A 56,130-nucleotide genomic window follows, 5' to 3' on the forward strand; every position below is an offset into this window, starting at 1 on the left:
GCGGTACGGCACGCGGCCTTCGATGCCTTCGGGCACCAGCTTGTCGGCGTCGCTAGCATCCTGGAAATAGCGATCCTTGGACCCCTTCTCCATCGCGCCCAGGCTGCCCATGCCACGGTAGCTCTTGTAGCTGCGGCCCTGGAACAGCTCGACTTCGCCCGGAGCTTCCTCGGTGCCGGCGAACAGGCCGCCGATCATCACCGTGGACGCACCGGCGGCGATCGCCTTGCCGATGTCGCCGGAATAGCGGATGCCGCCGTCGGCGATCAGCGGGATGCGGTCCTGCAGCGCCTCGGCGACCATGTCGACCGCGGTGATCTGCGGCACGCCCACGCCGGCGACCATGCGGGTGGTGCAGATCGAACCCGGGCCCACGCCGACCTTGACCGCGTCGGCGCCGGCGTCCATCAGCGCCAGCGCGGCGTCGCCGGTGACGATGTTGCCGCCGATGACCTGCAGCGACGGGAAGCGCTTCTTGACCCAGGCCACGCGATCCAGCACGCCCTGTGAATGGCCGTGCGCGGTATCGACGATGACGACGTCAACGCCGGCCGCCACCAGGGCTTCCACGCGCTGATCGGTATCGCCGCCCACACCCACCGCGGCGCCGACGACCAGGCGGCTGGCGCTGTCCTTGGCGGCGTTGGGATTGTCGGTCTTCTTCTGGATGTCCTTGACGGTGATCAGGCCACGCAGTTCGAAGCCGTCGTTGACCACCAGCACCTTCTCGATGCGGTGCTTGTGCAGCAGTTGCAGCACTTCGGCGTCGCTGGCGCCTTCGCGGACCGTGATCAGCCGGTCCTTCTTGGTCATGATGTGGCGGACCGGATCGTCGAGCTTGGTCTCGAAGCGCATGTCGCGGCTGGTGACGATGCCGACCAGCTGGCCGCCGTCGACCACCGGCACGCCGGAAATGTTGCGCGCGCGGGTCAGCTTGAGGACTTCGGCGATCGTCGTCTCGGGACCGACGGTGAACGGTTCCTTGATGACGCCGGCCTCGAACTTCTTGACCTTGGCCACTTCCGCGGCCTGCTGTTCGACGGTCAGGTTCTTGTGGACGATGCCGATGCCGCCCATCTGCGCCATCGCGATGGCCAGGCGGGCTTCGGTGACGGTATCCATGGCCGCCGAGACGATCGGCAGGTTCAGGCGGAGTTCGCGCGTGAGGCGCGTCCCCAGGCTGACGTCTTTCGGCAGGACGATGGAGTGGGCGGGGACGAGCGAGACGTCGTCGTAAGTCAGTGCTTCAGCCTGGATGCGCAGCATCGGCGGACCCGGAGTGTGGGGAAGCGCGATATTGTAGCCCGTTGCGGCCCTGATTGTCAGCGGCCAGCGGGATTCAGCGTGCCGCCAGCGCGGCTTCCGCGGCTTCCAGGGTGTTCTGCATCAGCGTGGCCACGGTCATCGGCCCCACCCCGCCCGGTACGGGCGTGATCCAGCTGGCCCGCGCGGCGGCGGCGTCGAAGCCCACGTCGCCCACCAGGCGCCCGTCGTCGAGCCGGTTGATGCCCACGTCGATGACCACCGCGCCCGGCTTGACCCACTGCCCCGGAATCAGTCCCGGCCGGCCCACCGCCACTACCAGGATATCGGCGTCGCGGACCCGCGCTTCCAGCACGTCCGGCGGGGTGAACTTGTGGCAGCTGGTCACCGTGCAGCCGGCGATCAGCAGTTCCAGCGCCATCGGCCGGCCGACGTGGTTGCTGACGCCCACGATGGTGGCGTTCTGGCCGCGCACCGGCCGGTCGGTGTAGGCCAGCAGGGTGGTGATGCCGCGCGGCGTGCACGGGCGCAGGCCGAACTGGCGCAGGGCCAGGTGGCCGACGTTGGCCGGATGGAAACCGTCCACGTCCTTGCGTGGGTCGATGCGCTCGATCAGCCGGCTGGCGTCGGGGATGCCCGGGAGCGGCAATTGCACCAGGATGCCGTGGATCTTCGGATCCGCGTTCAACTGGTCGATCAGCGCCAGCAGTTGCGCCTCGCTGGTGCCTGCGGGCAAATCGTAGTCGTAGGCGTGGATGCCGACCTTTTCCGCCGCCCGGCGCTTGTTGCGCACGTACACGGTGGACGCGGGATCGCCGCCCACCAGCACCACCGCCAGCCCCGGCCGGTCGCCGCCCGCGGCCAGGCGTGCGTCCACCCTCGCCTTCAGTTCGTCGAGCAGGTTTTCGGCAACGCGGCGGCCGTCCAGGATTCGGGCAGTCATCGGGATCGGAGGGGATCGGAGCGGTGTAGAGTCCGCATATTCTCCCCGATTCCGGCATTCCTGTGTGAGCGGCGACGCGGCCGCCCCGCGGAGACGCCACCACAGGAACCCGCATGAACGACACCACCGCCATCGAAGCCGCCGCCTTCCGCCGCCTGCTCCAGCACCTGAACGAGCAGCGCCCGGACGTGCAGAACATCGATCTGATGATCCTGGCCGGCTTCTGCCGCAACTGCCTGGCCGACTGGTACCGGGAGGCCGCCACCGAGCACGGACAGCCGATGGACAAGGAGCAGGCGCGCGAGCGCGTCTATGGCATGCCGTTCGCCGAATGGAAAGCGCGCCACCAGCCGGAGGCCACGCCGGAGCAGCTGGCGGCGTTCGAGGCCGCCAGGAAGCGGCATGGCTGACGCGCGGAGGCGCCGCATGTGGCCGTGGCTGGCCCTCGCCGCCCTGCCCCCGCTGCTCTGGTTGGCACTGTGCGCCGGCATGTACGCGCAGCAGCGCCATTTCATCTATTTCCCGCAGGCCACGCGCACGCCGGTTGCCGGCACCGATTTCGAACTGCGGCGCGGCGATCTGACCCTGCACGGATGGCACCTGCATCCCGGCCAGGCCGACGCGCTGATCTACTTCGGCGGCAATGCCGAGCGCGTGCAGGACAACGCCGCCGATTTCGACCGTGCGCTGCCGGACTGGAGCGTCTACCTGCTGCCTTATCGCGGCTATGGTCCCAATGCCGGTACTCCGGACGAAGCCACGCTGGTGGCCGACGCGCTGGCCCTCCATGACGAAGTCCGCAAACGTCATCCGAACGGCCGCATCGCGGTGATCGGGCGAAGTCTCGGCAGCGGCATCGCGGTACAGGTCGCGGCGCGGCGGCCGGTCGATCGGCTGGTGCTGGTCACGCCCTTCGACAGCCTCGCCGCGGTCGCCGGCACGCACTACCCCTGGTTGCCGGTGCGCTGGCTGCTGCGTGATCGCTACGAGTCGGTCCATCACCTGCCCGCGCATCGGGGCGAATGGCTGCTGCTGCGCGCCGGGCACGATGCCGTGGTGCCGCCCGCGCACACGGACCGGCTGATCGCGGCGGCAGCGACCCCGCCGCGCGTGATCGCATTCGCCGATGCGGGACACGATGATCTGTCCGCATCGCCGCGCTACTGGTCGGGCATTGCCGATTTCCTGCGTGAAGGCTCGCAGGCCCCCATGCGCCGGGAAACTACTCCTCTTCCTCTTCGCCGATGACCTGCGCGGCCTCGTCGTTGAGCGCCCGCGCCTCGCGCCGGGGCGGCGTGAACGGCGTGGGGCTCGGCTTGAACGGCTGGTTGCCGCGCATCAGCGGGATGCCGGCGCGCACATCGCCCGCGGCGATTTCCAGTTCGAACCGCTCGGCGTCCAGCCGACGGACTTCCGCGGCGATCTCGGCGGCTTCGTCCTCCGGCACGCCCAACTGGATCAGGGCCGCTTCGCCGAAGTTCACGGCGGACTCGAAGGTCTCGCGGATCTGGTAATCGACGCCAGCGGCGACCAGCGCCAGCGAATGCTCGCGATCGAACGAACGCACCAGCAGCTTGGCCTGCGGAAACTCCTGCCGGGCCAGTTCGACAATCCGGCTGGCCGACTCGCGCTTGTCGATGCAGACCGCGATGGCACGGGCGCTGTCGGCTCCGGAAGCATGCAGCACATCCAGGCGGGTGCCGTCCCCGTAGTAGATCTTGAAGCCGAATTCCTCGGCACTGCGGATCATCTCGATGTCGTTGTCGATGATGGTCACGTCCACGTCGCGCGCCAGCAGCGACTGGCTCATCACCTGGCCGAAGCGGCCGAAGCCGATGATCAGCACGCTGCCGCTCAGGCCTTCGGCCTTGTCCACGCCTTCCAGGTTGGCCTGGGTCTTGGGCGCGAAGCGGCGGAACAAGGTGGCGAACAACGGTGTCAGCGCCATCGACAGGACGACGATCGCGGTCAGGTTGGCGGCGATCTCCGCATCGATGACATGCGCCGCGGCGGCGGCGCCGAACAGCACGAAGGCGAACTCGCCGCCCTGCGCCATGACCACCGCGCGGTCCAGCGCTTCGGCATGGCAGGTCCGGGTCAACCGCGCGACCACGTAGATGGCGATGGCCTTGACCAGCATCATCGCCAGCACTGCGCTCAGGATCAGCGGCCAATGGCCCCATACCACGCCCAGGTCCAGGGCCATGCCGACGCCGAGGAAGAACAGGCCCAGCAGGATGCCGCGGAAAGGCTCGATGTCCGCCTCGATCTGGTGGCGGAAGGTGGATTCGGACAGCAGCACGCCGGCCAGGAACGCGCCCATCGCCATCGACAGGCCGCCCAGTTGCATCAGCAGCGCCGCGCCCAGCACCACCAGCAGCGCGGCCGCGGTCATCACTTCGCGCGCACGCGCCGCCGCCAGGATCCGGAACAGCGGGTTGAGCAGCCAGATGCCGGCCGCAACCAGTCCGGCCACCGAGGCCGCCGCGATACCGATACCGATCCAGCGGGATTCGCCGCCACGGGCAGCGACGTCCGGCGACATCAGCGCGACCACCGCCAGCAGCGGAACGATCAGCAGGTCCTCGAACAGCAGGATCGACACGATGCGCTGTCCGCGTGGCAGCGCTATGTCGCCACGCTCGCCCAGCAACTGCATGACCACCGCGGTGGAGGTCAGCACGAAGCCCATCGCGCCGATGAAGGACACCGGCAACGAATACCCGAACGCCAGCCCCACGCCGGTCAGCGCGACGCCGCAGGCCAGGATCTGCAACGTGCCGAGTCCGAAGATCTCGCCGCGCAGGCTCCACAAATGCGAGGGCCGCATCTCCAGACCGATCACGAACAGGAACATCACCACGCCCAGTTCGGCGACGTGGAGGATGGCCTGTGCGTCGGAGAACCAGCCCAGCCCGAACGGACCGATCAGCAGGCCGGCGGCGAGGTAGCCGAGCACGGAGCCCAGGCCGAGGCGACGGAAGATCGGCACGGCGACGACGGCCGCGCCCAGCAGGGCGACGACCTTGACCAGGTCGCTGGTGGTGGATTCGACTGACATGGCAACCAGTCTAGCGTCACCCGCCCCTGCCTGGCATCGCGATCAACCCATCGCGCTCAGGCTTCGGACGCCTGCCCGCGCATCCTGCCCTTGCGCAGCGCCCGTGTTTCCCAGATCGCCACCATCATCATCACCAGGGTCGTGCCGATGCCCAGCGACAGCGCGGATGGATGTGCCAGCGCGGCCCAGCCCCCCATCAGCGCCAACAGGACCAGTCCGGTCAGATGCGAAAGCGGCGGGAAACGGCGCTCACTAGTGAGCCATTTGAACACCGCATTGCCGCTCAGGTAGAGCACGGGACCGCCCAGGATCGCGACGATCCCCGCCGGCGAGGCGTGCTCCGGATGTACCAGCACCAGTTCGTCGGCCACCGCGCAGACGATGATGCCCGCGACGATCAGCAGGTGCGTATAGGTGTATGCCACCCGCGCCAGGCGACCGGGATCCTCGGAATGGGCGATGCGGTGACTGGCATGTTCCGCGCCCGAGTCGAAGTACACCCACCACATCGCCACGCTGCCCAGGAAGGCGGCCAGGAAGGCGGCCATGGTCACCGGTGTCAAGGCCAGGCCGGCAAAGGTGGCGCCGGTGACCAGCAACGACTCGCCCAACGCGATGATCACGAACAGCATGCAGCGTTCGGCCAGGTGCGCACCGTCCACGTCCCAGTCGCTGGTCCGCGACCGCCCCAGGCCCGGCACCTGGAAATACAGCGCGGGCGCCAAGTACTCGATGCCCAGGGCGATGATCCAGCAGATCAGCCGCTGCTCGCCTTCCAGCATGCCGCCGGCAAGCCAGAACGCGCCAGACAGCAATAGCCACAGGCTCATTCGCAGGAAGTTGTCGCGCTGCTCCCGATGTCCGCGAAAGGCGTGCACCATGAACAGCGAGCGTCCCACCTGCATGATCGCGAACAGCAGTCCGAATGCCAGCCCCGCCGCGCCGAATGCCTGCGGAATCGACGAGGACAGCACCAGCCCGCCCAGCATCAGCGCGAACAGCAACAACCGCACCGCGGTCGTATCCGGATTCAGCCAGTTGGTGCACCACGAAGTGAAGATCCACAGCCACCAGACCGCCAGGAACAGCACCGATGTCCGCAGGAACCCGCCCAGATCCAGATGCTCGAGCAGGGTGTGCGACAGCTGGGTCACCGCGAACACGAACACCAGATCGAAGAACAGTTCGGTCATCGAGACCTTGCCGCTGTCCCGCTGGCCACGCGTGCGCAGCCATGACCCGTTCGTTTCCATGCGGCGCGGCCTCGATGGGTTCAGTGGGGACGCGTGCGCAGCCACCACGCCAGTGCCGCGGCGACGGGCACGGCATAGATGAGCAACTGGATGGGCAGTTCCTCGCCCAGCGAGTAGCCATGCGACAGGCCGGTGCGCAGGTTCCAGCCCACCACGCCCAGCCAGGCCAGCGCGAAACCGCCGGCCCACAGCCCCCGCTTGGCGGCCGGCGCGAAATGCATGGCCAACGTGGCCAGCACCAGTCCCAGCACGATCAGGATCAGCGTACGCATCCCGTTCCCCTTCGAAGTGGAGATTGTCGTGACCGGCCGTGGCGTCCGCCAGGCCCCCACGGCGCGAACATAACCCAAGGTCCACCGCCGCGCCACGGCCGGGGCGGCGGACCTTGTCGGCGCGTCAACGCGTGGTGTAGCCGCCGTTGGCGAAGATCGTCTGGCCGGTGATCCACCAGCCGTCGGTGACCAGGAAGCGCACGATCGGAGCGATGTCCCCGATATCGGTCAGGCCCTTCTTCGAGTAGGCGCTGAGCGCCGCCGCGGTGCTGTGGTAGGCGGTGGACTCGGCGGTTTCCTGGCCGTAGAAGAACGGCGTGTCCATCGGTCCCGGGCCGATCGCGTTCACCGAGATGCCGCGTGCGCCGAATTCCTTGGAGGCGGCGCGGGTGTAGTGTTCCACCGGCGCCTTGCTGCCCGGATAGACCGCATAGAACGGGGTATAGGCGGCCAGCAACGAACTGACGATGGTGACGATCTTGCCGCCGTCCGACAGCGACTTGCCGGCCTGCTGGATGAAGAAGAAGGCCGCTTTCGAGTTGGCGGCGAAACTGCGGTCGTAGTCGTCTTCCGTGACCTCCAGGATCGGCTTCTTGATGACCACGCCAGCGGTATTGACCGCGATGTCCGCGCGACCGAAGTGCTGCACGGCGCGCTCGAACAGTTCGACATTGTTGCCGACCACCGACAGATCGCCCTGGAACAGGATGGCATCGGTGCCGCCGGCTTTCAGCTCGTTGGCCGTGCGCTCGGCGTCGGCGCGGGAAGCATCGCTGTTGTAGTGGATGACGATGCCCGCTGCGCCCGCTTCCGCGAACTGGCGGGCAATCAGGGCGCCCAGGTTCTTGCCGCCGCCGGCGATCACGGCGACCTTGCCTTGCAGGGAATGGCTCATGACGTGCTCCAGGAGTGAGGGGAGCCGGCAGTTTGAATTCTCGGATTTCTCTGATAAACAGAGCGGAATCTCAAAGTCTTTTCGGCGCGACCGAACAATCGATCATGGACCTGCTCCAATCCCTGGCGATCTTCCAGCGCGTGGCCGAGACCGGCAGCTTCACCCGCGCCGCTGACGGCCTGGGCCTGGCGACCTCTTCGGTGTCCGCCGCCATCCAGAAACTGGAGGAGCGGCTGGGCGTGAGCCTGTTCCAGCGCACCACCCGCCGGGTCCGCCTGACCGGCGAGGGCGAACTGCTGTACGAACGCGCCGGCCGCCTGCTCTCGGAGGCCACCGAGGTCGATGGCCTGTTCCGCGCCGAACAGCCGCCCGAAGGGCTGCTGCGGGTGGAGGTGCCGGCGCGCATCGCCCGCCGCCTGATTGCGCCGGCGCTGCCCGACTTCCTGCGCCGCTACCCGGATGTCCGCCTGGAACTGGGCAGCACTGACAAGTTCAGCGATCTGCTGGAGGAAGGCATCGACTGCGTGCTGCGGGTGGGCGAATCAGGTGAGCAGGATCTGGCCAGCCGCCCACTGGGCCGGTTGCCGCAGACCACCTGCGCCAGCCCCGCATTGCTGGCCGAACACGGCATGCCCACCGATCTGCAAGGACTGGCCCTGTTGCCCGCGGTCCATTTCGGCCGCGTCGCCGCAGGCAAGCCGGAACTCTGGGAGTACCTCGACGACCGGCACGGGCGCACGCACGAGCTGGCCATGCATGGACGCGTGGCGGTGAGCAACGCGGAGGCCTACATCGCCTGCTGCCTGGCCGGGCTGGGCGTCATCCAGGTACCGCGCTACGACGTGGCGCACCTGATTGCGCGCGGCGAACTGCGGGAAATCCTCATCCCCGGCTTCCAGCCGCCCAGCCTGCCGATCGCGGTGCTGTATCCCCCGCGCCGGCGCCAGTCACGGCTGCTGCGGCTGTTCGTCGACTGGCTGGAGTCGCAGATTTCGCCGCATGCCCAGCCGCCCTCCTCTTCCGGTTACACCCGTTGAACCCGCGGCGCCATCGCGCTATCGCGGTGGTGCGCGATCACCCCACCCCGCAGAACCTGGCGTAGTCGATGTAGCCGGGGAACGCCACGCCGGGCGCACAGACCGGGCAATGCGGATCGGCGCGCAGACGGGTCTCGCGGAACCGCATGCCGAGCGCATCGAAATGCAGCAGCCGCCCGCTCAGCGGTTCGCCCGCGCCCAGCAGCAGCTTGATCACCTCGGTGGCCTGGAGCAGTCCGATGACCCCCGGCAGGACGCCGAGCACGCCGGCCTCGGCGCAGTTGGGGGCGAATTCCGGCGGTGGCGGTTCCGGGAACAGGCAGCGGTAGCACGGCGCCTGTCCGCGATGGCGGCCCGCATCGAACACGCTCACCTGCCCCTCGAAACGTTGCACCGCGCCGTAGACGAGCGGCTTGCCCAGCTTCACGCAGGCGTCGTTGAGCAGATAGCGCACCGGGAAGTTGTCGGCGCCGTCCAGCACCACGTCCACGCCTTCCAGCAGGCGCTCGACGTTGGCCGAAGTGACCCGTTCCTGCACCGCTTCAATCCGGGTGCCGGGATTGAGCGCGTTGAGCGTGGCCTGCGCGGAATCGACCTTGGCCTGGCCGATGCGCGCCTCGGTATGGAGAATCTGCCGCTGCAGGTTGCTGCGATCGACGACGTCATCGTCGGCGATGCGCAGGTGGCCGATGCCGGCCGCAGCCAGGTAATAACCGGCCGGCGAGCCCAGGCCCCCGGCCCCGATCATCAGTACCCGCGCCTCGCGCAGGCGACGCTGCCCTTCCACCCCGACTTCCGGCAACAGCAGGTGGCGCGAGTAGCGGTCGTAGAAATCGGCGGCTTCCGCGTCGAGTTGCGGCTTGACCACCGGCAACCCATCGGCGATCCAGCGACTGGTTCCGCCGGCGACCGACAGCAATCGCGCATAGCCGGCCGCCTGCAACGACCTGGCCGCATCCATCGAGCGACCGCCGCGCTGGCAGATCAGCACGACCTCGCGTTGCGGATCGGGAAGATGGCGGGACGGGTCGGCCAGCAGGTCGCCCTTGGCCACGCCGATGGCGCCTTCGGCCTGGCCGCCCACCCGCTCGTGTTCCTCGCGCACGTCGATGAAGACGGCGCCGTGGGACAGATGTTCGCGCACCTGTGCCGGGGTGATTTCACGGATGTCCATGCGCGGATTATCGCGCAGTTCGCCGACGCCGGCGTCCGCGCCGGTCAGTACGGCAGGATTTCCACCACGTCGTCCACGGCGTACTCGCGCTCGCCTTCCGGCAGCACGATCAGCGCGTTGCTGTCGGCGGCGCCACGCAGTCGATGCGAGGCATCGGCGGCGTTCGGAACCACGCGCAGCACCCCATCCGCATCCGGTTGCAGCCGGCCTCGCAGGAACTCGTGGCGAACATGGTTTTTCCGCCAGGGCGCAGCCAGTCGCGCATGCCAGCGTGGCCGGGCTTCGCTTCGACCTTGCAGGCCGTCCAGCAGCGGAACGCCCAGCGCAAGGAAGGTCGCCAGCACCGAGACCGGATTGCCCGGCAACGACAGGAATACCGCCTGTTCCCGTTCGCCGAACAGGACCGGCATGCCCGGCTTCATCCGCACCCTCCAGAAATGGATCCGCCCGCTGCCGGCGAGGAAACCGGGCAGGAAATCCTTCTCGCCGGCGGAAACCCCGCCGCAGGTCAGCACGACATCGAATGCCGACGCGGCGTCTTCCAACTGGCTGCGGACCCGTTCGGGGTCGTCCGGCAGGGTCGGCCACGCGGTCGGTTCGAGTCCTTGCTGACGGAGCAATCCCATCAGCAGTTCGCGATTGCTGTTGTAGATGCGCCCCGGCGGCAGCGGCATCCCCGGTTCGACCAGTTCATCGCCGGTGGTGAACACCGCCACCGTCGGCCGTCGCCTCACCGCGACATCCGCGATGCCCAGGGCCGCCAGCAGGCTGGCCCGGACCGGGCTCAGCACCTGTCCCGCGGCCAGGATCGGTTCCCCGGCCGCGACATCCTCGCCCGCGCGCCGGATGTCCGCTCCCACGACCGGCACATCCGCCAGTTCAATCCACCCGCCGTCCTCACGGACATCTTCCTTGATGACGACCATGTCCGCGTCGGCCGGCAGCGCCGCGCCAGTGGTGATGCGGACGCAGGTGCCCGCGGCGATCGCCGCATCACCCAGGCCGGCACCGGCGTATTGTTCGCCGGCGATGCGCAGGCGCGGCGGCTGTCCGGCGCCGGCAAGATCGGCATGACGCAGCGCGAATCCGTCCATCCGGCTGTTGTCGAATGGCGGCAGCGCGATGGGCGCGGTGATGGGTTCCGCCAGGATCCGGCCTTCGGCGCGGCGGACCGGGACGCGTTCGGCCCCGAGCGCACGCGCCATGGCCACCGTGCGGACGATCGCCAGCGCTTCATCGAACGCGAGCCGGCCGGGAATGTCCGCAGGCATGCCGGGAATGGCCTACTTGCCGCGCTTGACGTGCCGGATCAACCGGCGCTTGCGCGCGATCTGGCGATCGGTCAGCTCGTTCTTCTTGCCCTCGTAAGGGTTGGTGCCTTCCTTGAACACGAACCGCACCGGCGTGCCGACCAGCTTGAAGCGTTTGCGGAAGAAGTTCTCCAGATAGCGCTTGTACGAATCCGGCAACACCTTCAGGCGGGTGCCGTGGACGACGAAGGTCGGTGGATTGCTGCCGCCCGGATGCACGTAGCGCAGCTTGGAGACATGGCCGCGGATGCTCGGCGGCGGATTGGACTCGTATGCCACCTCCAGCGCCTTGTTGATCTCGCTGGTGGCGAATTCGCGGGTGGCCGAGGCATGCGCGCGATGGATGGCACGGAACAGTTCGCGCAGGCCGGAACCGTGCTTGGCGGAAATGCGCACCGCCTCGGCCCATTCGACGAAATTCAGCTTGCGCGACAGCAGGGCTTCGGCCTGCTCGCGCTGGTAGGTGGTCAGCCCGTCCCACTTGTTGATCGCCACGACCAGCGCGCGGCCGGCGTCGAGGATGGCGCCCAGCACGCTGGCATCCTGATCGGTGACGCCTTCGCTGGCGTCCAGCAACAGCACCGCGACCTGGCACTGCTCGATGGCCTGCAGGGTCTTGACCACGCTGAACTTCTCGACCGCCTCGTCGACGCGCGACTTGCGGCGCAGGCCGGCGGTGTCCACCAGCCGGTACTGGCGCCCGTCGCGCTCCAGGTCCACCGCGATCGAATCGCGGGTGGTCCCCGGAACCTCGGAAGCGATCATCCGCTCCTCGCCCAGCAGGCGGTTGACCAGGGTCGACTTGCCCACGTTGGGACGGCCAACGAACGCCACCCGCATCCGGTTGGGATCGTTGTCGAGGGTTTCGGCTTCGCCCTCTTCCGGCAATCGCTCCAACACCTGTTCGAGCAGATCATCGATGCCCTGCCGGTGCGCGGCGGAGATCGTCATCACGTCATCGAAGCCGTAGCGGGCGAACTCGGCGCGCGCACCCGGTTCGTCCACACCGTCGATCTTGTTGATTACCAGCAGGGTCGGCCGTGCCGCCTTGCGCAACCAGCGCAGGATGTCATCGTCCAGCGCCGACGGCCCCTCGCGGCCATCGACGATGAAAAGCACCAGATCCGCCTCCTCGGCCGCCGCGCGCGCCTGCCGCGCGGTCGCTCCGGCCAGGCCTTCTTCCTCACCGGCGATGCCGCCGGTATCGACCACCACGAAGGACTGCTCCGCATCGGGTCGGCAGACGCCGTAGTGGCGGTCGCGGGTCACGCCCGGCTGGTCGTGGACCAGGGCGTCGCGGCTGCGGGTCAGCGCATTGAACAGCGTCGATTTACCGACATTGGGACGGCCCACCAGGGCGACGAGCGGAAGCATGGATTGAACCGGAAAAGGATGGGAAGGCAGGAATACGGGGATGAAGGGCGGCGGGGCCGAAGCCTTCCGGCTCCTGCCGGGCCGGTTCCGCATGATGCCGAGCCGGCCCGGAAAAGGGAACTCGTAAACGAAAAGCGGCCCGGTGCATTCGCTCCGGACCGCCCTGGTTCGGCACCGCGCTGGCTTACTTGAAGCGGAACGCGGTCAGCTCGCCCTCGACGTTCTGGATGAGCAGGATGCCGTCGGCCACCACCGGCTTGGCGCGGATGGCCTTGCCGCCGGCGCGCGCGCGCGCGGCTTCCTCGCCATTGTCGAGCTTCAGCCAATGCACGTAGCCGTCGAAATCACCCACCACCGCAAAGTCGCCATGAATCGACGGCGCGGTCAGCGAGCGACGGAGCATTTTCGGGTTGGACCAGGTGGCGTTGCCGCTGTAGCGGTCCAGGCCCCACACCGTGCCGCCCTGATCGGCGACAACGACATGGCTGCTGGTCACGCCCAGGCCACCCGGGCCACCGTTGTCACGCTGCCACAGCGGCCGCCCGCTGGGACCCTCGATGGCGACGGTTTCCTTCTTGTAGCTGGTGGCGAACAGGGTGGTGCCGTCCAGTACCGGCGGACCGTCGACGTCCGCCATGCGATCCAGCTCGCTGCGACCATCCGGGCTGCCCACGGTCTGGCTCCAGACCTGGCGACCATCACGCAGCGACAGCGCCGCGACCGTGCCGTCGTCGTTGCCGACGAACACCACGCCCGGCCCCAGCGTCACCGGCGCATTGCCACGCACGGTCAGGCTGGGCAGTTCGCTGGTCCAGAACCAGCGGCGTTCGCCGCTGGCGGCGTCGAACGCGCTCACCCGGCCGTCATTGGTTCGCACCAGCACATAGCCCTGGCCGATCGCCGGTGCCGTGATGACCTCGTTGGGCACCTTGGCGCGCCACTTTTCGGTGCCGTTGCTGGCGTCCAGCGCGATCACGCGGCCGTCCAGCGTGCCGATCACGACCAGCCCGTCGCCCGCGCCGGGACCGCCGGAGAAGCGCCATTCGATCTTGCGCTTGGCCGCCTTCTTGGCCAGCTTGGCGGCTTCCTTGCGGGCGCGCTTGGCGGCCTTGGTTTCCTCTTCGCCCTGCGCCGGTTCCTCGGCGACCTGATCGGGCTGGGCGGCATCGCCGGCCCGGGTCTTCTCCGGCTTGAAATGCCAGACTTCCTTGCCGGTCTGCAGGTCGAGCGCACGCACGCCGCCTTCGACGGCGGCCGCATATACCCGGCCATCGGCGACCACGGGTGCCTGCTGCAGGCCCAGGCGATCCTCGCCCTTGCCCACGTTGGCGCTCCAGACCTTGGCCACTTCCACCGACGGGGTGAACTCGACCAGTTCGGCCGGCTCGGTCGGCTTCTCGTCCTTCTTGTTTCCGCCGAACCAGCCCTTGATGGTGCTGCAGCCCGACAGGACCAGCACCAGTGCCGCCACCGCCAGCAACCGCTTGCCCGTTGCGTTCCTCGCCATCATGCAGACTCTCCGGTCTTCGGCGGAGTGCCGCCCGCGTCGGTCAGTTTCAGTTCCACCAGGCGGCGCTGCGGCGAGGCCACGTCGAGACTGGTCAGCGCCTTGGTATAGGCATCGCGCGCCTCGGCCTGCTTGCCGCCGGCCATCAGCGCGTCGCCACGGATCTCCAGGCTGGTCGAATCCTTGGCATCGGCCAGCAGCTTCAAGGCCTCATCGTGCTTGCCGGCGTCCACCAGCAGTCGCGCCAGCCGCTGCTGGACAATGGCATGAAGGGAGGAATCGGCCTGGATCGCCCGCAACGTGGTGATGGCGGCATCGCGTTGTCCGGCGTCCACCTGGGCCTTGGCCAGCTGCAGCGCGGCCAGGTCGCCATAGACCCCGTCCTTGCCGCCCAGCGAGGCGACCGCCGCTTCGGCCTTCTTCAGATCGTTGGCGGCAATGCCGTCGATCGCCTTCTCGTAATTCAGGTTGGCCTGCTCGTCCTGCTGCTGGCGGTTCTTCTGCCACCACTGGCCGCCGAAAATCACCGCCAGTCCCAGCGCGACGCCACCAATCAATCCGGCGCCATTGTTCCTCAGCCAACTGCGGACGCGTTCGCCCTGTTCGTGCTCGTCGAGCAGATCATCAATCGCCATGCGTACTCTCGCCCCGTCCGAGCGGGGTCTTGATTTTGGTTGGACAAACCCGCGCTCGGGTCAGTCGGCGACCGGTGCGAGGGAACCGTCAGAGGATACCGTAAAGCGCGCGACATTCGCGCGCCGGTACGGCGTCAGGTCCACCGTACTACCGGCTTGCTGAACCTCGACCGCCGCCGCGTTGCCCAGGACAATCCGCCCGACCTGGCCGGCTGGATAGCTGCGCTGGTCCCCCGCTTTCAGCAGGGCCTGCTCGATGCCGCTGCCATCCGGAGCGACGATCTGGACCCAGCTGTCGCCCTTGAACACCAGGCTGAGCGCTGCCTCCGGTGCCCGGCTGATGGGTGGCGTCAACGAAGCCACGTAAGGCGTCGCGGCCGGACGCTGCGCGGGTGTCGCGGTACCACCCGCGGTCCCCGTGGCGGCCGGTTTCTGCGGGATCACGTCCAGCGATGCGGTGGTCTGGCCGCCGTTGCCACCCAGGTGCGGCCGGGTCGCCATCCATACCGGCGTGGCGATGACCGCGGTGATGACCACGTACACGGCCCGCCGCTTGGCGCTTTCGAACAGGCGCTGCGCCTTGGGCGTGTAGCTGTGGCTCACCAGTTCCGCCGGACGGACGGTTTCCAGGTCGGCCTGCGCCAGGAAGGGATCGATGTCGACCTTCAGCAGCCGCGCATAGCTGCGCAGTTGCCCGCGGACGAACACCGGTGCCCCGAGCTGCGACCACTGTTCCCCTTCCAGGGCCTGCAGCACCTTGAGCGGCATCTTCAGCCGATTCCCCACGTCCTGCAGGCTGAGACCCGCCTTCTCGCGCGCATCCCGCAGGAACGCGCCGCAGCCCTGCAGGCGCTGCGTATCAATCGAGTTGGAACCCGTCATTGTTCTGCCTTTCCCCCAGTTTGAGCGTCTGACGCGTCGGGGAACTCCGCCCGAAGTTGCTGAACATATCGACCGGCAGCAGTCCTGTCGCCGAGTCTTTCTTCGATTTGTGATGCAAGTTTTAGCACGTCGGCGCTGGCGGGTGCAGCCGCCAGCCTGCGTTCGACGAACGCCCGGGCTTCGAAATAACGCCCGGCGCGGTACTCGTGTTCGGCCATGGAAAGCAGCCCGAAGGCATTGCGCGGATCCAGCGCCAGCGCCTGACGCAGATCGCGCTCGGCCCGCTCGCGCTGCCCCGCCTTGTCGGCGCAACCGCCGGCGTTGGCGAGCACCGCGGCCGGGGTCTCGTACTCGCTGTCCTGCAGTGCGCGGTCGAACCACACCAGCGATTCGGCCGGATAGCCGTTCGAGCAGAGCCAGGCACCGTAGTTGTTCTGCTCGGCGCCCCGCCCCGGTGCCAGTTCGGTGGCCCGCCGGTAATGCTCGCCCGCAGCCTTGGCCTGGCCGCGCTGCTCGGCCACGACGGCCAGGATGGTCTGCGCGTCGGCGGACTGGGGATCGGCCTTCATCGCGGCCCGGGCGCCGCGCTCGGCGACATCGAGGTCGCCGGCCTGCAGCCGCTGGGTCGCCAGGGCCAGGGCACGTTCGACTTCCATCCGGCGCTTGGTCTCGGCGCTGTCGCTGACCTGGTAGGTCGGCGCGATCTGCTCGCCGTCCTTGCGTTCCATCTTGGGTCTTATGAAGGTCAGCCGGCTGCAGCCGGTCGCCACCAGCACCAGGGCCAGCAGCAGCAGCCAGGGCTTATGCCGCCGCATCACCGATGCCCTGTTCCTGCAACTGGCGGCGGAACTCGGCCTGGCGACGGGTGCGATCCATCACCTGCCCCTTCAGCTGTCCGCAGGCCGCATCGATGTCGTCGCCGCGGGTCCGCCGGACCATGGTCAATACATGCGCGTCCAGCAACAGCTTCTGGAAGGCGCGGATGTCTTCCTCGCCCGAACGCTCGTAGCGCGTGCCCGGGAAGGGGTTGAACGGAATCAGGTTGACCTTGCCCGCATCCTTGAGCTGGGTCGCGTTGCTGAACTTGCGCATCAACTGGGCGAGCTGGCGCGCATGCTCGGGCTGATCGTTGACGCCCTTCATCAGCGTGTACTCGAAGGTCACCGAGTCGCGCTTCTTGTTGGCCCGCAGGTAGCGCGCGCACGACGCCATCAATTCAGCGATCGGATACTTACGGTTGAGCGGCACCAATTGCTCGCGCAGCGCATCGTTGGGTGCATGCAGCGAGACCGCGAGCGAGACGTCGGTTTCGGTCGAAAGCCGATCGATCATCGGCACCAGTCCGGACGTCGACAGGGTCACGCGCTTGCTGGCCAGGCCGTAGCCCAGATCGTCGCGCATGATGTTCATCGCACGCACGACGTTGTCGAAATTGAGCAGGGGCTCGCCCATGCCCATCATCACCACGTTGGTGAGGCGACGGTTCTGCGCCGGCACGTTGCCCAGGTGGCGCGCGGTAATCCAGACCTGGCCGATGATCTCGGCGGTGGTCAGGTTGCGGTTGAACCCCTGGGTCGCGGTGGAGCAGAACGTGCAGTTGAGGCCACAGCCCACCTGCGAGGACACGCACAACGTGCCGCGGTTCTTGTCCGGGATGTAGACGGTTTCGACGGCATTCTTGCCGTCAACGCCCATGCCCAGCAGCCATTTGTGGGTGCCGTCGGCGGAGGGCTTGTCGAACACGATGCCCGGGACGACGACCTCGGCATGTTCCTGCAGCTTCGCGCGCAGGTTCTTGCCGAGATCGGTCATCTGCTCGAAATCGGTGACGTAGCGGTGATGAATCCACTTCATCACCTGGTGGGCGCGGAATTTCTGCTCGCCGAGTTGTTCGACGAAGAAACGCTCCATGCCGTCCCGATCGAGGTCCAGCAGGTTCTGTTTCGCAGGCACGCCCGCGCCGATCACCGCCGGCTGCGCATCCGCGGCCAGCTTCAGTTCAATCGGCGCGAGTTCGTGGCTGCTCATCGCTGGCTCAGCGCGAGAACACTTCGGTGGCGGCGAAGAAGTACGCGATCTCGATGTTCGCGTTCTCGACCGAATCCGAACCGTGCGCCGCATTGGCGTCGATGGAGTCGGCGAAGTCGGCGCGGATGGTGCCCGGCGCGGCTTCCTTCGGATTGGTGGCGCCGAGGATCTCGCGATGCTTGAGCACCGCGTTCTCGCCTTCCAGCACCTGGATGGCGACCGGACCGGAGATCATGAATTCGACCAGCGCGTTGAAGAACGGACGCTCGCGATGCACGGCATAGAAACCTTCGGCCTCGCGACGCGACAGGTGCTTCATCTTCGCGGCGACGATCTTGAGACCGGCCTTTTCGAAACGGGCATAGATTTCGCCGACGACGTTCTTGGCAACGGCATCGGGCTTGACGATCGACAGGGTGCGCTCCAGCGCCATGGGGATTTCTCCGTTGGGCGGGCCACTTTCGGCCCAAGGTTAACATGAAAAAACCCGCGTCGAAACACGGGCTTAGCCTGAATTGCGGAGCGAGATTCTAACGTATTGGCCGCAATTGCGCACCTGGCCGGAGGCCGGATTGCTGCAAGGCAACATGACAACCATACGTGAGCGGATGGACAATCAAACAAGCGTTTGATTAGCAGGGCCGACCGCATGGGCAACACCCCCCACTTCTCCACCAAGGAGCGCATCCTCGGCGCCGCCGAGGAACTGTTCGCCCAGTTCGGCTTTGCCGGCACCTCCCTGCGGCAGGTGACCAGCCGGGCCGACGTCAACATCGCCGCCGTCAATTACCACTTCGGCTCCAAGGAAAACCTTGTCAACGAGGTCTTCCGGCGACGCATGGACGAAATGAGCGGCCAGCGGCTGGGCCAGCTTCGGGCCGCCCTGGAGCAGCATCCGGGCGAACTGGAGCCGATCCTGGCCGCGTTCGTCGAGCCCGCCCTGGCCCTGGCCCAGGACCGCCACGGCGGCGGGGCCTTCGTCCGGGTCATCGCCCGCGCCTATGCCGAGAAGAACGACGGCCTGCGCAAGTTCCTGTCAGACCACTATGGCCATGTCCTGCGCGAGTTTGGCAAGGCCATCGCCGGCTGCGTGCCCGGCCTGAGCAAGGAAGAGCTGTACTGGCGGCTGGATTTCCTGTCCGGCGCGCTGACCTATGCCATGGCGGACTTCGGGCTCATCAAGCGTCCCCATGGTGTCACCGAGGCGGTGCACCGTGAGCGGGCCGCCCGCGAACTCATCCGTTTCGCCGAGGCCGGCCTGCGCGCCGACCACGTCAAATAACCCCCTGACATCCAAGGATTCCCGAAATGTCCAATCCATTGCTTGTGCGCAAGGCGGCCGTGCTCGGTGCCGGCGTGATGGGCGCGCAGATCGCCGCCCACCTGACCAACGCCGGCGTCGATACGGTGCTGTTCGACCTGGCCGCGAAGGAAGGCCACCCCGACGGCGTTGTCCTCAAGGCCATCGCCAACCTGGGCAAGCTGAGCCCCGCCCCGCTCGCCAGCAAGACGCTGGCCGAGGCGATCAGCCCGGCCAATTACGATACCGGGCTGGACCAGCTGAAGGACTGCGACCTGATCATCGAGGCCATCGCCGAACGGATGGACTGGAAGCAGGACCTCTACAAGAAAATCGCCCCGTTCGTCGCCGAGCACACGGTGCTGGCGAGCAACACCTCGGGCCTGGGCATCAACAAGCTGGCCGAAGTACTGCCGGAACAACTTCGCCATCGTTTCTGCGGCGTGCATTTCTTCAACCCGCCGCGCTACATGCACCTGGCCGAACTGATCCCGGCCAGGACCACCGACGGCACCGTGCTGGAAGGCCTGGAAACCTTCCTGACCACCACCTTGGGCAAGGGCGTGGTCTACGCCAAGGACACCCCGAACTTCATCGGCAACCGCATCGGCGTGTTCTCGATCCTGGCCACCATCCACCACACCCAGCAGTTCGGCCTGGGCTTCGATGAAGTCGACGGCCTGACCGGGCCGCTCGTCGGTCGCCCCAAGTCGGCCACCTACCGGACCTCCGATGTGGTCGGCCTGGACACCATGGCCCACGTCATCAAGACCATGGCCGATACCCTCCCCGAGGATCCCTGGCACGCCTACTTCAAGTCGCCGGCATGGCTGGATGCGCTGATCGCCAAGGGCGCGCTCGGCCAGAAGGCCGGGGCCGGCATCTTCCGCAAGGTCGGCAAGGACATCGTGGTGCTGGATCTGCAAAAGCAGGACTACCGTCCCGCCGACCGTGCCGCGGCACCGGAAGTGGTCGAGATCCTCAAGCTGAAGAACCCGGCCGAGAAGTTCGCCCGCTTGCGCGAGAGCCAGCATCCGCAGGCACAGTTCCTGTGGGCCGTGTTCCGCGACCTGTTCCATTACAGCGCCTTCCACCTGGCCGACATCGCCGAAACCGCACGCGACGTCGACCTGGCCATCCGCTGGGGCTACGGCTGGTCGCTGGGTCCGTTCGAGACCTGGCAGGCCGCCGGCTGGAAGCAGGTCGCCCAGTGGATCGCCGACGATATCGTTGCCGGCAAGAGCATGAGCAATGCGCCGCTGCCGGACTGGGTATTCGATGGTCGCGAAGGCGTGCATGCCGCCGACGGCAGCTACAGCCCGGCGCGCAACGCCAAACTGCCGCGTTCGGCGCTGCCGGTGTATCGCCGCCAGCGCTTCCCGGACCCGCTGCTGGGCGAATCCTTCCCACAGGGCGAGACGGTGTTCGAGAACGACGGCGTGCGCCTGTGGACCGATGGCGACGGCGTGGGCGTGGTCAGCTTCAAGACCAAGATGAACACCGTGTCCGATGCCGTGCTGGAAGGCGTGCAGCAGGCCGTGGCCATCGCCGAGCAGAAGTTCAAGGGCCTGGTGATCTGGCAACCAAAGGAGCCTTTCTCCGCCGGTGCCGATCTGGCCGGAGCGCTCGGCGCCCTGCAGGCCGGAAAGATTGCCGAGTTCGAGGCCATGGTCGCCAACTTCCAGGCCACCAGCCAGCGCATCAAGTACTCGCTGGTGCCGGTCGTGGCCGCGGTGCGCGGCCTGGCGCTGGGCGGTGGCTGCGAGTTCCAGATGCACAGCGCCCGCACCGTGGCTTCGCTGGAAAGCTACATCGGCCTGGTCGAAGCGGGCGTGGGCCTGCTGCCTGCCGGCGGCGGCCTGAAGGAAATCGCGGTACGCGCCTCGCAGGCGGCCGGACCGGGCGGAGACGTGTTCGCCGAACTCAAGCGCACGTTCGAGACGGTGGCCATGGCCAAGGTCTCGGCTTCAGCCGTCGACGCCAAGGAACTGGGCCTCATGCGGGCGAACGACCTTGTCGTGTTCAACGCCTACGAGCAGTTGCATATCGCCAAGCAGCAGGTGCTGGCACTGGCCGAGAGCGGCTATCGTCCGCCGCTGCCGGCACGCCGCATCCAGGTCGCCGGCGACGTCGGCATCGCCACGTTCAAGATGCTGCTGGTCAACATGCTGGAAGGCCGTTTCATCAGCGAATACGACTATGAAATCGCCACCCGCATCGCCACCGTGCTGTGCGGCGGCGAAGTGGATCGCGGCGCGCTGGTCGACGAGGAATGGCTGCTGGCGCTGGAGCGCAAGCATTTCGTCGAACTGGCCCAGCAGGAAAAGACCCAGGCCCGCATCGCGCACATGCTGAAGACCGGCAAGCCGCTTAGGAACTGAGATTCGGGAATGGGGAATGGGGAATCGTGAAAGCGGGTCCCCTCTCCATACCTTCACTAACATTGCCGGCAGAGGGAAATGACGGGAACAAGCGGAAACCAGTTTCGCGATTCCCGATTCTCGATTCCCCATTCCCGGCTTTCGGAGAAAGCCAAATGAGCAAGCAAATCCAGGACGCCTACATCGTCGCCGCCACCCGCACCCCGGTCGGCAAGGCACCCAAGGGCGTGTTCCGCAATACCCGTCCCGACGACATGCTCGCGCATGTGCTGAAGTCGGTCATCGCGCAGGCGCCGGGCATCGACGTCAACCGCATCGATGACGCCATCATCGGCTGCGCGATGCCGGAAGGCGAGCAAGGCATGAACGTGGCCCGCATCGGCGTACTGCTGGCCGGCCTCCCCAATACCATCGCCGCGCAGACCATCAATCGTTTCTGCTCGTCCGGCCTGCAGGCGGTGGCGATGGCCGCCGACCAGATCCGGCTGGGCAACGCCGACCTGATGCTGGCGGGCGGCACCGAGTCGATGTCGATGGTGCCGATGATGGGCAACAAGGTCGCGCTGTCGCCGTCAGTGTTCAAGGACGACCACGTCGCCATCGCCTATGGCATGGGCATCACTGCCGAGAAGGTCGCCGAGGAATGGAAGGTCTCGCGCGAAGAACAGGATGCCTTCGCCCTCGCCTCCCACCAGAAAGCGCTGGCGGCCATCGCCGCGGGCGAATTCAATAGCGAGATCTCGCCCTATGAGGTCCTGTCGCACCTGCCGGATCTGGCGGGCAACACCATTCGCCTGAAGAAGCTGCTGGTCGAGAACGACGAGGGCCCGCGCGCGGATACCTCGCTGGAAGGCCTGGCCAAGCTGCGCCCGGTGTTCCGCAACGGCCAGTTCGGCGGCAGCGTGACCGCCGGCAACTCCTCGCAGATGAGCGATGGCGCCGGCGCGGTGCTGCTCGCTTCCGAACAGGCGATCAAGGACTACGGGCTGACGCCGCTGGCGCGCTTCGTCAGCTTCTCGGTTGCCGGCGTGCGTCCGGAAGTGATGGGTATCGGCCCGATCGCCGCGATTCCGAAGGCGCTGAAGCAGGCCGGCCTGAGCAAGGATCAACTGGACTGGATCGAGCTCAATGAAGCCTTCGCCGCGCAGGCGCTTGCGGTCATCCGCGACAGTGAACTCGACCCGGCCAAGATCAACCCGCTGGGCGGCGCCATCGCGCTGGGGCATCCGCTGGGCGCGACCGGTGCGGTTCGTACCGCCACCATCGTCCATGGCCTGCGCCGTCGCCAGCAGAAGTACGGCATGGTGACGATGTGCATCGGCACCGGCATGGGCGCCGCCGGCATCTTCGAGTCGCTCTGAGACGCCCCCGCTACTGCCGAAAAGAGGAATGGCGCCATCAGGCGCCATTCTTTTGTCCGTGTTTCAGGCGTCCACCCGCGCCCTACTCCAGATCGGTCACGCCCAGCTCGCTCAGCGCATCCTGCATCATGCTGCGCGCCGCATCGCTCAGTTTTTCATGATCCAGCGCATAGCGGATGGTGGCCTCGATGAGGCCGATGTGGGTACCGCAGTCGAAGCGCGTGCCCTGGAAACGGTAGGCATGGACCGGCTTCTGCGCGAGCAGGGTCGCGATGGCGTCGGTCAGCTGGATTTCCCCGCCGGCTCCCGGCGTGGTGTTCTCCAGCAGGTCGAAAATCCCGCCATCAAGAACGTAGCGCCCCACCACCGCCAGCGTGCTCGGTGCGACCTCGGGCTTGGGCTTTTCGACGATGGCGTTGATCCGGCCGGATCGGCCCGAGAACGCATCCGTGGCGACGATGCCATAGCTACCGGTCTGTTCGCGGGCCACGTCCTGCACCGCAATCATGCTGGCGCCGGTCGCCTCGGCGGCATCGGCCATCTGTTTCAGCGCGCCCGCGCCCCGGTTCCAGATGAGGTCGTCGGGCAGCAGGACCGCGAACGGTTCGTTGCCCACGATGGGCTTGGCGCACAGCACTGCGTGGCCAAGTCCCAATGCTTCGGCCTGGGTGACGAATACGGCGCGCACGCCCTCGGGCAGTACATTCCGCACCAGTTCGAGCTGCTCGTGCTTGCCGGCACGCTCCAGCTTCTGCTCCAGTTCGTAAGCCTTGTCGAAGTAGTCGGCCACCGCGTGCTTATAGCGGTTGGTGACGAAGATCAGGGTGTCGCAGCCCGCTTCGATAGCTTCATCGACGGCGTACTGGATCAGCGGCCGATCAATGATCGGCAGCATTTCCTTGGGAACGGTCTTGGTGGCGGGAAGAAAACGGGTTCCCAGGCCTGCAACGGGAAATACGGCCTTGCGGATGCGTCCGGTCATCGGGTCCTGCGGGCTTCTCGAGCGGGGAAGGTCACGATGGTAGCCGAAGCGGGTTCAAGAGATTGTTCAAGCGGCGAGAACTCCGGTACCGCGATGCGCAGGATCTCCTGCATCTCGTCGACATCGTAGCGGCCATAGGCGGCCCGCAGGCGCTGCAAGGCCAGTTCGATGAAATCGGCCGACACGGTGCGCGCCTCGGCCTGCATGATCTTGGAATGGGAGGTCGGCCGGTAGGCCTCGTCCGCGTGGAAGAGGTTCTCGTGCAGCTTCTCGCCCGGGCGCAGGCCGGTATAGACGATGGCGATGTCGCGGCCCGGCTGCTTGCCCGCCAACCGGATCATCTGCTCGGCCAGCAGCCGGATGGGCACGGCCTCGCCCATGTCCAGCGTATAGATGGCGGCATGCGCCGCGCCGGCGGCCGCCTGCAGGATCAACTGGCTGGCCTCCGGAATCGTCATGAAGTAACGGGTCACTTCCGGGTCGGTCACCGTCACCGGCCCACCCTTGCGGATCTGCTCGCGGAACAGGGGGACCACGCTGCCGGCGGAATCCAGCACGTTGCCGAAGCGGACGGTGACGAACCGGGTCCCACCGGCATGGCCATCGTCCGTGGCCTGGCAAACCATCTCGGCGAGCCGCTTGGTCGCCCCCAGCACGTTGACTGGATCCACCGCCTTGTCGGTGGAGATCAGGACGAACGTCCCTACCCCGCTGCGACGGCAGGCCTTGGCCACCATATCGGTGGCCAGCACGTTGTTGCCTACCGCTTCGCGCAGGTGCTGTTCCAGCAGCGGCACCTGCTTGTAGGCGGCGGCGTGGAAGACCGCATCCGGCTCGGCCAGCGCCAGCGCGTGTTCGACAACCGCGGGATCTCCGCAGTTGCCCAGCACGGGAAGGATCTCCAGATCCGGAAACGCCCGTCGCAGATCGGCCTGGATGGTGATCAGGGCCAGTTCGTCGATTTCGAGCAGGGCGATGCGCTGGGCACCATGGCGCGCGCATTGCCGGCACAGTTCGGAGCCGATCGAACCGCCGGCGCCCGTCACCAGAACGGTCCGGCCCCCCAGCCAGCCACGGATCAGCTTCCAGTCCGGAGTCACCGATTTCCGGCCCAGCAGGTCCTCGATGGCCACCTCCTTGAGGTCGCCCGGCATGGCATGTCCCTCGAGGACATTGATCAGCCTCGGCACCATGCGGAACGGCAGGCCGGTACTTTCACAAATGGCGACAACCCGCTGCATGCTCGGCGCATCCAGCGACGGCATCGCGATGACGAGCATCCGCGCCGCGCTCTCGCGGGCGACGCTGGCGGCCTGGTCCAGGCTGCCCAGCACGGGCACCCCCAGCAGCTTGGAACCATGCAGCTTGACCGCGTCGTCCAGGAAGCCGATCGGCTGGTAGACGCCGGTCCTGCGCAGTTCCCGGACCAGCGCCTCGCCCGCCCGGCCCGCGCCAAGGACGAGCACGCGCGATGCATTCTCATGCAGCCGGCTGGTCTGCAGGTCCTTCCAGGCCCGATACAGCAGGCGCGGCAAGCCCAGGAAAGCCACCAGCGCGAACGGATAGAACGCCAGCACCGCCCGTGGCAGGGAGCCGAAGCGGTTGTAGAAGAACAGTCCGACGACGATGGCCAGGAAGCCCAGGCCGCTCGCCTTCACGATGTTCCAGAGATCCGGCAGGCTGGCGAAGCGCCACAGCCCTCGATAGAGACCCATCCACCAGAACACCAGCCCCTGGCCAGCGACCACGATGGCAATTTCGTTCGACCAGAGGGGATAACCCGGCGACTGGGGCAGCATGGCGTAGCGCACGAAGTGCAGCAGTTGCCAGCACAGCCACACCATGAGCAAATCATGGGTCGCCACCAGCAGGCGCGGTAGGAATGCCGTCGTCCGGTCCCGCCAAGATTGCATGCAACTCCTCCCTGACCCTATGCCAATCCCTTGCGCGACCATCCCCAGAGCGCAAGCGCGAATGCGTACCAAGCAACCAAGGCAATGAGCCCGGACCCGGCCCCGGCATTAGACAGCATCCACATTAACAAGAGCGTAACACCACTGAACAGGCCATAGAGCGAGGTTACGGCCACGTGACCGTAACGTCGGGCGGCGCGCTGGTAGACGTGCGTGACATGCGGCGTCCACCAGCGCTCGCCGTTAAGGATGCGCGTAGCGAGCGTGAAGCCGGCGTCGACAAGGAACGCGGCCAGCGGCAGCAACAAAAGCATTGGCGGCGTTGCCGCATTCTTTGAGGCGACGCTCAAGAGCGCCGCCAGTGCGAATCCCAGTGCTCCGCTGCCGACATCTCCCAGGAAAATCCGGGCGCGGGGGAAGTTGAACGGCAGAAAACCGCAACATGCCGCGAACAGGGCCGCCGCCAGCCAGGACCAGGGGCCCGGCAGGAAGAACGCGCCCGCCAGGCCGGCGATCAACGCCTGGCTGGCGGCCAGGCCGTCTATCCCGTCCATGAAATTCCAGACGTTGACCAGGCTGACAATGGCGATGATGGCCAACAGTACCTGCCATGCCGGCGCCCCCTGGCGATGCAGGGCGGTGGCGAACACGAGGGCAGCGATCAGATGGGCCAGCAACCGCCAGGACGCCGGCAGCGGACGGTGGTCGTCCCACCAGCCCACGCCGGCAACCAGCGCCAGTCCGATTCCGAACGCGGCGAACAGTTCGCGCTCCCCCGGCGTCCGCCAGCCGAGCACGGCCGCGGCCAGCAGCAGCGCCACGACAATGGCGATCCCGCCCCCTCGCGGCGTGGCAATCGAATGGCTCCGGCGCTCGCCGGGCTGATCGACCAGGCGGCGATGGAGCGCGTAGCGGCGCGCCAGCCAGGTACTTGCCGCCGCCACCACGAAGTGCAGCATCAGCCAGGGGATGAATCCGGGCATCAGACGACGGCGTAGTTCAGCAAAGGCTTGATGCTGCCCCATTCCTTGCAGCTGGGACATTGCCAGTGATGCGTGCGTGCGCCGAATCCGCAGCGGGTGCAGCGGTAGCTGGGATTGCGGACCAGCAACTGATCGGTGATGTGCTTGAGATCGTGCAGGGTCGCGGACGGGTCGGCGCCTTCGGCCAGGGTCAGGTCGATGAGGGCCGCCTCACCCCGCACCGAGGGTCGATCCTTGAGCTGCCTCGCCAGGTAGGCGCGCGCGGCGGCGACGCCATCCTGTCCTTCCACCAGCTTGGTGAGGGCCAGCACCGGCGCGATGCCGCGGTAGTGCTCGCTCATTTCCGACAGGAACGTCCGCGCACCGGAGAGATCGCCCACCTTCTCATAGTTGGCAAGCAACCCGGGCAGCACCTCGGGCAGATAGTCGGGATCGTGGCGCGCGGCGCGCTCGTAGGCGCGGATGGCCGCCTCGTGATTGCCGGCATCCGATTCCAGCCGCCCCTCCAGGATGCCCGCGCGCACGCAGCCGGCGTCGGCCTGGTAGGCACGTGCAATCGCCGCGCGCGCCGCAGTGACATCGTTGGCGGTGCGGTGACGCTCGGCCAGTTCGCACTCGAACTGCGCGACCAGCTTGCCCATCGCCTCGCCGGTCACTTCCTCGTAGCGCATCGCATTGTCGATGGCCTTTTCCCAATCGCGCTCGGCCTGGTAGATGCCGATCAGATGCTTGAGGGCCTGCGGCGCGCGCTGGTCGATGCGGGCCAGGTCGGTGAACACGGTCTCGGCCCGGTCCAGCAGCCCCGAGCGCATGTAGTCCTCGCCCAGCGCGAGCAATGCCTGGACCTTCTGCTGGTCGCTCAGGTCCGGACGCTGCACGAGTCCCTGATGGAGGCGGATCGCCCGGTCCACTTCGCCGCGGCGGCGGAACAGGTGCCCCAGCGCGACCTGGGTTTCAAAGGTTTCCTTGTCCAGCTCGGCGATGTGCAGGAACAGCTCGATGGCCTTGTCGGGCTGTTCGTTGAGCAGGTAGTTCAGGCCCCGGAAATAGGTGCTGGACAGACGGCTGACCTGGGTGTCGCCATGGCGCTGGCCGCCGCGCCGGCCGATGATCCAGCCGCTCAGCGCGGCCAGCGGCAGGAACAGGAAGAACCAGAACCACTCGTTGAGGAATTCCATCGATCAGGGACCCATGCCAGGAGTTGGCGGGAGGGAGGAGGAAGCGGCGGAGGCCTGGACCTTGTTCGCCTTGCGCAGGCGCGCATAGAGCCGCAGCACCATGGTGGCCATGACGATCAGGCCGCCGATGAGCACGCCGAACAGCAGCGAGAGGATGATCGCGACGCCGGAAGAGGTCGGAATTTCGGTGAACAGCAGTTTCAGCACGATCGGCTGGGTATTGAGCACGCCGATCACCAAACCGGCGGCGAGAAAAACCAGTGCGACAACCAGGCGGATGGTACTCATCGGGCGACTCCCTGCGCTTGCCAGTCGGGGCTAGCTTAGCCGAGCGCCGGCTCCGTGCGCAGCCGGGCGTGAGGCCGGCGTCCCGCGCCGGTCCTGCCTGACGCCGTCGAAAACCTGAAAATCAGTCCGCGCTTTCTTCCACCGGGGTGACGTCGCTGACGCGTTCGCGCAGCTCCTTGCCCGGCTTGAAGTGGGGAACATGCTTGGCCGGAAGGGCGACCGAATCACCGGTCTTGGGGTTGCGGCCCATGCGCGGCGGGCGGTAGTGCAGCGAGAAGCTGCCGAACCCGCGGATTTCGATGCGATCGCCCTGCGCCAGCGCCCCGGCCATCATTTCCAGCAACGCCTTCACGGCCAGGTCGACGTCTTCGGCCTTGAGGTGCGGCTGGCGGCGGGTCAGGATTTCGATGAGTTCGGATTTGGTCATCGCGCAGGCTTTCGGGCGGGTACGTTCCGCACCGGCCCGGGTCATTGACCCGGGCCGGCCGGAAGCTCGTGTTGCTTACAACGGACTTGCTTGGCTTACTCGGACTTGTTGCCGTCCAGCTGTGCACGCAGCAGCGCGCCCAGCGTGGTGGTGCCGCCCGACGCGGACTGGTATTCCTCCAGCACTTCGCGCATTTCGGCTTCGTCCTTCGCCTTGATCGACAGCTGCAGGGTGCGGCCCTTGCGATCCATGCCGATGAACTTGGCTTCGATCTTGTCGCCGACCTTCAGGTGCTGGCTGGCGTCGTCGATGCGCTCGTTGGCGATGTCGCGAGCCGACACGTAGCCTTCGATGCCGTCGGCCAGTTCGATCACGGCGCCCTTGGCGTCGACTTCCTTCACCACGCCCTCGACCTTCGAGCCCTTCGGATGCGCCGCCATGTACTGGCCGAACGGATCCTGCTCCAACTGCTTGACGCCCAGGCTGATGCGCTCGCGCTCCGGGTCAACGGCCAGCACCACGGCTTCCAGCGTGTCGCCCTTCTTGAAGTTGCGCACGATGTCTTCGCCGGTGGTGTTCCAGCTGATGTCGGACAGGTGGACCAGGCCGTCGATGCCGCCGTCCAGGCCGATGAAGATGCCGAAGTCGGTGATCGACTTGATCTGGCCGGACACCTTGTCGTTCTTCTTGTGGGTAGCCGCGAAGGTTTCCCACGGATTGGCGGCGACCTGCTTCATGCCCAGCGAGATGCGGCGACGCTCTTCGTCCACGTCCAGCACCATCACTTCGACTTCGTCGCCGACCTGCACGACCTTGGACGGGTTGACGTTCTTGTTGGTCCAGTCCATCTCGGACACGTGCACCAGGCCTTCCACGCCCGGCTCGATCTCGACGAACGCGCCGTAATCAGTGACGTTGGAGACCTTGCCGAACACCCGGCTGTTGGCCGGATAACGGCGGGCGATGTTGTCCCACGGATCCTCGCCCAGCTGCTTCAGGCCCAGCGAGACGCGGTTGCGCTCACGGTCGTACTTGAGCACGCGGACGTCCAGTTCCTGGCCGACTTCGACCACTTCGGACGGATGACGCACGCGCTTCCACGCCATGTCGGTGATGTGCAGCAGGCCGTCGATGCCACCCAGGTCGACGAACGCGCCGTAGTCGGTGAGGTTCTTGACCACACCCTTCAGCACCACGCCTTCCTGCAGCTTGTCCATCAGCTGCTCGCGCTCTTCCGAATGCTCGCTCTCGACCACCGCGCGGCGGGAGACGACCACATTGTTGCGCTTGCGATCCAGCTTGATGAGCTTGAACTCCAGCTCCTTGCCTTCCAGGTAGCCCGGGTCGCGGACCGGACGGACGTCGACCAGCGAGCCCGGCAGGAACGCGCGGACGTCCTTGATGTCGACGGTGAAACCACCCTTGACCTTGCCGCTGATGCGGCCGGTGATGGTTTCGTTCTTCTCCAGCGCCTGCTCCAGCTCGTCCCACACCATGGCGCGCTTGGCCTTCTCGCGCGACAGGACGGTTTCGCCGAAGCCGTTCTCGATCGAGTCGAGGGCCACTTTCACTTCGTCGCCCACGCCCACGTCGATTTCGCCGGCGTCGTTCCGGAACTGTTCGATCGGCACGATGCCTTCGGACTTCAGGCCGGCGTTGATCACCACCACGTCGTTGCGGACTTCCACGACGACGCCGGTGACGATGGCGCCCGGCTTCAGCTTGGCCAGTTGGGTCTGGCTCTGTTCAAACAGTTCGGCAAATGATTCGGTCATTGTTGATTACTCGGTTGGACACACGGACGGGTGCGCGCCTCGCGGCGTTCCCCCGTCCACCCTTTCGGCACGTAGGAAAGTGCCGTGTGTAGTTGAAGTGGAAAAACCGTCGCCCCGGTGCAAGGCACCGGAGAACGGGCTCGTTTCTGCATGCTGATTTCCGCGGCGCGCCGAAACCGGAAGTCGCCGCGATGAATTGCGATCAACGACTCACGATGGCCAGCACGCGCGCCACGACTTCGTCGATGCCCAGGCCGGTGGTGTCGATGTGGACGGCGTCGTCGGCCGGCCGCAGGGGCGCCACCGTGCGCTGTGCGTCACGGGCGTCGCGGGCGAGAATCTCGCGTAGCAGACCGTCTAAGGTAACCGAAACCCCTTTGTCTTTCAACTGCTTATAGCGCCTTTCCGCCCTTTCCTCGGCGCTGGCGGTCAGGAACACCTTGTAGGGGGCGTCCGGGAAGATGACGGTACCCATGTCACGACCGTCGGCCACCAGGCCCGGAAGCTGCCGGAAAGCCCGCTGGCGCTCCTTCAGGGCCGAGCGGACCTCGGGGATCGCGGCGATGGCCGAGGCCAGCGCCCCGGTGGTTTCCAGCCGCAGTTCCTCGGTGGCGTCCACGTCGTCGACGATGACCCGCAGGCCCTGCGGGCCGTCCTGGAAGCGGACTTGGGTATCGAAGGTGCATCGGACCAGCGCCGCGGGGTCGGAAATGTCCAGGTCCGCCCAGCTCGCCGCCACCCCGACCGCCCGGTACAACGCGCCGGAATCCAGGTAATGCCAGCCCAGGCGGTCGGCGACGATGCGGCTGACCGTGCCCTTGCCGGCCCCGGACGGGCCATCGATGGTGAGGACGGGAATGCTCTCGGACATGGGGAATCCTGTGGTTTTCACACTATTATGCCGCGCCGCCCGCGGGCCGCGCCGGCCGGTTTCCCGTCTCGTCCGGCAACCACTTGATGTTGCTGGGGAAATGCATTTAGAATAGCGGGCTTCGTTTCGCCCCATATTCTTTTACGCCGAGGTTTCATCATGAAGGTCCTGTCCTCCCTGAAGTCGGCGAAGGCCCGTCACCGCGACTGCAAGGTGGTCCGCCGCCGCGGTAAGGTCTTCGTGATCTGCAAGTCCAATCCGCGTTTCAAGGCGCGCCAGCGCTGAGTTTCCGGCCGCGGGCGACCTTCCGGTCGAGCCTGCGCGGAACTCCCGGAAAACCGCCTTCGGGCGGTTTTTTGTTGCGCCGCTTTTGCTATAAAGGCCGCCTCTTTCCGGGGAAATCCGCCATGAACCATCGCGTCCTCGTCATCCCGATGTACGTGTTGCTGGGCCTGGCCACCAACGCCTTCGCCGCCGACACCCTGCTGGTTGACCGCGTGCAGGAAACCGCCGCCCAGGCGGCGCCGGTGCGCGGCTGGACCAGCAACCAGGTGCAGGCGCGCTTCGGCGAACCGCAGCAGAAGCTGGAACCGCGCGGCGGCCAGAAGCGGCAATGGCCCACGATCCATCGCTGGGTCTACCCCGCCTTCACCGTGTATTTCGAACGCGACCGCGTGATCGACGTGGTCGCCAACCAGGCCGGCCCGGAAGAAATCGGGCCCAAGCCCCCCATCCGCTGACCCGCACTGACCGATTGGTACGATGACCGACGCTTTCCGTTTTCCCGCCGAGTGGGAACCCCAGTCCGCGATCCTGATTGCCTGGCCGCATGCCGACACCGACTGGGCCGAACGCCTGGGCGAGGTCGAGGAAACCTACGTGGCGCTGGTGGCGGCCATCACCCGCTTCCAGGACGTGGTGATCTGCGTCGCCGACGATGATCTGCAGATCTATGCGGAAGCCCGGCTGCGCTCGGCGCGGGTGGACATGGACCGGGTTCGCTTCGTGCCGGCCGAGTACGACGACACCTGGCTGCGCGACTCCGGCCCGATCAGCCTGCGCGACGGTGGCCGCTTCAAGCTGCTCGACTTCCGCTTCACCGGCTGGGGCGGCAAGTTCGAGGCCAGCCGCGACGACCGCCTGGTCGGCGAGCTGTCCGGCATGAACCTGTTTCACAACTATTTCGTCCAAAGCATTGATTTTGCATTGGAAGGTGGCGCCATCGAAACCGATGGCGAGGGCACGTTGCTGACCACGTGGCAATGCCTGCACGAGCGTCATCCGCAGGCCAGCCGCGAGGAGCTGACCGCGCGGCTGGGCGGCTGGCTGAAACAGGATCGGGTGCTGTGGCTGGATCATGGCTACCTGGAAGGCGACGACACCGACGCCCACGTCGATACCCTCGCCCGCTTCGCGCCTGGCGACGCCATCGTGTTCCAGGCCTGCGACGATCCGGCCGACTCGCACTTCGCCGAACTCCAGGCGATGGCGGCCGACATCGCCGCCCTGCGCACCCGCACCGGCGAACCCTACCGCCCATTCCCGCTGCCCTGGGCGCAACCGGTCCTGGACAACGGTCGCCGCCTGGCCGCCTCGTACGCGAACTACCTGATCCTCAATGGCGCGGTGCTGATGCCGGCCTACGGCGACCCGGCCGACGCCAAGGCGGCGGAAGTTCTGGCGGCGGCCTATCCCGGTCGCGAAATCGTGCAGGTGCCATGCCGGGCGCTGATCTGGCAGAACGGCAGTCTCCACTGCATCACCATGCAGTTGCCACAGGGCCTGCTCTCCGCGGTCTGAGTGGCGGACTCGGCAGTTCGAAACGAACGGGGCGGATTCGCAGGAATCCGCCCCGTTTCACATTTCAGGTCGAAACATCGCGACTAGGTCTTTGGTTGGGGCGGCATTGAACGCTTCGTTTACACATGCGTGACACCAATCACTGATAACGCTCTCTTGCCCAGCGCGGAGGAGTCCACGGTGTACACACGACGCCAGTTCCTTGCTTCCACCGCCGCGGCCGCCGCGGGTCTTGGCCTCGCGGCCTGCCGTGATACCGCCGAGGCCGGCATGGCCCAGAGCGCGCCCGGCAAGACGCCGTCGGCAGCCAGCACCGCGCTGCCCGGACCGCTCAATACCCGGCTGATTCCACACACGCAGGAGCGCATTCCCGTCATCGGCATGGGCACCTCCGGCAGTTTCGAAGTCGGCGCCAGCGCCGCGGAACAGGATCCGCTGCGCGAGGTGCTGAAACGCTTCTTCGCCGCCGGCGCCAGCGTCATCGACACCGCGCCGACCTACGGTACCGCCGAGGATGTGCTCGGTCCCCTGCTGGCCGAACAGGGCCTGCGACCGAAGGCCTGGCTGGCGACCAAACTCTCCGGCGTCACTGGACGCGAGGAAGGCCTGGCCCAGTTCAACGACAGCCTGCGCCGCCTGCGGACCGACAAGGTCGAGCTGCTGCAGGTCCACAACCTCGGGGATCTGAAGGCGCAACTGGCGCTCGCGCGCGAACTCAAGCAGCAGGGCAAGGTGCGCTACGTCGGCGTCACGCACTACGTCGAGCGCGCGCAGGACGAACTGGCCGACATCGTCCAGGCGGAGAAACCCGACTTCCTGCAGATCAACTATTCGGTCGTTTCGCGCGGTGCGGAGAAACGGGTGCTGCCGCTGGCGCAGGACCTTGGCGTGGGCGTGATGATCAACCGCGCGTTCGAGGATGGCCGCTTGTTCGCGCAGGTGAAGGACAAGCCGCTCCCCGGCTGGGCGGCCGAGGCCGGCATCACCAGTTGGGCGCAGGCGTTCCTGAAATTCGCGCTGAGCCATCCTGCGGTGACGGTGGTGATTCCCGCCACCGGCAAGCCCGATCGGCAGAGCGACAACCTGCGCGCCGGCGTCGGCGCGGATCTCGATGCCACCCAGCGCCAGTCGCTGATCGCCCAATTCGCCTGAGTACCCGATGAGCGACGCCTCGCCGCGCCCCAACCTGATCGCCCGCCTGTTCAACGTCGAACCCCGCGAGACCGCCGCGGTCGTCGCGGGACTGGCGCTGTTCTTCCTGCTGTTCACCGGCTACTTCATGCTGCGTCCCGTGCGCGAGACGATGGGCGTGGCCGGCGGCGTGGACAACCTGCAATGGCTGTTCACCGGCACCTTCGTGGCGACCCTGGCGGCGATGCCGCTGTTCGGCTGGGTGGCGGCGCGGGTACGGCGGCGGCATATCCTGCCATGGACCTTCGGCTTCTTCGTGCTGAACCTGCTGGTTTTCGCCGCGCTGTTCGCGTGGAAGCCGGAGAACGTCTGGATCGCGCGCACGTTCTACATCTGGCTGTCGGTGTTCAACCTGCTGACCATTTCGCTGGCCTGGAGCGTGCTAGCGGACCTGTTCGTGGTGGCGCAGGCCAAGCGGCTGTTCGCGTTGATGGCGGGCGGCGCCAGTCTTGGCGGCCTGTTCGGCCCCATCCTCGGCACCCTGCTGGTCGCGCCGCTGGGGCATGCCGGGCTGGTGCTGCTGTCCGCGCTGTTCCTGGCCGGCAGCATCGCCGCCGCCAACTGGCTGCAGCGCTGGCGCGACGCGCATCCGCTTCCGATCCAGGATGGCGCCACCCGCAGCCGCCCGCTGGGCGGAAATCCGTTCGCGGGCGCGACGGCGGTGTTCCGCTCGCCTTACCTGCTGGGCATCGCCCTGTTCGTGCTGCTGCTGGCCAGCGTCAGCACCTTCCTGTACTTCGAACAGGCGCGGCTGGTCGCTGAGGTATTCCCCGACCGCACCCGCCAGACCCAGGTGTTCGGCTTGATCGACACCATCGTGCAGAGCCTGGCGATCCTGACCCAGATCTTCATCACCGGGCAGATCGCGCGCCGGCTCGGCGTGGGCATCCTGCTGGTACTGGTACCGCTGATCACCGCCGCCGGTTTCCTGTGGCTGGCGCTGGCGCCCACCTTCGCGGTGTTCGCGGTGGTGATGGTGGTGCGCCGCGCGGGCGAATACGCGCTGGTGCGGCCGGGCCGCGAGATGCTGTACACCGTGGTCGGCGCCGAGGACAAGTACAAGGCCAAGAACTTCATCGACACCGTGGTCTATCGCGGTGCCGACGCGCTCAGCGGCTGGGTGAAGCGGATGCTGGATCTGGTCGCGGAGCACCCCGCGCTGGCGATGTTCATCGGCGCCGGCATCGCCCTGGTCTGGGCCGGCAACGGCGCCTGGCTGGGGCGCGCCCAGCGCCGTCGCGAGCAGGCCGGCGCCTGACGGCGCCGCGCCCGCCGTTCACCCGCGGTCGGCCCGGGGCCGGGCCATCCGCGTTACCATGCGCGTCCGCTCAACACCGCCCCCGCCATGACCCGCAAGACCTCCCTGCCCGTCGCCCTGATCCAGGAAAAGAACCACGGCGATGCCGACGCCAATCTGTCGGTGATCGAGGAACGCGTGGCCGAGGCCGCCCGCCGCGGCGCGCGCCTGGTGCTGCTGCAGGAACTGCACAACGGCCCATACTTCTGCCAGCACGAGTCGGTCGGCGAGTTCGACCTGGCCGAACCGATTCCCGGCCCCAGCACCGAACGCCTGGGCCGCCTGGCGAAGCAACACAACGTGGTGCTGGTGAGTTCGCTGTTCGAGCGCCGCGCCACCGGCCTGTACCACAACACCGCGGTGGTGTTCGAGAAGGACGGCAGCATCGCGGGCAAGTACCGCAAGATGCACATCCCGGATGATCCGGGCTTCTACGAGAAGTTCTACTTCACTCCCGGCGACATCGGCTTCAAGCCGATCGACACTTCGGTCGGTCGCCTGGGCGTGCTGGTGTGCTGGGACCAGTGGTATCCGGAAGCCGCGCGCCTGATGGCACTGGCCGGCGCCGAGCTGTTGTTGTACCCGACCGCGATTGGCTGGGATCCTGACGACACGCAGGAAGAAAAGAATCGCCAGCGCGATGCGTGGGTGCTGAGCCATCGCGGCCATGCGGTCGCCAACGGCCTGCCGGTGCTCAGTTGCAACCGCGTCGGCCACGAACCCTCGCCGCTGGGCACGTCCGGCATCCAGTTCTGGGGCAACAGCCACGTGCTGGGTCCGCAGGGCGAGTTCCTCGCCGAGGCCGGCACCGACGCCACCCTCCTGAGCGTGGAAGTGGACATGGAACGCAGCGAGCACGTGCGCCGGATCTGGCCGTTCCTGCGTGACCGCCGCATCGACGCCTACGGCGATCTGCTCAAGCGCTACATCGACTGAGGCATCACCCGCTTGCCCCTGCACATCCGCGACGCCACCGAAGCCGACATCCCGGCCATCGCCGCCCTGTACGCCGAGGAAGTGCGCGAGCGCGTGGCGACCTACGAATACGACGTACCCGACGAGGCCGAAATGGCGCAGCGCATGCGCGCCGTGCAGGCGGCGGGCTATCCCTACTTCGTCGCCGAACGCGATGGTCGCTTCGCCGGCTACGCCTACGCCAGCAGCTATCGCAGCCGCATCGGCTACCGCTGGACCGTGGAGGACACGGTCTACATCGTTCCCGAGCACCAGGGCCAGGGCGTCGGCAAGGCGCTGCTGCAACGCCTGATCGATGCCTGCGAAGCCAGCGGCTTCCGGCAGATGATCGCGGTGATCGGCGAACCCGCCAACGGCGCCTCGGTCGCCCTGCATGAAAAGCTGGGCTTCCGCACCGTTGGCGTCTTCCAGGGCCTGGGCCGCAAGCACGGCCGCTGGCTCGATACCGTGCAGATGCAACGCGCGCTCGGCGCGCGTGACGGCGCGGCCCCTTCCGATGAATGACACCATGAACGACCCTACGCCGTCCCCCCTTCCCGCCGCGCACGACCCGCTGGCCGGTCAGCCGCACCAGATCGTCGAACGCGACGGCATCCGCTACACCCTGCTCGGCACCGCGCACGTCTCGCGCAGCAGCGTGGACGCCGTGCGCGCGGCGGTCGCCAGTGGCGCCTACGACAGCGTGGCGGTCGAACTCGACGCCGGCCGTCTGCAATCGCTCACGGATCCCGACGCGCTGGCAAAGCTGGATCTCATCAAGGTGCTGCGCGAAGGCAAGACCCACCTGTTTGCCGCCAACCTGGCTCTGGCCGCGTACCAGCGCCGGCTGGCGGAACAACTGGACGTGGAACCCGGCGCCGAACTCAAGGCCGGCGCGCTAGACGCGCGCGAACGCGGGCTGCCGGTGCACCTGATCGATCGCGAGGTCGGCCTGACCTTCAAGCGCGCCCTGCATCGCCTGAGCTGGTGGGGCCGCGCCAAGATCAGCGCCGGCATCCTGGCCGGCATGTTCGCCGACGAGGAAGTCGGCGATGCCGAAATCGAGAAGCTGAAACAGGGTGACATGCTCGAATCGAGCTTCGGCGAATTCGCCCAGGACAATCCGGCGCTCTACGAAACCGTCATCGCCGAGCGGGATCGCTACATGGCCACGCGCCTGCGCCAGGTCGGCGGCCAACAGACCAAGGGCGACAAGCCCCACGAAATGCTGGCGGTGGTCGGCGCGGGCCACCTGCACGGACTGGCCCGGCACCTGCGCGAGGACAACGATGAACCGGCCGCCACGCTCGCCGAGCTGGAGCACATTCCCGAAAAGAGCAGCATTCCCTGGTTCACCATTCTGCTGACCACGTTCGTGCTGGGTGGCTTCGCCTGGGGTTTCTATCGGGGTGGCGTCGACGTCGGTTCGGATCTCATCGTGCAATGGGTGCTCGCGACCGGTGCCCTCGGCGCATTGGGCTGCGCCATCGCCGGGGGGCATCCCCTGAGCATCGCCGCCGCGTTCGTCGCCTCCCCACTCACCCCGCTGCATCCGGCGCTGGCGTCCGGCACCGTGAGCGCCCTGGTCGAGGCGAGCCTGCGCAAACCGACCTATGCGGATTTCATGGCGCTGCGCGACGACGTGCAGACCCTGCGCGGCTGGTGGCGCAACCGGGTGGCGCGGGTGCTGCTCAACTTCTTCCTGACCAGCCTGGGAACGGCCATCGGCGTGTGGACCGGCGGGCTGCGCATGCTGGGCAAGCTGTTCGGCTGATCCGGCTGCCGATTGTCCGCTCCGGATCCGCTCGATCGATTACGGCAACAGGTGCGGCACTGGACGGCCGACGCCGCCCTGCGCGCGCCGGTTCAATGGCGTCGGCGTGGTGATGTGCTGGATCGCCTGGAAGCCTCCGGTTTCCAGGCAGAGGCCGGGCTGTCCCGACAGACAGGCGCACTGCGCGAAGAACTGGAAGCAATCCATCGCGATTTCTGCGCGATGCTGCGTGGCGCCATCCGCCAGGGCCGGGGCGCGGAAGCGCTCACCGCGCTGACGGCAGGCGAAGGCGACGCACCCGATGGCGATGGCTATGACGCATTGGACGCGCTGTTGGCCGAGGTGCTCGCGCCGGATGCGCCCTCGACGGACATCGGCGGGCTGCTTCCGGACATGGTGTTCTACCAGCCCACGCCGGCGCGGCACTTGCTGGCGCTGCTGCGCCGGCTGGATTTGCGCGAATCCGATGTCCTGATCGATCTCGGTTCGGGCCTGGGCCATCTCCCGCTGCTGACCGCCATCCTCACGCCCGCGCAGGCCGTCGGCATCGAAATCGAGCCCGCCTACGTCGCCAGCGCGCGGCGCAGTGCCGACGCGCTGGCGCTTGAGCACGTCCGCTTCGTCGCCGGCGACGCCCGCACCGCCGATCTATCCGCCGCGAGCGTGTATTACCTCTATTCGCCGTTCTCCGGCGCGATGCTGGCCGGGATGCTGGCGATCCTGGAACGCCAGGCGCGCACGCGGCCACTGCGCATCGCCACGCTCGGTCCCTGCACCATTGAAACCGCGACGGCGGCGTGGCTGCGCACCGGCGATGCCATAAGACCGGACGCTCCCGTACTGTTCCACAGTCGTTGACCGCGGTTCCTGGACGTCTTCGTGGCCCACGTTGCCCGCTCAAATGGTAATGACTATCATTTGCGATTATCGTGAGAACTGCCGACGACATGGATGGCTTCACCCGCGTTTTCGTCCGCGAGCGCCAGCGCATCGTTCATCTGGTGCGCCGCATCGTCGGCTGCGACAGCACGGCCGAGGACATCGTGCAGGACACCTACCTGCGGCTGAAGGATCGCCATCTGGGTGAAGCGGATCTCAGCCTGGTGTTCCGCACCGCGCAGAACCTGGCGCTGGATCATCTGCGATCCCGGCGCGTGCGCCACGAGCACGCACGCCAGGCCAGCCACGATACCGACGTTTCCTCCGCATCCCCGGAACAGATGGCGGACAGCCGCGCGCGTCTGGAAGGACTGCTGCAAACCCTGCGCGGACTGCCGCCGCGCACGCGCCGGGTGTTCCTCATGCAACGCATCGATGGCTGGACCTACCCGCAAATCGGCCAGGCGCTCGGCGTATCGACCAGCACGGTCGAAAAGGAGATGATGCTGGCCATGCATCGCTGCCGTGATTTCCTGCGCCGGCAGGCGCAGGCCGAGTCAACCGCGGTCGCCGGTGAACGTTACACGTTGACCTGATCCACATACTGGCCACCGCTCCCAGGCACCCATGTCGGCACCCCACGAGAGCCCAACTCCTTCCCCCTCCGACCAGGCCATTGCCTGGCACGTGCGCCTGCATTCGGGTGTGCCGATGGAGGAGGCCGAGCAGGAACGATTCCTGGCATGGCTGGGTGAACCCGCACACCAGACCGCGTGGGAAGAGACGCTGCAGTTGTCCGAGCAACTGGAACAGCCCGCGCGCATGCTCGCGAGCGAGTTTAGTCATATTACTTCCACGCCCCCGTCCCGCGCCGGGCAACCCACGTGGATGGCGGTCGCGGCGTTGTTGCTGTGTTGCGTGGTGATCTACTGCCTGTTGCGTTGAGACGGCGTTCTGCCCGTTGAGTGATTCCCATTGCTGGCGCGTTGTACGTGCGCACCCCACCCGGGGCGAACACCACGCCATTTCAGGAATCACATCATGTCCCCCACCCCCGTTCCCACGCTTCCTTTCCGCCATCCCCTGGCACAGGCCATCGCCCTGGCGTGCGCGCTGCTGCCTGGACTCGCCCGCGCGCAGGCCGCCTCGGACGGACCGACGACGCTGGATGCGATCGAAGTCCACGGTGAAAAGGAAAACAAGAACTCCTATACGGTCCGCGAAACCGGCAGCGCGACCAAGTTGAATCTGTCCCTGCGCGAAACCCCGCAGTCGGTCACCGTCATCACCCGCCAGCGCCTGGACGACATGGGACTGTTCAGCCTGTCCGGCGTGATGCAGCAGGTCACCGGCGTGTTCGTCCAGTACACCGACAGCGAGCGCGTCAGCTACAACGCGCGCGGCTACGCCATCAACAACATCCAGGTCGACGGCATGCTCAATACCGGCGGCTACGTCAAGGCCGACGGTGATTCGGCCGTGTACGAACGCATCGAAGTGGTTCGTGGCGCCACCGGCCTGACCACGGGCGCGGGAGATCCGTCCGGCACCATCAACCTGATCCGCAAGCGGCCGACCTCCGAATTCGCGATGACCACGGGGCTGACGATCGGGCGCTGGAGCAACCACCGCTTCGAGACCGACATCAGTGGCCCGCTGGGCTGGGATGGTCGGCTGCGTGGCCGCCTGGTCGCCGCCAAGCAGCAGAGCGACTCCTGGCGCGACTTCTACCGGCTCGACAAGAACGTGCTGTACGGTGTGATCGAAGCCGATCTGACGCCGCGCACGCTGCTGACCGCGGGCTACGACTACCAGTCGCCGAAAACCCAGGGCGCCACCTGGGGCACGCTGCCCTACTGGATGGCCGACGGCAGTCTGGCGCGATTGCCGCGCAACACCAACCTGTCGGCCAAATGGAGTTCGTGGCCACGCGAGGATCGCCAGGCTTTCGCCCGCCTGGAACAGTCCTTCGCCAATGGCTGGCTGGCCAGACTGGCCTATACCCGTGCCGACAGCGACACCGACGGCTACATGTTCTACGGCGGCGAAGGCTTTCCGCGCGCCGACGGCAGCGGGATCCAGGTGTGGACTTCGCGCTTCCTGGGAAGCACCCGCAGCGATGCCTGGGAGTTCAACGCCGGCGGTCCATTCCGCCTGTTCGGCCGCGAGCACACCCTGCTTGCTGGCTACAGCACCCTGAGCCAGCGCTCTTACGAACCCTATACGCAAACCCTGCCGCCGGCTGGCTATGCCAGCTGGGCCGACTACAGTCGGATTCCGGACTGGCGCAACTGGGACGGCAACGTGCCCCGGTTCGGCAGTATCCGCCATGGCCACAACGCCTACAGCTCCCGAACCCGGCAGAGCGCCGGTTTCATCGCCGCGCACCTGAATTTCACCGACGCCCTCAAGGCGGTGGTTGGTGCGCGCTACAGCACCTGGGAAACCGCCAACGAGGAACGCTACAACACGGCCGGCACGCTCGAGGCCCGGGGTGGCTATAAAGTCGAAGATGTATTCACCCCCTACGCCGGCGTGCTCTTCGATCTCAATGACAAGCTGACCGCCTATGCCAGCTACACGAGCATCTTCAAGCCGCAGGAATATCGCGATCGCAACGACCGCTATCTGGATCCGATCGAGGGCAACAGCTACGAGCTGGGCCTGAAGGGCGAGTTCTTCGATGGCGGCCTCAACGCGAGCGCGGCGGTGTTCCGCAGCGAACAGGACAACCTGGCGGAAATCGATGATTCGGTGCCGCCGCGGATCATCAACGGCTCGCCGACCTACGCCTACAAGTCCACCGGCAAGGGCAACAAGGTGCAGGGCTGGGAACTGGAAGTGCAAGGCCAGGTCACCGAGAACTGGAACATCGCCGGCGGCTTCACCCACGCCAAGGCCGAGAACGCGGCCGGCGTTCGCATCAACACCATGCAGCCGGTGGATCTGTTCCGCCTCAATACCTACTACCGCCTGCCTGGCCGCTGGAACCGTCTGAGCATCGGTGGCGGCGTCACCTGGCAAGGCAAGCTCACCGGTACCGGCAACCGGCCGACGGGCGCGTACGACCCGGCCACCGGCGCCCCGCTCACCCGGCGCGCACCGATGGAACAGGACGCCGTCCATCTGCTCAATCTGGCGGCCAGCTATCGCTTCAGCGACAACATCACTGCCAGCCTCAACATCAACAACCTGCTGGACAAGGACTATTACAGCCGGATGGGGTTCTACAACGGCGTGCATTGGGGAGAACCACGCAACGTCACCCTGAACCTGCGCATCCGTCTCTGACCCCGGCATCGGCCACCCGCGCCCGGCAATCCTTGAGGGATGCGGTGGCCTGGCACGTTATAGCGGAATGGACACCGCGCCCGATGGCGTCGGCCGCCGCCAGGGAAGGCGGCTCCCGGGCGGGTGGCGAAGCCGCCTGCCCATTCCTGTCGCAAGCCCGGATGCGTTCGTGAAAGTTCTTTTCTCCCCCCGTCCCCAACGCCTTGCCGGTGTGCTCCGGCATCCGCGCGCCGGCATCGCCTCGCGCAGCCTCGCGGCCATCCTCGGCGGCTATGCGCTGGCCGCCACTACCTCGTCCTTCCTCGCCCTGGCGCTGCCGATGGATCGCGCCCAGGCCGTGCTGACCGGCATGCTGGTCGCGATCGTCGTCTGCGCCTGCGCCGCGCTGTGGGCGTTCGCGGTACGCACCGCCCTGCGCGCCTGGATCGGCATCGCCCTGCCTGCGCTGCTGATGGGCGTGGGCACGGCCTGGCTGGGACCTGCGGCATGAAGCAGGGTTTCCGCCAGTCGATGGCCTGGCTGCACACCTGGACAGGCTTGCTGGTCGGCTGGCTGCTGCTGCTGATTTTCATGGCCGGTACCGCCAGCTATTACCGCGAGGAAATCAGCCGCTGGATGCGTCCGGAGGTACCCAGCACCCTCGCGCGGGGGCCGGAAGCCGCCGAGCGTGCGCTTCAATACCTTCAACGGTACGCGGCGCGGGCCGAAAGCTGGACCGTTACCCTGCCCGACGACCGTAACGGCACCCTGCGGATGTTCTGGCGCAATCCCGAATCCGCCACTTCGCCGGACGAGGGCAAGCGCCGTGGCCGGCGGGGCGGACGCTTCGGCGACGCCACCGTCAACCCCGATACCGGCGAGGCGATTGCCGCCCGCGAAACCCGCGGCGGCGATTTCTTCTACCGCCTGCATTTCGACCTGCACTACATCCCGGTGGTGTGGGCGCGCTACCTGGTCGGCTTCTGCGCGATGTTCATGCTGGTGGCGATCATCACCGGCGTGATCACCCACAAGAAGATCTTCAAGGACTTCTTCACGTTCCGCCCCGGCAAGGGCCAGCGCTCGTGGCTGGATTTCCACAACGTCAGCGCGGTGATGGCGCTGCCATACCACGCGATGATCACCTATACCGGCATCGTCACCCTGATGTTCATGTACCTGCCCTGGGGCGTGAAGGCGGCCTATCCGGCCGACGAGGATGCCTTCTTCAGCGCCGCGTTCGCCCGGTTCGGCGAACCGCGCGACGCCGCGGGGACATCCGCGCCAGGCACACCGGACATCGTGCGTGTGCTCGATGCCTCGCGCCGGTATTGGCAGGGCGGCGAGCCCGGCGGCTTCACCGTTCACCATCCCGGTGATGCGAATGCCGTGGTCGACGTGTTCCAGCGCACCGGCAAGCGCCTGTCGATCGACACGCCCTCGTTGCGTTTCGACGGCGCCACCGGCGCTCTGCTCGATGCCAGCCCCGGTCCGGGTGGTGCCACCCGCACCCGCGGCGTGATGTATGGCCTGCATCTGGCACGCTTCGCCGATCCCCTGCTGCGCCTGCTGTTCTTCCTGTCCGGCCTCGCCGGTTGCCTGATGGTCGCCAGCGGCGTGATCCTGTGGGCCATCAAGGAACGCCCCAAACACCTGAAGACAGGGCGCATCGGTTTCGGCCTGCGGCTGGTGGATGCGCTCAACATCGGCGCGGTCGCCGGCCTGCCGATCGCGTTCGCGGCCTATTTCTGGGGCAACCGGTTGCTGCCGTTGGCGATCGCCGAGCGCGCGTCCGCGGAGGCGAACGTGTTTTTCGCGGCATGGGCGGTCGCGCTGCTGGCCGCTTTCGCCTGGCCCAGGCGCGCCATGTGGGCCTGGCAGCTCTACGTCGCCGCACTGCTGTTCCTGCTGCTGCCGCTGGTCAACGCATTGACCACTTCGACGCACCTCGGTGTCTCGCTCATGCGACATGACTGGGTGATGGCCGGTTTTGATCTCGCCATGCTTGCGCTGGGTGCCGGCCTGGTCTGTGCCGGCCGCCGCATGCAGCGCTGGCAACCGCCGGCAAGCGCGGCGGCTCGACGACGGCAGGCCGCCAATGTAGCCGATACGGGGCCCGCGGGAGCGAACGCATGAGCGTGCTCGTGTTCCTGCTGCTGACGGCTCTGGCCTATGCGGGTTTCGCGGCGCTGTGCCTGTCGATGGAAAAACACCAGATGGATCTGCACGGCGCCGCACGGGCCGGTACCGGCCGGATGCGCCAGTGGCGCTGGCTCGGCGGGAGCCTGCTCGCGCTGGCCCTGCTGGTGGCCGGCCAGGCCGAGGACTGGGCGCGCGGTCCGGTGATCTGGTTGGGCGTCATGACCGCAGCCGGCCTCTCGCTTGCGCTGGGAGTCCTGCCTTACCGGCCGCGCTGGCTGGCGGGTCTTGCCTGGACGCTGGCCGGTCTGGTGGCGCTGGCCGCCCTGCACAGGTGGCTGGCGTGAGCGTGGCCGCTTCGTTTCTTCCCCCGCCGGAGTCGTTTGATGAGCCTGCACGCGATTGAGCGCGTCACCCATGTCCACCACTGGAACGACAGCCTGTTCTCGTTCCGCACCACTCGCGATCCGGGCCTGCGCTTCGAGAGCGGTCATTTCGTGATGATCGGGCTCGAGGTCGATGGCCGCCCGCTGATGCGGGCCTACAGCATCGCCAGCCCGCATTGGGAAGAACATCTCGAGTTCTTCAGCATCAAGGTCCAGGACGGGCAGCTGACGTCCCGGCTTCAGCATCTTCAGGTCGGCGATCCGGTACTGGTCAGCCGCAAGCCCACCGGCACGCTGGTCCTGCACGACCTGCATCCCGGACGGCATCTGTATTTGCTCGGCACCGGCACCGGCCTGGCCCCGTTCATGAGCATCATCCAGGATCCGGAAACCTACGAGCGCTACGAGAAGGTCATCGTCGCGCACGGCGTGCGGCACATCAGCGACCTGGCCTATTCCGGGTTCATCGAACGGGACCTGCCGCGCCATGAATTCCTCGGTGAGCAAATCCGCGAGAAGCTCCTCTACCACCCGACGGTGACCCGCGAGGTGTTCCGCAACCAAGGCCGGCTCACCGACCAGATCGCCGACGGCCGGCTCGCCGAAACCTGTGGCTTGCCGCCCCTGCATCCGGCGCGCGACCGCTTCATGATCTGCGGCAGCCCGGCGATGCTGGCGGAAATCCGCACCCTGCTGGACCAGCGCGGGTTCCAATGTTCGCCGCGCACCGGTCATCCGGGGGACTACGTGTTCGAACGTGCATTTGTGGAGAAGTAAACGGACGATTGGCGCCAGCAAAGAAAGAAGCCGGCTTTCGCCGGCTTCTTTCCGTCATGACGGTGCGCTTGCCGACTACTCCGAATGCAATGCGGTCAGGCTGGCTGCCGCGGCCGGGGCATCGCCCTTGCCACGCGCGCGGCGGACCGCGCGCACGGTGCCGCTGCGCAGATCGTCGAGGAGCGCGTAGATGGTCGGCAGGAACAGCAGGCTGACCACGGTGGAGAACGCCAACCCGCCGGCGATGGCGCGCGCCATGGGGAAGTACGGCGGACCATCACCCGCCAACTGGGTATTGCTGATCGCGATCGGCACCATTGCCAGGATCGCCGTGCCCATCGTCATCAAGATCGGGCGCAGGCGTTCGCGGCTGCCTTCCACCAGCGCTTCGGTGCGGGACATGCCGCGCCGTCGCAGGTTGTTGATGTGCTCGATCATCACGATGCCGTTGTTCACCACCACGCCCATCAGCACCAGGATGCCGATGAAGGCCATGATGTTGAATTCGGTTCCGGTCAGCCAGAACAGCCAGAACACGCCCAGCACCGAGAACAGCACGCCGCTCATGATCGCCGAGGGGAACAGCAGCGACTCGAACACCGCCGCCATCACCACGTAGATCATGATCAGGGCGAGCAGCACATTGAACATCATCTGTTGCATGGCTTCCTGATCTTCCTGGAAGCCGCCGCCGTCGAAGCTGTAGCTGTAGCCCGCCGGATAGGCCAACGTCTTCAGGGTGTCCTCCATCGCCTTGCGAGCCTCCGGCATGGAGACCTTGTCGGCCAGGTTGGCCTGGATGGTCAGCGTGGTCTGGCGGTTGGAGCGCTGGACCTCGTTGGCTGAAGGCTTGATGGCCACGTTGACCATCGCCAGCAACGGCACGGTGCGGCCATCCGGCGCGCGCACGGTGAACGACTCCAGATCCTCGGAACCATAATGCTCGGCACCGGCGAACCGCACCCATACCGGCACCTCGTTCTCGCCGCGGCGGAACTCGCGCAGCGGCGCGCCACGCAAGGCCAGTTCGACGAAGCGTCCGACTTCCTGGGCGCTGAAGCCGAACGCCAGCGCCCGCTCGCGGTCCACCTGCACGGCCAGCTCGCTGTTGCGGTCGCCGCTGTTCACGCGTACGTCGGTCAGTTCCTTGCGCTTGGCCAGGATCGGTACCACCTCGTTGGCCAGTTCGGTCAGGGTCTGGGTGGAATCACCCACCAGTTGCACCGATACGCTCTGCGCCTGCTGGCCGCCGCCTCCGCCCGGTCCGCCCTGGTCGCCGATGCCGACGTTGGCACGCGCCGACTTCGGCAGGTCCTTGCGGATGGCATCGATCAGTTGCTTGCTCTCGGTGATGTCCTTGGTGTCCAGCTTGATGTTGGTGCCGCCCCAGCCCTGCTCGCTGAAGAACGAATAGATCTGTGTGATCTTGAAGCGCTTGCGGTTGGCTTCCAGGTAGGCCTCGATCTTGCCGACTTCCTGCGACATCTGCTCCTTGGTGTAGGCGCCCTTCCACTGGTAGAAGATCCGGGTTTCGCCGGCATCCTCACCACCGAACATGTTCGTCTTCATCTGGGTCATCGGCACTACGCTGGCCGCGATGATCAGCAGGATGCCCAGCACGCTCCAGCCGCGATGGACCAGCGTCCAGCGCAGCAGGCCGGCATACCGGCGCTGCATGCGCGGAATCAGGCCGTCGGGCTTGCTCACTGTCGGCGGCGTCTTCAGCCGCGCGGAGATCATCGGGATCAGGCTCACCGCGACCAGCCAGGACGCCAGCAGCGACACCGAGATGGTGATGGCGATCTGGGTCAGGAAGATGCTCAGCATGTTGCGATCGCCGAACATCGTCGGCAGGAAGACGATGCAGTGGCACAGCGTGCCCGCCGAAAGCGCGATGGCGACGTGGCGGGTGCCGATGATCGAGGCCAGCACCGGCTGGCCCGGCATCCGCTCGCGTTCCTGGTAGATGCTCTCCACCACCACCACCGCGTTGTCCACCAGCATGCCCACGGCCAGCAGCAGGCCCATCATGCTGAGGATGTTCAGGGTGACCCCGGCGAAGTACATGAAACCCAGGGTCATCACGAAACAGATCGGAATCGCCAGGGTCACCATCAGCGTCGACGGCCAATGACGCAGGAAGAAGAACAGCACCGCGATAGACAGCACCAGGCCGATGCCGCCGGCCTCGGCCAGGCTCAGCAGCGAGGAGGTGACGTTGTCACCCTGGTTGTCCATTACCAGCACCTGCACGTCGTTCAGTGCCGGGCTTTCGCGAATCGCCTCCACTTCCTTCAGCGCCGCGCTGGAGACTTCCACCAGGTTGGCGTTGCGCTCCTTGAAGATGTCCAGGCCCACCGCCGCGCGCCCGTCCAGGCGCCGTCCGTAGTCCATCCGCGCCGGCTTCAGCCGCACTTCGGCGATATCGCCCAGGCGCAGGCCGCTGTTGTTCAACACCAGCGAGCGCAGTTGTTCGAGATCGGCCAGTTCGCCCACCGGCTGCACGCGCAGGCGGCGGCCTCCGTCGGTGATCTGCCCGGCCGAGACCGAGAAATTGACCGCCTGCAGTCGCGTAGTCAGCTCGTTGAGACTCAGGTTGTGCGCGGTCAAGCGATCCGGCTCGATCGCGATCTCCACCTCGTTGGCCGGGGCGCCGGACACCTCGACCCGCGCCACGCCGGGAATGCGTTCCAGCCGGCGCTTGAATTCGCGGTCGATCATGTCGTACGCGCCGGTCAGGTCGGTGGTGCTGGCCAGACGTACCCGCAGGATTGGCTCGTCGGTGGTGGAGAACTTGAAGACGAAGTAGCGCTGCAGATCGTCCGGCAGATCATCGCGGATGGCGTCGATGCGCTCGCGCGCCTCCGAGGCGGCAATGGCCACGTCGCGGTCCCAGTCAGAGAACTGGATGAAGATATTGGCCCCGTCCGAACGCGCGGAGCTGTCCATCCGCTTGATGCCGGTCATGGTCGAGAGCGTTTCCTCGACCGGCCGCAGCACCGTGCGCTCGACCTCTTCCGGGGTCGAGCCGGTGTACGGCAGCTGCACCATGATGAACGGCGGCGACACGTCCGGGAACGCTTCCAGCGGCAGCCGGATCGCCGCGATCATGCCGATCACGAACAACGACACGAAGAACATGATCGTCGTGACCGGCCGCTTGATGCTGAACTCGGCGACGCTCATGCGTGCTCCGTCGCGGCCGTGCCGCCCTCGCCCGCACCATCAATGCCTTCGGCCGAGGCGCGATTGCGGCGCCCGCGCTCCAGGTAGTAGTCATCGGCGCGGCGGTCCAGCAGGTTGTAGACCACCGGGATGACCAGCAGGGTCAGCAGGGTCGACACCAGCAGGCCGCCGATCACGGTGATCGCCATCGGCGAACGCACTTCCGCGCCCGGACTGCCGAACAGCGGCGCGACGGCCAGCGGCAGGAAGCCGAACAGCGTGCACAGCGTGGTCATCACGATCGGGCGCAGGCGCGAGCGCGCACCCTCGATCAGGGCCTCGCGCTTGGCCACGCCGGCCTCGCGCAACTGATTCACCTTGTCGATCAGGATGATCGCGTTCTTCACTACCAGGCCGACCAGCAGGATCAAACCGATGAACACCACCACCGACACCGGCGAGCGCGTCATCAGCAGCGCCAGCACCGCGCCGACCAGGGCCAGCGGGATGGTGAACAGGATGACGAACGGATGCAGCAGCGACTCGAACTGCGAGGCCATCACCAGGTAGACCAGGAACACCGCCAGGGCGAACGCGAACAGCAGCGAGCGCACCGACTCGGCGAGTTCCTCGCCCTGTCCGCCGATGTGCATGCCGATGGCCGCGCCCAGCGGTTCCTTGGCGACCATGTCGCGCACCTCGGCGACGGCGCCGCCCAGGTCGATGTCGCGCAGGTTGGCCGAGACGATCGCCACCCGGATCTGGTCGGTGCGATGAATCTCGCTGGGACCGGTGGTGGACACCACGTCGGCGACCGCGTCCAGGGTCACCGGCCGGTTGCTGCCGGGATTGACGATCAGACGGCGGATGCTCTCCACGCTGGCGCGGTCGGTTTCCTGCGCGCGCACCAGCACGTCGATCTTGCGATCGCGGAAGCTGTAGCGCGTGGCCACTTCACCGCGGACCTTCTTCACCACCACGTCGGCAATCTGGCGGGTAGTCAGGCCCAGCGCACCGGCGCGCTCCTGATCGAAGCGGATCTGGATCTCCGGGAAGCCCTCCTCCACCGTCGACTTGACGTCGGCGTAGTGCGGATTGTTGCGCAGCATCGCCGCCAGCTTGCGGCCGGCCTGCTCGATCGAGGCCAGATCCTGTCCGCGCAGCTCAACTTCCAGCGGAGTGGAGAAACTGAACAGCTCGGGACGGGCGAAGTCCACCTGCACGCCGGCGTGCGACTGCATGGTCGCGCGCAGGCGCTCGGTCTCTGCGGCCTCGATCTTCTCGCTGCCGCCACCGGCCATCACCACCGTCAGCTTGCCGATGTTCTCGCCGCTCTCGGTCGGACTGGCATCCAGCCGGGTGCCGCTGCCGCTGACGCCATACAGCGATTGCACGCCGTCATCCTTGGAGTGCTTCTGCTGCAACTCGCGGACCAGCGCGTCGGTGTCCTTCAACGGCGTGCCCGGCGGCAGCTTGACCGTCATTTCGAAGCGATCCTGGGCCAGCTGCGGAATCAGGTCCGCGCCCAGCATCGGCACCGTCAGCAGGGTCAGGCCGAATGCCGCACCGGCGAAGCCCAGCACCAGCCAGGGTCGTGCCAGCGAAGCCGGCAGCAGGCGCAGATAGGCACGCTCGGCGCCGTTGTACGGCATCATCACCAGGTCGCTGAGCTTGCGCATGATCGGACCGACCACCGCGGCCACGCCACGCCACGCCTTGACCACGAACCAGGCAATGCCGAAGAACACGGAGCGGAACACCAGCCCGATCAGATGGCCGACGAAGGCGAACGGACGCTGCCAGGCCGAGGTCGGCTGCCAGCGCGGATGCGGTGCTTCCTCCGGGAACGCCAACGGCGGGCGGCCCTTGAGCGAGCTCAGCATCGGAATCAGGGTCATCGCCACCACCAGCGAAATCGCGATGGCGATCGCCACGGTCAGTGCCTGATCGCGGAACAACTGGCCGGCGATGCCTTCCACGAACACCAGCGGCAGGAACACCGCCACCGTGGTCAGGGTCGACGCCACCACCGCCATGCTCACTTCGCGGGTGCCGGCGATCGCCGCCTGCAATATGCCCAGTCCGCGCTCGCGCGCCTTGGCGATGCTCTCCAGCACCACGATGGAATCGTCCACCACCAGGCCGGTCGCCAGCGCCAGGCCACCCAGCGACATGACATTGAGGCTCAGGTCCAACTGGTCCATGAAGAAGAACGTGGTGACAATCGACACCGGCAGCGACAGGCTGATGACGAACGTGCTCCAGCCGTCTCGCAGGAACATGAAGATGATCAGGATCGCCAGGATGCCGCCGATGACCGCGTCCTTCTTGACGTCGGCAATCGCGTGTTCGATGAACAGCGACTGGTCCTCGATGGTGGTCAGCTCGACGTCCGGCGGAATCTGGCTCTTGAGTTCCTCCAGCTTCTTCTTGACCGCGTCGGCCGTGGATACGGTGTTGGCATCACCTTCCTTGTAGATCGCCAGTTCCACCGCTTCCTTGCCGGCCAGGCGGATGATCGCCTCGCGCTCCTTGTAGCCCTGGCGGACATCCGCGACGTCCTTCAGCCGCACCGCCATGCCGCCGGCGATGGCGCTGGTATCGCTCGAAGACGCGCTCTGCACCGAAGCCGCCGCGGCCATCGCCTCCGCCGAACCGGTGGACGCGGCGATCGCCGCCATCTGCGCGGCCGCCGATTGCGCGGCGCTGCTGCCGCCGTTGGTCTGCGCCGTGATCAGCATTTCGCGGATTTCGTTGACCGTGGCGAACTGGTTGACCGTGCGCACCAGGTAACGCTGCGAACCCTCTTCCAGGCGACCGCCGGAGATATTGATGTTCTCCTGTTGCAGGCGCTGGATGACGTTGTCGATCGGCAGGTTCAACTGCGCCAGCTTCTGCTGGTCGATGTCGACCTGGATTTCGTCTTCCAGGCCGCCGCCGACCTTGACCGCGGCCACGCCTTCGACCGGCTCCAGCTTCTTCTTCAGATCGTCGTCGGCGTAGCGGCGCAGCTCGGTGAGCAGGCGCACCGCGTCGGCATCGTTGGCCGGCGCGTTCTTGTTGGACAGCGCCAGGCGGACGATCGGCTCGGTGGAGGGATTGAAGCGCAGCAGCACCGGGGCCTTGGCCTCCAGCGGCAGTTGCAGTACTTCCATCTTGTCGCGGACTTCCAGGCTGGCCTGGTCCATGTCCGTGCCCCAGGCGAATTCCAGCACCACGTCGCTCTGACCGGTGCGCGAGACCGACTTGAGCTTGCGCAGGTTCTTGACCACGCCCAGCGCTTCCTCGACCGGCTCGGAAATCAGGGTCTCGATTTCCGATGGCGCCGCACCGGTGTATTCGGTACGCACGGTCAGGGTCGGATAGCTTAGATCCGGCAGCAGGTTGACCTTCAGGCTGCCGAGGGCGATGACGCCGAACAGCAGCATGGTGACCGTGATCATCGCGATGGTCACCCGGCGGCGGGTGGAGAACTCCACCAAGCCGCCGCCCAGCCGCCCTTGCGGCTGGGAATCGTGGGGATCCGGATGGCCGCTCATTGCTTGCTACCAGCCTCGACGGCCTGATCCTTCGCCGCTACCGCCTTCGGAGCGGGATCACCGATCACCTGCACGGCACTGCCATCGCGCAGGGCCACCTTGCCTGCGGTGACCACGCGATCGCCCGGCTTCAGGCCTTCGCGCACTTCCAGCCATTCGCCATCGGCGTAGCCCAGCTTCACCGGCACCCGCGCGGCCTTGCCGTCACGGACCACGAACACCGCCGGGTCGCCATCGTCCAGCAGCGCGATGCGTGGCACCACCAGTGCGTCGGCGCGTTGGTCGTAATCGATGCGGATGCGGCTGAACATGCCCGGCTGCAGGGTCGCGTCGGCGAACGCGCAGACCACCCGGAAGGTGCCGCTGCCGGCATCCACCACATTGGCCACGCGATCGACCACGCCCTGGAAGGTCTTGCCCGGCAGGGCGTCGGCCTGCAGCAGGACCGGCAGGCCGGCCTTGAGCGTCGCCAGTTCGCGCTCGGGCACGTTGAGCGTGGCTTCCAGCTTCGAGTTGTCGACGATGCGGAAGATCGGCGTGTTGATCTGGACGAAGTTGCCGGTCTTGATCGAGCGCGAGGCGATCACGCCGGAAATCGGCGCCACCACCGTCGTATAGGACAGTTCCAGCTTGGCCAGGTTGTACTGCGCGCGCGCGTTCTCCAGATCGAACTTGATCTGGTCCACGTCGTTGGCGCTGATCATCTGCTGATCCACCAACTGGCGGGCGCGGTGGTAGTTGTTCTCCAGCTTGCGCATCTGCGCCTCGGCCTGGGCCACGGCCAGACGCGCGCGATCCGGATCCAGCCGCACCAGCGCCTGCCCGGCCTTGATCTGCTGGCCTTCCTCGACCATCACGGCCAGCGCCACGCCGGAGGTCTTGGCGACCACCTGCGACTCGGCGCGCGGTTCCAGGGTGGTGGTACCGGTGTAGCTGGCGGCCACGGCGCGGCGGCTGGCCGTCACCGCTTCCACCGGCACCGCGTCGGCGGCCTTGGCCTCGGCCCCGTTCTTGGCCTGGGCTTCGGGCGCGGGGCCGCCGCCCTTGCAGGCGGACAGGACCAGCATGCCGCACAGGACGGGCAGCAGGGCCAGGCGCAGGTGGGAGCGGCCGGATTGGGGGTGGGCTCGGGACATGGGGTGGACCGTGGTGGTGTTGTTTAGGTGTTGTATGAAGGTATATCACCCATTCAGCCGGAATCATGCGCCGAAGGTCATGGTGACCAGCATCCGTAATGGCCGCTTTTGCGGCGGCGATGCGTGCGGAGCGACCTGGATCCGGTTGCCGCCAAGGGTGCATCGACCATGCGGCACCGGCGTGACCGTCCGGCGGATGGCGGCATTCGTGACGTTAACGTTATACTTCGCGGAGCCAAGCGCTGCGGTTGGACGCGGCGCGCGCAAATGAGAGTCCCGGATTAACGACATGATGCGACCGCTTCCGCTCGCCGCTTGCCTTGCCTTGGCCGCCGCCCTGCCGATGGCCGCCCTGACCGCCCAGACCCCCACCAGCGAAGCCGCGCCCGCGCCGGCCCCCGCTGCTGCGGCTCCGGCGGCAGCTCCCGCCGCCCCAGCCCCCGCCGCCGCGCCGATCACCGGCAACGCCGACAAGGGCCGCACCCTGACGTACACCTGCCAGGGCTGCCACGGCATCACCGGCTACAAGAATGCCTACCCGAACTACCACGTGCCGCGGATCGGCGGCCAGTCGGCGGAATATCTGGTCAATGCGCTGACCGAATACAAGAAGGGGGCCCGCAAGCACCCGACCATGCAGGCGCAGTCCGAAAGCTTCTCGGATCAGGACATCGCCGACATCGCCGCCTTCCTTTCCACCGTCAAGTAATCCGCCATGCCCAACGCCAAGCACGCCCAGCGTCTAGCCATCGCCCTGCTCGCCGCCCTCGCACTGGCGGCATGCTCCAAGGTGGAAACCAACGAGACCGCCGCCACCGATCCCGGCCACGCCAGTGGCGAGCACGGTTCCAGTTCCTCCGCCGGCCTGCCGGACGGCCGCATCGCCGCAGGCGAGCAATTGGCCAACGCCAAGGGCAAGGCCACCGGCCAGAGCTGCATCGACTGCCACGGCGCCGACGGCAATGCCCCGATCGACGGCACTTACCCGAAGCTGGGCGGCCAGTACGCCGACTACATCGCGCATGCGCTGCAGGCCTACCGTGCCGGCGATCGCCAGCACGCGCTGATGTCGCCGCAGGCCGCCGGCCTGAGCGACCAGGACATCTCGGATCTGGCCGCCTACTTCGGCTCGCGCGAGTCCAAGCTGCGCGACCTGCACGGCGTGCACTGAAGCCGCGACAGGCAGACATCCTCGTCGGAGACGGAGCCGCAAGGCTCCGTTTCTTTTTGTGCCGATGACATCCGCAATGGCCGGGTCCACCCTCATCGGCCCTGGATTCGTGCCGGTATGCCGCATGCCATGCAGGCTTTGCATCAGCGTGATGCCATCGCTGGACGGTTGGCCGGAAAACGCCAGCTGTTTTCCCCCAAGTCGTGTATCTCGCCACCGAACGGCCACACCCGTGGCGCCCGGCGTCAGGAATCGGTGGGAACCGGCGTGCGCTTGGTCGGGATTTCCGGTGGCGGACGCGCCGAAGCCGGTTGTTCGTTGAGATTGGGGTCGAACAGGCCGCAGCCGCCGCCCAGTTGCAGCACGGACACCACGCAGCGGATTTTCTTGCGGGTTCCGGGAATCGGGATCACCGCTTCGCGGATGTTGCGCCGGACCCATTCGGCCAACAGCGATTCGTTCGGTACCCAGTACTTGTCGAAGCTGGTCGGTTCGTAGTCGTAGGGCGGACGTTGGAGCCAAGTGCCGGAGCTGTCGATCTTCTCGCGCGTCCACTGGTCATTGCCGCCACCCGGCGCGCCGCGTTCGCTGGCGGTCGCCGGACCCTCGCCGGCACCGGCGCCGGTCGGCACCCGCACGCTGCCATCGGCGTTGAACAGGCCGGGCTTCTGTCCGGCATTGGCGCCGCTGTCGCCAGCGACGTTGCGCCGCGAAGCGCCCCAGTCGTCGCCGCGCTGCGGCGTGGCCCAGCCGCCGCTGCGATCGGTCTGCGCCGGTCCCGATCGCGTCGCCCCGGGCTGCAGGCCTTTCGACGCCGAAGGCGTGGCCGCCTGCGAACCTGTGCCGGTATCGCGGGCGGTGGCCGGGGCCGGCGTGCTCGCCGCACTGGCATTGCCCTGCGTCGTGGCCGGGCGCGGCGCCGGAATCTCGCGTTCGCGCACGCCCGGGGCCGGCTGTTGCAGATCGCGCACCGGCGCCACCCGCGTGGGTACCTGCGCCGTGCGCACCTGTGGCAACGGCGCGGCGATCTCGCGCTCCTGCACCTGCGGCACCGGTCGGTTGATTTGCGGTGCGGCGATCCCGCGCTGCGTGTCCACGCGCGGTACCGCCGGGGTTTCCAGCACGGTGACCTCGCGCTGCGGCACGCTCAGTTCGCGCGGGGTGATCGTGGGTGCGGTCACCGCATCGCGACGCAGATTGGGCGGCGGCAATACGTATTCGGTGGTCGGCGCCGGCACTTCGGTGACCTGCACCGGCTGCGGTGCCTGCGGTGCCGGCTCGGCGATCTCGCGTTCGCGCACCTGCGGTGTTTCGGTGGCCAGCGTCGGCGACGGCGGCACGAATTCAGGCATGCGCCGGGGCGTGGCCACGGTGCTGGCATCCTGGCTCGCGGCCTCGCCACCGGAAGCGGCCGGCGCCGGCGAAGAGGTCGCCTGCGGCGCGCCGCCACCGGTTTCCTCGGGCGTGCCGCGGCCGACGAATTCGACCTGCACGCGGCTGCTGTCGCCGGCTTCCGCCGGCGATGGCGGCAGGCGGACCACCGCGACCCAGACCAGCAG

51 protein-coding genes (2 of these 51 only partly in view) are annotated in these 56,130 nt (G+C 67.0%); 24 read left to right on the forward strand and 27 right to left on the reverse strand.

The features are described from left to right. Together guaB and folD are read right to left on the reverse strand one after the other, a co-directional pair. Positions 1–1,266, reverse strand: the 5' portion of a protein-coding gene (gene guaB / locus ACTJI2_RS05530) for an IMP dehydrogenase (RefSeq protein WP_183636688.1). 192 nt of this gene lie to the left of the window's left edge; 1,266 of the gene's 1,458 nt are visible here — the first part of the coding sequence; the start codon lies at positions 1,264–1,266; its stop codon lies off the left edge, out of view. 73 nt (positions 1,267–1,339) lie between these two features. Next, complete coding sequence (gene folD, locus ACTJI2_RS05535) at positions 1,340–2,206, reverse strand: bifunctional methylenetetrahydrofolate dehydrogenase/methenyltetrahydrofolate cyclohydrolase FolD (protein ID WP_192198705.1); 867 nt, start codon at positions 2,204–2,206, stop codon at positions 1,340–1,342. 113 nt (positions 2,207–2,319) lie between these two features. Here folD and ACTJI2_RS05540 point away from each other — a divergent pair, with 113 nt between their 5' ends. Both ACTJI2_RS05540 and ACTJI2_RS05545 read left to right on the forward strand, forming a co-directional pair. Beyond that, positions 2,320–2,616 carry a DUF1244 domain-containing protein gene (locus tag ACTJI2_RS05540; protein ID WP_192198706.1) on the forward strand — a complete coding sequence of 99 codons (297 nt, stop codon included), beginning with the start codon at positions 2,320–2,322 and terminating at the stop codon, positions 2,614–2,616. A 16-nt stretch (positions 2,617–2,632) separates the two neighbouring features. Next, positions 2,633–3,454 carry an alpha/beta hydrolase gene (locus ACTJI2_RS05545; RefSeq protein WP_440841391.1) on the forward strand — a complete coding sequence of 274 codons (822 nt, stop codon included), beginning with the start codon at positions 2,633–2,635 and terminating at the stop codon, positions 3,452–3,454. Here ACTJI2_RS05545 and ACTJI2_RS05550 read toward each other — a convergent pair. From ACTJI2_RS05550 to ACTJI2_RS05565, 4 genes are all read right to left on the reverse strand, one after another. Beyond that, on the reverse strand, positions 3,429–5,267 hold the full coding sequence (locus ACTJI2_RS05550) for a monovalent cation:proton antiporter-2 (CPA2) family protein (RefSeq protein ID WP_203322454.1): 1,839 nt from the start codon (positions 5,265–5,267) through the stop codon (positions 3,429–3,431). The two genes, ACTJI2_RS05545 and ACTJI2_RS05550, sit on opposite strands and share 26 nt — an antisense overlap. A gap of 56 nt (positions 5,268–5,323) precedes the next feature. After that, positions 5,324–6,520: a low temperature requirement protein A gene (locus tag ACTJI2_RS05555; RefSeq protein ID WP_440841392.1), complete on the reverse strand. Its 1,197-nt coding sequence runs from the start codon at positions 6,518–6,520 to the stop codon at positions 5,324–5,326. A 20-nt stretch (positions 6,521–6,540) separates the two neighbouring features. Further along, the gene (locus ACTJI2_RS05560) at positions 6,541–6,792 is read right to left on the reverse strand and encodes a hypothetical protein (RefSeq protein WP_192198710.1); all 252 of its coding nucleotides are present in this window, start codon (positions 6,790–6,792) and stop codon (positions 6,541–6,543) included. Between the two features lie 124 nt (positions 6,793–6,916). After that, positions 6,917–7,687, reverse strand: a complete 771-nt coding sequence (locus ACTJI2_RS05565) for an SDR family oxidoreductase (RefSeq protein ID WP_203322451.1) — start codon at positions 7,685–7,687, stop codon at positions 6,917–6,919. A gap of 104 nt (positions 7,688–7,791) precedes the next feature. Between ACTJI2_RS05565 and ACTJI2_RS05570 the strand changes: the two genes are divergently transcribed. Next, the gene (locus ACTJI2_RS05570; protein WP_440841393.1) at positions 7,792–8,724 is read left to right on the forward strand and encodes a LysR substrate-binding domain-containing protein; all 933 of its coding nucleotides are present in this window, start codon (positions 7,792–7,794) and stop codon (positions 8,722–8,724) included. Between the two features lie 37 nt (positions 8,725–8,761). Here the strand turns inward: ACTJI2_RS05570 and moeB are convergent, their stop codons facing one another. From moeB to ndk, 9 genes are all read right to left on the reverse strand, one after another. Next, positions 8,762–9,898, reverse strand: a complete 1,137-nt coding sequence (gene moeB / locus ACTJI2_RS05575; RefSeq protein ID WP_192198712.1) for a molybdopterin-synthase adenylyltransferase MoeB — start codon at positions 9,896–9,898, stop codon at positions 8,762–8,764. A 44-nt stretch (positions 9,899–9,942) separates the two neighbouring features. Beyond that, entirely contained in the window at positions 9,943–11,169 is a 1,227-nt protein-coding gene (locus tag ACTJI2_RS05580) for a molybdopterin molybdotransferase MoeA (protein WP_440841394.1), read from the reverse strand. A gap of 12 nt (positions 11,170–11,181) precedes the next feature. After that, positions 11,182–12,582 (reverse strand): ribosome biogenesis GTPase Der, encoded by a 1,401-nt coding sequence (gene der, locus ACTJI2_RS05585; RefSeq protein ID WP_141452686.1) that lies wholly within the window; start codon positions 12,580–12,582, stop codon positions 11,182–11,184. Between the two features lie 184 nt (positions 12,583–12,766). After that, positions 12,767–14,092 (reverse strand): outer membrane protein assembly factor BamB, encoded by a 1,326-nt coding sequence (gene bamB / locus ACTJI2_RS05590; RefSeq protein WP_183636723.1) that lies wholly within the window; start codon positions 14,090–14,092, stop codon positions 12,767–12,769. After that, the gene (locus ACTJI2_RS05595) at positions 14,089–14,724 is read right to left on the reverse strand and encodes a YfgM family protein (protein ID WP_192198716.1); all 636 of its coding nucleotides are present in this window, start codon (positions 14,722–14,724) and stop codon (positions 14,089–14,091) included. The genes bamB and ACTJI2_RS05595 overlap by 4 nt, the downstream gene beginning before the upstream one ends. A 60-nt stretch (positions 14,725–14,784) precedes the next feature. Then, positions 14,785–15,606: a helix-turn-helix domain-containing protein gene (locus tag ACTJI2_RS05600; protein WP_183636729.1), complete on the reverse strand. Its 822-nt coding sequence runs from the start codon at positions 15,604–15,606 to the stop codon at positions 14,785–14,787. Further along, positions 15,603–16,421 (reverse strand): type IV pilus biogenesis/stability protein PilW, encoded by an 819-nt coding sequence (pilW, locus tag ACTJI2_RS05605; protein ID WP_192198718.1) that lies wholly within the window; start codon positions 16,419–16,421, stop codon positions 15,603–15,605. Before pilW ends, ACTJI2_RS05600 begins: the two co-directional genes overlap by 4 nt. Beyond that, positions 16,408–17,634: a 23S rRNA (adenine(2503)-C(2))-methyltransferase RlmN gene (rlmN, locus tag ACTJI2_RS05610; RefSeq protein ID WP_440841396.1), complete on the reverse strand. Its 1,227-nt coding sequence runs from the start codon at positions 17,632–17,634 to the stop codon at positions 16,408–16,410. The genes pilW and rlmN overlap by 14 nt, the downstream gene beginning before the upstream one ends. A 7-nt stretch (positions 17,635–17,641) precedes the next feature. Next, positions 17,642–18,067: a nucleoside-diphosphate kinase gene (gene ndk, locus ACTJI2_RS05615; RefSeq protein ID WP_141452680.1), complete on the reverse strand. Its 426-nt coding sequence runs from the start codon at positions 18,065–18,067 to the stop codon at positions 17,642–17,644. A gap of 216 nt (positions 18,068–18,283) precedes the next feature. Between ndk and ACTJI2_RS05620 the strand changes: the two genes are divergently transcribed. From ACTJI2_RS05620 to ACTJI2_RS05630, 3 genes are all read left to right on the forward strand, one after another. Then, entirely contained in the window at positions 18,284–18,916 is a 633-nt protein-coding gene (locus ACTJI2_RS05620; RefSeq protein ID WP_183636735.1) for a TetR/AcrR family transcriptional regulator, read from the forward strand. 26 nt (positions 18,917–18,942) lie between these two features. Further along, positions 18,943–21,315: a 3-hydroxyacyl-CoA dehydrogenase/enoyl-CoA hydratase family protein gene (locus ACTJI2_RS05625; RefSeq protein WP_440841397.1), complete on the forward strand. Its 2,373-nt coding sequence runs from the start codon at positions 18,943–18,945 to the stop codon at positions 21,313–21,315. A 155-nt stretch (positions 21,316–21,470) separates the two neighbouring features. Beyond that, positions 21,471–22,676 (forward strand): acetyl-CoA C-acyltransferase, encoded by a 1,206-nt coding sequence (locus tag ACTJI2_RS05630; RefSeq protein ID WP_440841398.1) that lies wholly within the window; start codon positions 21,471–21,473, stop codon positions 22,674–22,676. A gap of 82 nt (positions 22,677–22,758) precedes the next feature. Here the strand turns inward: ACTJI2_RS05630 and galU are convergent, their stop codons facing one another. The 8 genes from galU to cmk all read right to left on the reverse strand — a co-directional run bounded on the left by galU (position 22,759) and on the right by cmk (position 31,093). Beyond that, entirely contained in the window at positions 22,759–23,658 is a 900-nt protein-coding gene (gene galU / locus ACTJI2_RS05635) for a UTP--glucose-1-phosphate uridylyltransferase GalU (protein WP_183636744.1), read from the reverse strand. Next, a complete protein-coding gene (locus tag ACTJI2_RS05640; protein ID WP_440841399.1) occupies positions 23,655–25,571 on the reverse strand; it encodes a polysaccharide biosynthesis protein in 1,917 nt (638 codons plus the stop codon). Before ACTJI2_RS05640 ends, galU begins: the two co-directional genes overlap by 4 nt. Positions 25,572–25,588: 17 nt before the next feature. Then, positions 25,589–26,554, reverse strand: a complete 966-nt coding sequence (locus tag ACTJI2_RS05645; RefSeq protein WP_440841438.1) for a lipopolysaccharide biosynthesis protein — start codon at positions 26,552–26,554, stop codon at positions 25,589–25,591. After that, a complete protein-coding gene (gene lapB / locus ACTJI2_RS05650) occupies positions 26,554–27,732 on the reverse strand; it encodes a lipopolysaccharide assembly protein LapB (RefSeq protein ID WP_183636750.1) in 1,179 nt (392 codons plus the stop codon). The genes ACTJI2_RS05645 and lapB overlap by 1 nt, the downstream gene beginning before the upstream one ends. Before the next feature lie 3 nt (positions 27,733–27,735). Beyond that, the gene (locus tag ACTJI2_RS05655; RefSeq protein ID WP_440841400.1) at positions 27,736–28,020 is read right to left on the reverse strand and encodes a LapA family protein; all 285 of its coding nucleotides are present in this window, start codon (positions 28,018–28,020) and stop codon (positions 27,736–27,738) included. A gap of 121 nt (positions 28,021–28,141) precedes the next feature. Then, complete coding sequence (locus ACTJI2_RS05660) at positions 28,142–28,447, reverse strand: integration host factor subunit beta (RefSeq protein ID WP_141452670.1); 306 nt, start codon at positions 28,445–28,447, stop codon at positions 28,142–28,144. Positions 28,448–28,542: 95 nt separating this feature from the next. Then, positions 28,543–30,222, reverse strand: coding sequence for a 30S ribosomal protein S1 (gene rpsA, locus ACTJI2_RS05665; protein ID WP_183636756.1), 1,680 nt, complete (start codon positions 30,220–30,222; stop codon positions 28,543–28,545). A gap of 202 nt (positions 30,223–30,424) precedes the next feature. After that, complete coding sequence (gene cmk / locus ACTJI2_RS05670) at positions 30,425–31,093, reverse strand: (d)CMP kinase (protein ID WP_183636759.1); 669 nt, start codon at positions 31,091–31,093, stop codon at positions 30,425–30,427. A gap of 159 nt (positions 31,094–31,252) precedes the next feature. Here cmk and ykgO point away from each other — a divergent pair, with 159 nt between their 5' ends. The 16 genes from ykgO (at position 31,253) to ACTJI2_RS05750 (ending at position 45,560) form a co-directional block, all read left to right on the forward strand. Beyond that, a complete protein-coding gene (ykgO, locus tag ACTJI2_RS05675; RefSeq protein ID WP_010342887.1) occupies positions 31,253–31,378 on the forward strand; it encodes a type B 50S ribosomal protein L36 in 126 nt (41 codons plus the stop codon). A 122-nt stretch (positions 31,379–31,500) separates the two neighbouring features. Beyond that, positions 31,501–31,833, forward strand: coding sequence for a hypothetical protein (locus ACTJI2_RS05680; RefSeq protein WP_183636762.1), 333 nt, complete (start codon positions 31,501–31,503; stop codon positions 31,831–31,833). Between the two features lie 22 nt (positions 31,834–31,855). Next, positions 31,856–32,893: an agmatine deiminase family protein gene (locus tag ACTJI2_RS05685; RefSeq protein ID WP_192198726.1), complete on the forward strand. Its 1,038-nt coding sequence runs from the start codon at positions 31,856–31,858 to the stop codon at positions 32,891–32,893. A gap of 180 nt (positions 32,894–33,073) precedes the next feature. Beyond that, a complete protein-coding gene (locus tag ACTJI2_RS05690; protein ID WP_440841401.1) occupies positions 33,074–34,045 on the forward strand; it encodes an aldo/keto reductase in 972 nt (323 codons plus the stop codon). 7 nt (positions 34,046–34,052) lie between these two features. Beyond that, on the forward strand, positions 34,053–35,342 hold the full coding sequence (locus ACTJI2_RS05695) for an NTP/NDP exchange transporter (RefSeq protein WP_440841402.1): 1,290 nt from the start codon (positions 34,053–34,055) through the stop codon (positions 35,340–35,342). A gap of 87 nt (positions 35,343–35,429) precedes the next feature. Then, positions 35,430–36,317 (forward strand): carbon-nitrogen hydrolase, encoded by an 888-nt coding sequence (locus ACTJI2_RS05700; RefSeq protein ID WP_183636772.1) that lies wholly within the window; start codon positions 35,430–35,432, stop codon positions 36,315–36,317. A gap of 12 nt (positions 36,318–36,329) precedes the next feature. Then, on the forward strand, positions 36,330–36,860 hold the full coding sequence (locus ACTJI2_RS05705) for an N-acetyltransferase family protein (RefSeq protein ID WP_440841403.1): 531 nt from the start codon (positions 36,330–36,332) through the stop codon (positions 36,858–36,860). A gap of 4 nt (positions 36,861–36,864) precedes the next feature. Beyond that, the gene (locus ACTJI2_RS05710) at positions 36,865–38,109 is read left to right on the forward strand and encodes a TraB/GumN family protein (protein ID WP_440841404.1); all 1,245 of its coding nucleotides are present in this window, start codon (positions 36,865–36,867) and stop codon (positions 38,107–38,109) included. A gap of 51 nt (positions 38,110–38,160) precedes the next feature. Then, on the forward strand, positions 38,161–38,967 hold the full coding sequence (locus ACTJI2_RS05715; RefSeq protein WP_440841405.1) for a class I SAM-dependent methyltransferase: 807 nt from the start codon (positions 38,161–38,163) through the stop codon (positions 38,965–38,967). Between the two features lie 71 nt (positions 38,968–39,038). After that, entirely contained in the window at positions 39,039–39,584 is a 546-nt protein-coding gene (locus tag ACTJI2_RS05720; protein ID WP_440841406.1) for an RNA polymerase sigma factor, read from the forward strand. Positions 39,585–39,615: 31 nt separating this feature from the next. Next, a complete protein-coding gene (locus tag ACTJI2_RS05725; RefSeq protein WP_141452658.1) occupies positions 39,616–39,933 on the forward strand; it encodes a FecR/PupR family sigma factor regulator in 318 nt (105 codons plus the stop codon). Positions 39,934–40,029: 96 nt separating this feature from the next. Continuing rightward, the gene (locus ACTJI2_RS05730; RefSeq protein ID WP_440841407.1) at positions 40,030–42,279 is read left to right on the forward strand and encodes a TonB-dependent siderophore receptor; all 2,250 of its coding nucleotides are present in this window, start codon (positions 40,030–40,032) and stop codon (positions 42,277–42,279) included. Between the two features lie 169 nt (positions 42,280–42,448). Further along, positions 42,449–42,769 (forward strand): DUF3649 domain-containing protein, encoded by a 321-nt coding sequence (locus tag ACTJI2_RS05735; protein WP_425504655.1) that lies wholly within the window; start codon positions 42,449–42,451, stop codon positions 42,767–42,769. Then, positions 42,766–44,394: a PepSY-associated TM helix domain-containing protein gene (locus ACTJI2_RS05740; protein ID WP_440841408.1), complete on the forward strand. Its 1,629-nt coding sequence runs from the start codon at positions 42,766–42,768 to the stop codon at positions 44,392–44,394. The genes ACTJI2_RS05735 and ACTJI2_RS05740 overlap by 4 nt, the downstream gene beginning before the upstream one ends. Continuing rightward, positions 44,391–44,744 (forward strand): DUF3325 domain-containing protein, encoded by a 354-nt coding sequence (locus ACTJI2_RS05745; RefSeq protein ID WP_440841409.1) that lies wholly within the window; start codon positions 44,391–44,393, stop codon positions 44,742–44,744. The genes ACTJI2_RS05740 and ACTJI2_RS05745 overlap by 4 nt, the downstream gene beginning before the upstream one ends. 39 nt (positions 44,745–44,783) lie before the next feature. Beyond that, positions 44,784–45,560, forward strand: coding sequence for a ferredoxin--NADP reductase (locus tag ACTJI2_RS05750; protein ID WP_440841410.1), 777 nt, complete (start codon positions 44,784–44,786; stop codon positions 45,558–45,560). Positions 45,561–45,635: 75 nt separating this feature from the next. Here ACTJI2_RS05750 and ACTJI2_RS05755 read toward each other — a convergent pair whose 3' ends face one another. The 3 genes from ACTJI2_RS05755 to ACTJI2_RS05765 are packed head-to-tail and all read right to left on the reverse strand — an operon-like array spanning position 45,636 to position 53,400. Beyond that, entirely contained in the window at positions 45,636–48,746 is a 3,111-nt protein-coding gene (locus ACTJI2_RS05755) for an efflux RND transporter permease subunit (RefSeq protein ID WP_440841411.1), read from the reverse strand. Then, positions 48,743–52,264, reverse strand: coding sequence for an efflux RND transporter permease subunit (locus ACTJI2_RS05760; protein ID WP_440841412.1), 3,522 nt, complete (start codon positions 52,262–52,264; stop codon positions 48,743–48,745). The genes ACTJI2_RS05755 and ACTJI2_RS05760 overlap by 4 nt, the downstream gene beginning before the upstream one ends. Next, a complete protein-coding gene (locus ACTJI2_RS05765) occupies positions 52,261–53,400 on the reverse strand; it encodes an efflux RND transporter periplasmic adaptor subunit (RefSeq protein ID WP_440841413.1) in 1,140 nt (379 codons plus the stop codon). The genes ACTJI2_RS05760 and ACTJI2_RS05765 overlap by 4 nt, the downstream gene beginning before the upstream one ends. 292 nt (positions 53,401–53,692) lie before the next feature. Here ACTJI2_RS05765 and ACTJI2_RS05770 point away from each other — a divergent pair, with 292 nt between their 5' ends. Both ACTJI2_RS05770 and ACTJI2_RS05775 read left to right on the forward strand, forming a co-directional pair. Further along, positions 53,693–54,109 (forward strand): c-type cytochrome, encoded by a 417-nt coding sequence (locus ACTJI2_RS05770; protein WP_440841439.1) that lies wholly within the window; start codon positions 53,693–53,695, stop codon positions 54,107–54,109. A gap of 6 nt (positions 54,110–54,115) precedes the next feature. Further along, positions 54,116–54,571, forward strand: coding sequence for a c-type cytochrome (locus tag ACTJI2_RS05775; RefSeq protein ID WP_440841414.1), 456 nt, complete (start codon positions 54,116–54,118; stop codon positions 54,569–54,571). 245 nt (positions 54,572–54,816) lie between these two features. Here the strand turns inward: ACTJI2_RS05775 and ACTJI2_RS05780 are convergent, their stop codons facing one another. After that, positions 54,817–56,130, reverse strand: partial view of a hypothetical protein gene (locus tag ACTJI2_RS05780; protein WP_440841415.1) — the 3' portion only. Its footprint extends 339 nt past the window's final position; 1,314 of the gene's 1,653 nt are visible here — the last part of the coding sequence; its start codon lies off the right edge, out of view; the stop codon is at positions 54,817–54,819.

Origin of the sequence: Pseudoxanthomonas sp. 22568, assembly GCF_052044485.1 — a bacterium.
GTDB classification, from domain to species: Bacteria; Pseudomonadota; Gammaproteobacteria; order Xanthomonadales; family Xanthomonadaceae; genus Pseudoxanthomonas_A; species Pseudoxanthomonas_A beigongshangi.

Excerpts from the sequence above, each read along its gene's own strand:
- folD (WP_192198705.1), bottom strand. The coding sequence starts at position 2,206 with ATGACTGCCCGAATCCTGGACGGCCGCCGCGTTGCCGAAAACCTGCTC.
- ACTJI2_RS05540 (WP_192198706.1), top strand. The coding sequence starts at position 2,320 with ATGAACGACACCACCGCCATCGAAGCCGCCGCCTTCCGCCGCCTGCTC.
- ACTJI2_RS05545 (WP_440841391.1), top strand. The coding sequence starts at position 2,633 with ATGTGGCCGTGGCTGGCCCTCGCCGCCCTGCCCCCGCTGCTCTGGTTG.
- ACTJI2_RS05550 (WP_203322454.1), bottom strand. The coding sequence starts at position 5,267 with ATGTCAGTCGAATCCACCACCAGCGACCTGGTCAAGGTCGTCGCCCTG.
- ACTJI2_RS05555 (WP_440841392.1), bottom strand. The coding sequence starts at position 6,520 with ATGGAAACGAACGGGTCATGGCTGCGCACGCGTGGCCAGCGGGACAGC.
- ACTJI2_RS05560 (WP_192198710.1), bottom strand. The coding sequence starts at position 6,792 with ATGCGTACGCTGATCCTGATCGTGCTGGGACTGGTGCTGGCCACGTTG.
- ACTJI2_RS05565 (WP_203322451.1), bottom strand. The coding sequence starts at position 7,687 with ATGAGCCATTCCCTGCAAGGCAAGGTCGCCGTGATCGCCGGCGGCGGC.
- ACTJI2_RS05570 (WP_440841393.1), top strand. The coding sequence starts at position 7,792 with ATGGACCTGCTCCAATCCCTGGCGATCTTCCAGCGCGTGGCCGAGACC.
- moeB (WP_192198712.1), bottom strand. The coding sequence starts at position 9,898 with ATGGACATCCGTGAAATCACCCCGGCACAGGTGCGCGAACATCTGTCC.
- ACTJI2_RS05580 (WP_440841394.1), bottom strand. The coding sequence starts at position 11,169 with ATGCCTGCGGACATTCCCGGCCGGCTCGCGTTCGATGAAGCGCTGGCG.
- der (WP_141452686.1), bottom strand. The coding sequence starts at position 12,582 with ATGCTTCCGCTCGTCGCCCTGGTGGGCCGTCCCAATGTCGGTAAATCG.
- bamB (WP_183636723.1), bottom strand. The coding sequence starts at position 14,092 with ATGATGGCGAGGAACGCAACGGGCAAGCGGTTGCTGGCGGTGGCGGCA.
- ACTJI2_RS05595 (WP_192198716.1), bottom strand. The coding sequence starts at position 14,724 with ATGGCGATTGATGATCTGCTCGACGAGCACGAACAGGGCGAACGCGTC.
- ACTJI2_RS05600 (WP_183636729.1), bottom strand. The coding sequence starts at position 15,606 with ATGACGGGTTCCAACTCGATTGATACGCAGCGCCTGCAGGGCTGCGGC.
- pilW (WP_192198718.1), bottom strand. The coding sequence starts at position 16,421 with ATGCGGCGGCATAAGCCCTGGCTGCTGCTGCTGGCCCTGGTGCTGGTG.
- rlmN (WP_440841396.1), bottom strand. The coding sequence starts at position 17,634 with ATGAGCAGCCACGAACTCGCGCCGATTGAACTGAAGCTGGCCGCGGAT.
- ndk (WP_141452680.1), bottom strand. The coding sequence starts at position 18,067 with ATGGCGCTGGAGCGCACCCTGTCGATCGTCAAGCCCGATGCCGTTGCC.
- ACTJI2_RS05620 (WP_183636735.1), top strand. The coding sequence starts at position 18,284 with ATGGGCAACACCCCCCACTTCTCCACCAAGGAGCGCATCCTCGGCGCC.
- ACTJI2_RS05625 (WP_440841397.1), top strand. The coding sequence starts at position 18,943 with ATGTCCAATCCATTGCTTGTGCGCAAGGCGGCCGTGCTCGGTGCCGGC.
- ACTJI2_RS05630 (WP_440841398.1), top strand. The coding sequence starts at position 21,471 with ATGAGCAAGCAAATCCAGGACGCCTACATCGTCGCCGCCACCCGCACC.
- galU (WP_183636744.1), bottom strand. The coding sequence starts at position 23,658 with ATGACCGGACGCATCCGCAAGGCCGTATTTCCCGTTGCAGGCCTGGGA.
- ACTJI2_RS05640 (WP_440841399.1), bottom strand. The coding sequence starts at position 25,571 with ATGCAATCTTGGCGGGACCGGACGACGGCATTCCTACCGCGCCTGCTG.
- ACTJI2_RS05645 (WP_440841438.1), bottom strand. The coding sequence starts at position 26,554 with ATGCCCGGATTCATCCCCTGGCTGATGCTGCACTTCGTGGTGGCGGCG.
- lapB (WP_183636750.1), bottom strand. The coding sequence starts at position 27,732 with ATGGAATTCCTCAACGAGTGGTTCTGGTTCTTCCTGTTCCTGCCGCTG.
- ACTJI2_RS05655 (WP_440841400.1), bottom strand. The coding sequence starts at position 28,020 with ATGAGTACCATCCGCCTGGTTGTCGCACTGGTTTTTCTCGCCGCCGGT.
- ACTJI2_RS05660 (WP_141452670.1), bottom strand. The coding sequence starts at position 28,447 with ATGACCAAATCCGAACTCATCGAAATCCTGACCCGCCGCCAGCCGCAC.
- rpsA (WP_183636756.1), bottom strand. The coding sequence starts at position 30,222 with ATGACCGAATCATTTGCCGAACTGTTTGAACAGAGCCAGACCCAACTG.
- cmk (WP_183636759.1), bottom strand. The coding sequence starts at position 31,093 with ATGTCCGAGAGCATTCCCGTCCTCACCATCGATGGCCCGTCCGGGGCC.
- ykgO (WP_010342887.1), top strand. The coding sequence starts at position 31,253 with ATGAAGGTCCTGTCCTCCCTGAAGTCGGCGAAGGCCCGTCACCGCGAC.
- ACTJI2_RS05680 (WP_183636762.1), top strand. The coding sequence starts at position 31,501 with ATGAACCATCGCGTCCTCGTCATCCCGATGTACGTGTTGCTGGGCCTG.
- ACTJI2_RS05685 (WP_192198726.1), top strand. The coding sequence starts at position 31,856 with ATGACCGACGCTTTCCGTTTTCCCGCCGAGTGGGAACCCCAGTCCGCG.
- ACTJI2_RS05695 (WP_440841402.1), top strand. The coding sequence starts at position 34,053 with ATGAGCGACGCCTCGCCGCGCCCCAACCTGATCGCCCGCCTGTTCAAC.
- ACTJI2_RS05700 (WP_183636772.1), top strand. The coding sequence starts at position 35,430 with ATGACCCGCAAGACCTCCCTGCCCGTCGCCCTGATCCAGGAAAAGAAC.
- ACTJI2_RS05710 (WP_440841404.1), top strand. The coding sequence starts at position 36,865 with ATGAACGACCCTACGCCGTCCCCCCTTCCCGCCGCGCACGACCCGCTG.
- ACTJI2_RS05725 (WP_141452658.1), top strand. The coding sequence starts at position 39,616 with ATGTCGGCACCCCACGAGAGCCCAACTCCTTCCCCCTCCGACCAGGCC.
- ACTJI2_RS05730 (WP_440841407.1), top strand. The coding sequence starts at position 40,030 with ATGTCCCCCACCCCCGTTCCCACGCTTCCTTTCCGCCATCCCCTGGCA.
- ACTJI2_RS05740 (WP_440841408.1), top strand. The coding sequence starts at position 42,766 with ATGAAGCAGGGTTTCCGCCAGTCGATGGCCTGGCTGCACACCTGGACA.
- ACTJI2_RS05745 (WP_440841409.1), top strand. The coding sequence starts at position 44,391 with ATGAGCGTGCTCGTGTTCCTGCTGCTGACGGCTCTGGCCTATGCGGGT.
- ACTJI2_RS05750 (WP_440841410.1), top strand. The coding sequence starts at position 44,784 with ATGAGCCTGCACGCGATTGAGCGCGTCACCCATGTCCACCACTGGAAC.
- ACTJI2_RS05755 (WP_440841411.1), bottom strand. The coding sequence starts at position 48,746 with ATGAGCGTCGCCGAGTTCAGCATCAAGCGGCCGGTCACGACGATCATG.
- ACTJI2_RS05760 (WP_440841412.1), bottom strand. The coding sequence starts at position 52,264 with ATGAGCGGCCATCCGGATCCCCACGATTCCCAGCCGCAAGGGCGGCTG.
- ACTJI2_RS05765 (WP_440841413.1), bottom strand. The coding sequence starts at position 53,400 with ATGTCCCGAGCCCACCCCCAATCCGGCCGCTCCCACCTGCGCCTGGCC.
- ACTJI2_RS05770 (WP_440841439.1), top strand. The coding sequence starts at position 53,693 with ATGCGACCGCTTCCGCTCGCCGCTTGCCTTGCCTTGGCCGCCGCCCTG.
- ACTJI2_RS05775 (WP_440841414.1), top strand. The coding sequence starts at position 54,116 with ATGCCCAACGCCAAGCACGCCCAGCGTCTAGCCATCGCCCTGCTCGCC.